This window comes from Propionispira arboris (genome assembly GCF_900109225.1).
Lineage (GTDB): Bacteria > Bacillota > Negativicutes > Selenomonadales > Selenomonadaceae > Propionispira > Propionispira arboris.
In genome coordinates this window covers 1-57,671 of sequence record NZ_FNZK01000023.1, presented here as the reverse complement: position 1 = coordinate 57,671, position 57,671 = coordinate 1, and the positions used below count along the sequence as shown (strand labels likewise).

Annotated in this window: 51 protein-coding genes, 4 tRNA genes, 2 pseudogenes and 1 other annotated feature (1 of these 58 running past the window's edge); of the genes and pseudogenes, 45 read left to right on the top strand and 12 right to left on the bottom strand. The window is 38.9% G+C overall.

Annotation, left to right across the window (positions count from 1 at the left end):
- The 19 genes and pseudogenes from BMY14_RS18170 to BMY14_RS18075 form a co-directional block, all read left to right on the top strand.
- A pseudogene (locus BMY14_RS18170) lies at positions 1–473 on the top strand (TIGR03960 family B12-binding radical SAM protein) (it extends 2,060 nt beyond the left edge of the window).
- Between the two features lie 18 nt (positions 474–491).
- A pseudogene (locus BMY14_RS18160) lies at positions 492–1,933 on the top strand (Rne/Rng family ribonuclease).
- 147 nt (positions 1,934–2,080) lie between these two features.
- Entirely contained in the window at positions 2,081–2,392 is a 312-nt protein-coding gene (rplU, locus tag BMY14_RS18155) for a 50S ribosomal protein L21 (RefSeq protein ID WP_091835029.1), read from the top strand.
- A gap of 9 nt (positions 2,393–2,401) precedes the next feature.
- Positions 2,402–2,722 (top strand): ribosomal-processing cysteine protease Prp, encoded by a 321-nt coding sequence (locus BMY14_RS18150; protein WP_019553301.1) that lies wholly within the window; start codon positions 2,402–2,404, stop codon positions 2,720–2,722.
- Positions 2,723–2,729: 7 nt separating this feature from the next.
- Positions 2,730–3,020 (top strand): 50S ribosomal protein L27, encoded by a 291-nt coding sequence (gene rpmA, locus BMY14_RS18145; RefSeq protein WP_019553300.1) that lies wholly within the window; start codon positions 2,730–2,732, stop codon positions 3,018–3,020.
- 140 nt (positions 3,021–3,160) lie between these two features.
- Positions 3,161–4,435 carry a GTPase ObgE gene (obgE, locus tag BMY14_RS18140; RefSeq protein ID WP_091835026.1) on the top strand — a complete coding sequence of 425 codons (1,275 nt, stop codon included), beginning with the start codon at positions 3,161–3,163 and terminating at the stop codon, positions 4,433–4,435.
- A gap of 19 nt (positions 4,436–4,454) precedes the next feature.
- Entirely contained in the window at positions 4,455–4,757 is a 303-nt protein-coding gene (gene yhbY, locus BMY14_RS18135) for a ribosome assembly RNA-binding protein YhbY (RefSeq protein ID WP_019553298.1), read from the top strand.
- A gap of 81 nt (positions 4,758–4,838) precedes the next feature.
- The gene (gene proB / locus BMY14_RS18130) at positions 4,839–5,966 is read left to right on the top strand and encodes a glutamate 5-kinase (protein WP_091835023.1); all 1,128 of its coding nucleotides are present in this window, start codon (positions 4,839–4,841) and stop codon (positions 5,964–5,966) included.
- A gap of 26 nt (positions 5,967–5,992) precedes the next feature.
- The gene (locus BMY14_RS18125) at positions 5,993–7,246 is read left to right on the top strand and encodes a glutamate-5-semialdehyde dehydrogenase (protein WP_091835020.1); all 1,254 of its coding nucleotides are present in this window, start codon (positions 5,993–5,995) and stop codon (positions 7,244–7,246) included.
- Positions 7,247–7,470: 224 nt separating this feature from the next.
- Positions 7,471–8,085, top strand: coding sequence for a nicotinate-nucleotide adenylyltransferase (gene nadD, locus BMY14_RS18120; RefSeq protein ID WP_019553294.1), 615 nt, complete (start codon positions 7,471–7,473; stop codon positions 8,083–8,085).
- A gap of 109 nt (positions 8,086–8,194) precedes the next feature.
- Entirely contained in the window at positions 8,195–8,758 is a 564-nt protein-coding gene (yqeK, locus tag BMY14_RS18115) for a bis(5'-nucleosyl)-tetraphosphatase (symmetrical) YqeK (protein WP_091835017.1), read from the top strand.
- Between the two features lie 7 nt (positions 8,759–8,765).
- The gene (locus tag BMY14_RS18110) at positions 8,766–9,785 is read left to right on the top strand and encodes an LCP family protein (RefSeq protein WP_091835014.1); all 1,020 of its coding nucleotides are present in this window, start codon (positions 8,766–8,768) and stop codon (positions 9,783–9,785) included.
- A gap of 26 nt (positions 9,786–9,811) precedes the next feature.
- The gene (gene rsfS, locus BMY14_RS18105; protein ID WP_019553291.1) at positions 9,812–10,162 is read left to right on the top strand and encodes a ribosome silencing factor; all 351 of its coding nucleotides are present in this window, start codon (positions 9,812–9,814) and stop codon (positions 10,160–10,162) included.
- An 8-nt stretch (positions 10,163–10,170) separates the two neighbouring features.
- On the top strand, positions 10,171–11,040 hold the full coding sequence (locus BMY14_RS18100; protein ID WP_091835011.1) for a CvfB family protein: 870 nt from the start codon (positions 10,171–10,173) through the stop codon (positions 11,038–11,040).
- Positions 11,041–11,400: 360 nt separating this feature from the next.
- On the top strand, positions 11,401–12,342 hold the full coding sequence (locus BMY14_RS18095; protein ID WP_019553289.1) for a chemotaxis protein: 942 nt from the start codon (positions 11,401–11,403) through the stop codon (positions 12,340–12,342).
- A 171-nt stretch (positions 12,343–12,513) separates the two neighbouring features.
- Positions 12,514–13,416, top strand: a complete 903-nt coding sequence (locus BMY14_RS18090) for a VirK/YbjX family protein (protein WP_091835008.1) — start codon at positions 12,514–12,516, stop codon at positions 13,414–13,416.
- Positions 13,417–13,663: 247 nt separating this feature from the next.
- Positions 13,664–14,500: a MurR/RpiR family transcriptional regulator gene (locus BMY14_RS18085; RefSeq protein WP_091835006.1), complete on the top strand. Its 837-nt coding sequence runs from the start codon at positions 13,664–13,666 to the stop codon at positions 14,498–14,500.
- 332 nt (positions 14,501–14,832) lie between these two features.
- Positions 14,833–16,197, top strand: coding sequence for a PTS sugar transporter subunit IIC (locus BMY14_RS18080; RefSeq protein WP_091835003.1), 1,365 nt, complete (start codon positions 14,833–14,835; stop codon positions 16,195–16,197).
- 87 nt (positions 16,198–16,284) lie between these two features.
- Positions 16,285–17,571, top strand: coding sequence for an S-layer homology domain-containing protein (locus BMY14_RS18075; RefSeq protein WP_091835000.1), 1,287 nt, complete (start codon positions 16,285–16,287; stop codon positions 17,569–17,571).
- 108 nt (positions 17,572–17,679) lie between these two features.
- Here BMY14_RS18075 and BMY14_RS18070 read toward each other — a convergent pair.
- The 5 genes from BMY14_RS18070 to lgt all read right to left on the bottom strand — a co-directional run bounded on the left by BMY14_RS18070 (position 17,680) and on the right by lgt (position 18,991).
- Positions 17,680–17,756, bottom strand: a tRNA-Met gene (locus BMY14_RS18070).
- Positions 17,757–17,765: 9 nt separating this feature from the next.
- Positions 17,766–17,841: transfer RNA gene (locus BMY14_RS18065), tRNA-Met, on the bottom strand.
- A 19-nt stretch (positions 17,842–17,860) separates the two neighbouring features.
- A tRNA-Tyr gene (locus tag BMY14_RS18060) sits at positions 17,861–17,946 on the bottom strand.
- Between the two features lie 12 nt (positions 17,947–17,958).
- Positions 17,959–18,034, bottom strand: a tRNA-Thr gene (locus BMY14_RS18055).
- Positions 18,035–18,148: 114 nt separating this feature from the next.
- Positions 18,149–18,991, bottom strand: a complete 843-nt coding sequence (gene lgt / locus BMY14_RS18050) for a prolipoprotein diacylglyceryl transferase (protein ID WP_091834997.1) — start codon at positions 18,989–18,991, stop codon at positions 18,149–18,151.
- A gap of 526 nt (positions 18,992–19,517) precedes the next feature.
- On the opposite strand from lgt, the gene ileS reads away from it, so the two are divergent.
- The 5 genes from ileS to holA all read left to right on the top strand — a co-directional run bounded on the left by ileS (position 19,518) and on the right by holA (position 29,772).
- Complete coding sequence (gene ileS, locus BMY14_RS18045; protein WP_091834994.1) at positions 19,518–22,622, top strand: isoleucine--tRNA ligase; 3,105 nt, start codon at positions 19,518–19,520, stop codon at positions 22,620–22,622.
- Positions 22,623–22,766: 144 nt separating this feature from the next.
- Positions 22,767–22,955 (top strand) — a binding site (T-box leader).
- A gap of 69 nt (positions 22,956–23,024) precedes the next feature.
- Positions 23,025–25,502 carry a leucine--tRNA ligase gene (leuS, locus tag BMY14_RS18040; protein WP_091834991.1) on the top strand — a complete coding sequence of 826 codons (2,478 nt, stop codon included), beginning with the start codon at positions 23,025–23,027 and terminating at the stop codon, positions 25,500–25,502.
- Between the two features lie 179 nt (positions 25,503–25,681).
- Positions 25,682–26,257: a helix-hairpin-helix domain-containing protein gene (locus tag BMY14_RS18035; protein WP_091834988.1), complete on the top strand. Its 576-nt coding sequence runs from the start codon at positions 25,682–25,684 to the stop codon at positions 26,255–26,257.
- A complete protein-coding gene (locus BMY14_RS18030; protein WP_091834985.1) occupies positions 26,254–28,641 on the top strand; it encodes a DNA internalization-related competence protein ComEC/Rec2 in 2,388 nt (795 codons plus the stop codon). The genes BMY14_RS18035 and BMY14_RS18030 overlap by 4 nt, the downstream gene beginning before the upstream one ends.
- Before the next feature lie 102 nt (positions 28,642–28,743).
- Complete coding sequence (holA, locus tag BMY14_RS18025; RefSeq protein ID WP_091834982.1) at positions 28,744–29,772, top strand: DNA polymerase III subunit delta; 1,029 nt, start codon at positions 28,744–28,746, stop codon at positions 29,770–29,772.
- A 128-nt stretch (positions 29,773–29,900) separates the two neighbouring features.
- On the opposite strand, the gene rpsT is transcribed toward holA, so the two are convergent.
- The gene (rpsT, locus tag BMY14_RS18020) at positions 29,901–30,167 is read right to left on the bottom strand and encodes a 30S ribosomal protein S20 (RefSeq protein WP_091834979.1); all 267 of its coding nucleotides are present in this window, start codon (positions 30,165–30,167) and stop codon (positions 29,901–29,903) included.
- A 217-nt stretch (positions 30,168–30,384) separates the two neighbouring features.
- Between rpsT and lepA the strand changes: the two genes are divergently transcribed.
- From lepA to BMY14_RS17940, 16 genes are all read left to right on the top strand, one after another.
- Positions 30,385–32,181 (top strand): translation elongation factor 4, encoded by a 1,797-nt coding sequence (gene lepA, locus BMY14_RS18015; protein WP_091834976.1) that lies wholly within the window; start codon positions 30,385–30,387, stop codon positions 32,179–32,181.
- A gap of 2 nt (positions 32,182–32,183) precedes the next feature.
- Positions 32,184–33,323: a radical SAM family heme chaperone HemW gene (gene hemW / locus BMY14_RS18010; RefSeq protein WP_091834973.1), complete on the top strand. Its 1,140-nt coding sequence runs from the start codon at positions 32,184–32,186 to the stop codon at positions 33,321–33,323.
- A gap of 104 nt (positions 33,324–33,427) precedes the next feature.
- Positions 33,428–34,453 (top strand): heat-inducible transcriptional repressor HrcA, encoded by a 1,026-nt coding sequence (hrcA, locus tag BMY14_RS18005; RefSeq protein WP_091834970.1) that lies wholly within the window; start codon positions 33,428–33,430, stop codon positions 34,451–34,453.
- 85 nt (positions 34,454–34,538) lie between these two features.
- Positions 34,539–35,159 carry a nucleotide exchange factor GrpE gene (gene grpE / locus BMY14_RS18000; protein ID WP_245741477.1) on the top strand — a complete coding sequence of 207 codons (621 nt, stop codon included), beginning with the start codon at positions 34,539–34,541 and terminating at the stop codon, positions 35,157–35,159.
- A gap of 65 nt (positions 35,160–35,224) precedes the next feature.
- Positions 35,225–37,078 (top strand): molecular chaperone DnaK, encoded by a 1,854-nt coding sequence (gene dnaK, locus BMY14_RS17995; RefSeq protein ID WP_091834967.1) that lies wholly within the window; start codon positions 35,225–35,227, stop codon positions 37,076–37,078.
- Between the two features lie 119 nt (positions 37,079–37,197).
- Positions 37,198–38,343: a molecular chaperone DnaJ gene (dnaJ, locus tag BMY14_RS17990; protein ID WP_091834962.1), complete on the top strand. Its 1,146-nt coding sequence runs from the start codon at positions 37,198–37,200 to the stop codon at positions 38,341–38,343.
- A 157-nt stretch (positions 38,344–38,500) separates the two neighbouring features.
- Positions 38,501–39,445, top strand: a complete 945-nt coding sequence (gene prmA / locus BMY14_RS17985) for a 50S ribosomal protein L11 methyltransferase (protein WP_091834959.1) — start codon at positions 38,501–38,503, stop codon at positions 39,443–39,445.
- Entirely contained in the window at positions 39,442–40,185 is a 744-nt protein-coding gene (locus tag BMY14_RS17980) for a 16S rRNA (uracil(1498)-N(3))-methyltransferase (protein WP_091834955.1), read from the top strand. The genes prmA and BMY14_RS17980 overlap by 4 nt, the downstream gene beginning before the upstream one ends.
- A gap of 3 nt (positions 40,186–40,188) precedes the next feature.
- Positions 40,189–41,481, top strand: a complete 1,293-nt coding sequence (gene mtaB, locus BMY14_RS17975) for a tRNA (N(6)-L-threonylcarbamoyladenosine(37)-C(2))-methylthiotransferase MtaB (protein ID WP_091834952.1) — start codon at positions 40,189–40,191, stop codon at positions 41,479–41,481.
- Positions 41,482–41,593: 112 nt separating this feature from the next.
- Positions 41,594–41,944 carry a histidine triad nucleotide-binding protein gene (locus BMY14_RS17970; RefSeq protein WP_091834949.1) on the top strand — a complete coding sequence of 117 codons (351 nt, stop codon included), beginning with the start codon at positions 41,594–41,596 and terminating at the stop codon, positions 41,942–41,944.
- Between the two features lie 89 nt (positions 41,945–42,033).
- Positions 42,034–42,213: a 30S ribosomal protein S21 gene (rpsU, locus tag BMY14_RS17965; RefSeq protein WP_019553266.1), complete on the top strand. Its 180-nt coding sequence runs from the start codon at positions 42,034–42,036 to the stop codon at positions 42,211–42,213.
- Between the two features lie 22 nt (positions 42,214–42,235).
- Entirely contained in the window at positions 42,236–42,688 is a 453-nt protein-coding gene (locus tag BMY14_RS17960) for a GatB/YqeY domain-containing protein (protein WP_091834946.1), read from the top strand.
- Between the two features lie 273 nt (positions 42,689–42,961).
- Positions 42,962–43,606 (top strand): NfeD family protein, encoded by a 645-nt coding sequence (locus BMY14_RS17955; protein WP_091834944.1) that lies wholly within the window; start codon positions 42,962–42,964, stop codon positions 43,604–43,606.
- A 35-nt stretch (positions 43,607–43,641) separates the two neighbouring features.
- Complete coding sequence (floA, locus tag BMY14_RS17950) at positions 43,642–44,640, top strand: flotillin-like protein FloA (RefSeq protein WP_091834941.1); 999 nt, start codon at positions 43,642–43,644, stop codon at positions 44,638–44,640.
- Between the two features lie 6 nt (positions 44,641–44,646).
- The gene (locus tag BMY14_RS17945) at positions 44,647–45,144 is read left to right on the top strand and encodes a hypothetical protein (RefSeq protein ID WP_091834938.1); all 498 of its coding nucleotides are present in this window, start codon (positions 44,647–44,649) and stop codon (positions 45,142–45,144) included.
- 277 nt (positions 45,145–45,421) lie between these two features.
- Positions 45,422–45,709: a hypothetical protein gene (locus BMY14_RS17940; protein WP_091835067.1), complete on the top strand. Its 288-nt coding sequence runs from the start codon at positions 45,422–45,424 to the stop codon at positions 45,707–45,709.
- 470 nt (positions 45,710–46,179) lie between these two features.
- Here BMY14_RS17940 and BMY14_RS17935 read toward each other — a convergent pair whose 3' ends face one another.
- From BMY14_RS17935 to BMY14_RS17925, 3 genes are all read right to left on the bottom strand, one after another.
- The gene (locus BMY14_RS17935; protein WP_091834935.1) at positions 46,180–46,539 is read right to left on the bottom strand and encodes a hypothetical protein; all 360 of its coding nucleotides are present in this window, start codon (positions 46,537–46,539) and stop codon (positions 46,180–46,182) included.
- Positions 46,540–46,758: 219 nt separating this feature from the next.
- On the bottom strand, positions 46,759–47,379 hold the full coding sequence (locus BMY14_RS17930) for a hypothetical protein (protein WP_091834931.1): 621 nt from the start codon (positions 47,377–47,379) through the stop codon (positions 46,759–46,761).
- A 350-nt stretch (positions 47,380–47,729) separates the two neighbouring features.
- Positions 47,730–48,182 carry a MarR family winged helix-turn-helix transcriptional regulator gene (locus BMY14_RS17925; protein ID WP_091834928.1) on the bottom strand — a complete coding sequence of 151 codons (453 nt, stop codon included), beginning with the start codon at positions 48,180–48,182 and terminating at the stop codon, positions 47,730–47,732.
- 408 nt (positions 48,183–48,590) lie between these two features.
- Between BMY14_RS17925 and BMY14_RS17920 the strand changes: the two genes are divergently transcribed.
- The 5 genes from BMY14_RS17920 (at position 48,591) to BMY14_RS17900 (ending at position 55,354) form a co-directional block, all read left to right on the top strand.
- Positions 48,591–49,208: a TetR/AcrR family transcriptional regulator gene (locus tag BMY14_RS17920; protein WP_091834926.1), complete on the top strand. Its 618-nt coding sequence runs from the start codon at positions 48,591–48,593 to the stop codon at positions 49,206–49,208.
- Between the two features lie 164 nt (positions 49,209–49,372).
- Positions 49,373–50,476 (top strand): efflux RND transporter periplasmic adaptor subunit, encoded by a 1,104-nt coding sequence (locus tag BMY14_RS17915; protein WP_091834923.1) that lies wholly within the window; start codon positions 49,373–49,375, stop codon positions 50,474–50,476.
- Positions 50,473–53,565 (top strand): efflux RND transporter permease subunit, encoded by a 3,093-nt coding sequence (locus BMY14_RS17910; RefSeq protein WP_091834920.1) that lies wholly within the window; start codon positions 50,473–50,475, stop codon positions 53,563–53,565. The genes BMY14_RS17915 and BMY14_RS17910 overlap by 4 nt, the downstream gene beginning before the upstream one ends.
- 5 nt (positions 53,566–53,570) lie before the next feature.
- Positions 53,571–54,035, top strand: a complete 465-nt coding sequence (locus BMY14_RS17905; protein ID WP_177177658.1) for a universal stress protein — start codon at positions 53,571–53,573, stop codon at positions 54,033–54,035.
- 17 nt (positions 54,036–54,052) lie between these two features.
- Complete coding sequence (locus BMY14_RS17900; protein ID WP_091834915.1) at positions 54,053–55,354, top strand: TolC family protein; 1,302 nt, start codon at positions 54,053–54,055, stop codon at positions 55,352–55,354.
- A 394-nt stretch (positions 55,355–55,748) separates the two neighbouring features.
- Here BMY14_RS17900 and BMY14_RS17895 read toward each other — a convergent pair whose 3' ends face one another.
- The 3 genes from BMY14_RS17895 to BMY14_RS20940 form a co-directional block, all read right to left on the bottom strand.
- Positions 55,749–56,978 (bottom strand): ArsB/NhaD family transporter, encoded by a 1,230-nt coding sequence (locus BMY14_RS17895; protein WP_091834912.1) that lies wholly within the window; start codon positions 56,976–56,978, stop codon positions 55,749–55,751.
- Between the two features lie 186 nt (positions 56,979–57,164).
- Complete coding sequence (locus BMY14_RS20945) at positions 57,165–57,368, bottom strand: magnesium chelatase subunit ChlI family protein (protein WP_245741475.1); 204 nt, start codon at positions 57,366–57,368, stop codon at positions 57,165–57,167.
- A gap of 8 nt (positions 57,369–57,376) precedes the next feature.
- On the bottom strand, positions 57,377–57,671 hold a 295-nt coding region (locus BMY14_RS20940), incomplete at its 5' end, for an ATP-binding protein (RefSeq protein ID WP_245741473.1).

The following is a 57,671-nucleotide window of genomic DNA, read 5'->3' as shown; positions in this document are numbered from 1 at the left end:
AAGAGTCTGTAGAAGAAAATGTATTTTGCGATAGACTTCGTCAAGCCTTGCCACAAGGAGTAAAACTTCTGCGGGCAAAGATGTTTGAGGGTAAACAAAAGGCAATGATGGCAATTGTTGATCTTGCCGAATATAATGTGAAAATACCGCTGATTGGGGACCAAACAGCTATTTGTGAGGCAATGCAAGCTTATAATTTGGCACAAGCCGTTACGTATATTCGCAGAACACCGAAATCTTGTAAAGAAGTTGAAATAAAGCAGTACATGCAGGAGGCAGTACAGGCTGCGTTTGTAAATGAAATGATTGTTTTTACGATGAAGACGAAAATAACACCTGCAGGCAGTGTGAAACCAGGTGAAATCTTACAGGTGTTTAAAACACAATTTTCGATGCCGATTCTGGAAGATGAGGCTTTGATTCATCGTACAGGATTATATGCCGGGGGGCAGACCCCGATCGATCTGGTATAGATTGGGAGAGATGAAGCGATGAAGTCTATTATTGTGAATATCGTTCCAGAAGAGACTCGAATCGCTATTATTGAAGATGGCGATCTTTTAGAAATTTCAGTAGAGCGGACGGAAAGCGCCCACTTAGTTGGCAATATTTATAAAGGCAGGGTACAAAACGTATTGCCGGGAATGCAGGCAGCTTTTGTTGATATCGGGCAGGAAAAAAATGCATTTTTATATATTGGGGATGGACTGCCAAAAGAAGCGGTGCAGGCCATCTCAAGTCATGAAAAAATCCATATAGGGCAAAATCTGCCAATTCAAATTGTCAAGGATGCGCTTGGTACAAAAGGTCCGCGTGCTACTACCCATTTAACACTGCCGGGACGCAATATCGTATTGATGCCAACTGTGGATTATATTGGAATATCAAGACGTATCGAAGTTGAAACTGAGCGTGAAAGATTGAAAGAGATAGCCGAACGAATTTGTCCGCCTGGGATGGGGATGATTGTCAGAACCGTTGCAGCGGGTAAAAGTGAGACAGCTTTGCAAAAAGATGTGGAATATCTTACCAGACTATGGAGTTCGCTCATGGCAAGAAATAAAGTATCCAATCCACCTACTTTGTTATATCGTGATGCCGATCTTGTTATTCGGATTGTGCGGGATTATTTTACGGAAAATATAGATAAGATGGTACTTGATAATAAAGATGCTTATGTGCGAGTGCTGGATTTACTCAAATATACATCGCCGGAACTCATTGATAAAGTAGAATTATATGAGGGCAGTAAGTCGGTTTTTCAGATGTATCAAATTGAAAAAGAAATTGAGAATCTGGGAAAACGGCAAGTCGAACTTAAATCAGGTGGATTTATTGTCATTGATAAGACCGAAGCCCTTACCGCCATTGATGTTAATACCGGTAAGTTTGTTGGTCAGGCGAATTTAGCAGATACCGTGTTTCAAGCCAATATGGAAGCGGCTGTAGAAATTGCGAAACAGATTCGTTTGCGCGATATTGGCGGCATTATTATTATCGACTTTATTGATATGGAAACAGCCAGCCAAAAAGGACAGCTTCTGGCACTTATGGAGAAAAAAGTACGACAGGATAAAACGAAAACAAATGTGGTTGACATTACGGCATTAGGGCTCGTTGAAATAACGCGTAAAAAATCGCGCCAGAATTTTGAAAGTATTATTTATAGTGAATGTCCATATTGTCATGGACGTGGTCTTGTGGAGTCACCAGAAACATTGAGTATTAAAATCAGCCGAGATTTAAGGCGTATGGAAAAAAACATCATGTAGCAAATGGCTATATGGTGCAAGTTCATGAGCGGGTGGCGGCGGTTTTGGATCAATCGAAAATATTGGAAACGCTGGGCAAAGAACTTGGTTTTAAAATACAAATAGAAAAAATCCCAGGTATGCATCCGGAGGTTTATTCTATCTTACAATTGAACTCTTAATAATAGAGATTGACAAGATTATTTGCTTATGATAGAATTTTATGATGTAAGCACATGTATGTGTGTTTTCCCAAACCGCACGATGAGGTTGTAAAAATAGTTTTGACTATACCGTAATCGGCGAGTATTTTATAGGGAGGTGTAATTATGTACGCAATTATCAAAACGGGTGGTAAACAATATCGTGTTGCAGAAGGCGATGTTATCACTGTTGAAAAAATAGTAGCAAATGAAGGTGATGTTGTTACTTTTGACGAAGTTCTTACCATTGCAAAAGATGGCGAAGTACTTATCGGCAAACCTGTTATTGCAGGAGCTAAAGTAACAGCTAAGGTTGAAGCTCAGGGCAAAAATAGAAAGATTTTAGTTTTCAAATACAAAGCAAAATCAAACTATCGTCGTCGTCAGGGTCATCGTCAACCTTTCACAAAATTAGTTATCGAAAAAATTGAAGCTTAATTCAATAAGATGATTAAAATTCAAATTTTTCGTCAATCGGAAGGTTATGTAACCGGGTTTGAGGTAAAAGGTCATTCTAATACCGCTGACTACGGACAAGATATCGTTTGTGCAGCAGTTTCTGCACTTGCGCAGACAGCACTTTTAGGGCTGGGACAGTATTTGCATCGTGATATGGATTATCGTGTTAAAAGCGGCGATTTGTATACAGTTTTGAAAGATGCACCGGATGATCTGACAGATGCTATTTTGGAAACAATGATTCTAGGATTAAAAGAGATCGAAAATATAAATCCTAAGAGTATTCACATTTTAGAGCACAGGAGGTGAAATGAGTATGTTTAACTTTGAATTACAGTTATTCGCCCATAAAAAAGGTGTTAGTAGTACGCGTAATGGACGTGATAGTGAATCGAAACGTCTTGGTGTAAAAGAGCATGCTGGTACAGTTGTAACAGCAGGTAGTATCTTAGTTCGCCAAAGAGGCACTCACTTCCATCCAGGGCAAAACGTTGGTATCGGTAAAGATGATACGTTATTCGCTAAGGTTTCTGGTAAAGTTGCTTTTGAACGCAAAGGCCGTTATAACAGACAAATTAGTGTTTATGCTGTGGAAGAAGCTATGTAATTAACTGATACCTGCGCCTTTTATAGACGCAGGTATTGTTTTATTCTGCTAAGCGTAGATTGTTGTGATGTATAAAAAGCTGGTATTGGTCTAATACCAGCTTTTTATACATCACAAAGAAGAGATTAAAGGAGACATATATGCAATTTATAGATAGAACAAAAGTAACCGTAAAAGCTGGCGATGGCGGCCATGGTAAATCCGCATTTCGTCGCGAAAAATTTGTACCAAAAGGCGGCCCCAGCGGCGGCGATGGCGGACGTGGGGCAGATATTATTTTTGTTGTGGATAACAATATGAATACATTGCTTGATTTTCGTTTTCATCATAAATTTGTTGGTAAAAATGGGGAAAAAGGCGAGATTAAAAATTGTTATGGCCATGCTGGGGAACCTTGCTATGTTAAAGTTCCACAGGGGACAATTATAAAAGATGAAGCGACTGGTGAGGTTTTGGCAGATTTGACCGAAATCGGTCAAGAAGTTGTGATTGCTAAAGGTGGCCGTGGTGGTCGTGGTAATGCGAAATTTTCAACGAGTGCCAATAGAGCTCCAACTTTTGCGGAATTTGGCGAGCCCGGTGAGGCTAAAAACTTACTGCTGGAATTGAAATTATTGGCAGATGTTGGTTTGGTTGGTTATCCAAGTGTTGGTAAATCAAGTATTATTTCGATGGTCTCTGCTGCGAGACCGGAAATAGCAGACTATCACTTCACAACAATTACCCCGGTACTGGGAGTTGTAAGTTTAGGTGAAGAACATAGTTTTGTTATGGCAGATATACCAGGGTTGATTGAAGGTGCTGCTGAAGGCGTCGGACTTGGCCATGATTTTTTACGCCATGTAGAGCGTACCAAGGTCATTATCCATGTTTTGGATGCATCAGGAATAGAAGGCAGAGATCCGGTTGAGGATTATCATAAAATTAATCACGAACTCAAAAAATACAGTGAACGCATTGCAAAACGTCCGCAGGTTATTGCGGCGAATAAGATGGATCTGCCGGAAGCTCGAGAAAACTATGAAAAACTTCAAAAATTGGCCCAAGCAGAAGGTGTAAAAATATTCCCGGTTTCAGCTGCTACCAACGATGGCTTGCAAGCGTTGATGGAATGTGTGTCACAAATGCTCGACGAATATATTGAAGAACCAGAAGTTATTGAAGAAGTGAAAATCTATGAACCGGCAATTGAAGAAGATATTACGATTTCCCGTAATATGTCAGGTGAATTTGTTGTATCCGGTAAAGCTCTTGAAAAATTGGTTGCAATGACGAACTTTAATAATGATGAAGCATTGCGCCGTTTCCAATATATTTGGCGTGTTAAAGGAATTGAACAAAAACTCAAAGAACGTGGTGTAAAGCAAGGCGATACAGTTCATATTATGGATATGGAATTTGAATATAAAGAATAGTTTTTAGGAGGAAAAATTTTTGATTCGAAATACATTAAATGGAAAACAAAAAAGATTTTTACGTGCATTGGGGGTTACTACTGATCCTGTTGTACAAATTGGCAAGGAAGGTCTTACACCATCGATTGTTGAAAGTGCGATTGATGCAGTAAAAGCTAGAGAATTGATTAAAGTGCGCGTTTTGCAGAATTGCCCTGAAGTGGCAAAAGATGTGATTATGATGCTTGCTGAACGAACGGATACGGATCTTGTACAAGTAATTGGTCGTAATGGGCTTTTATATAAGAAAAATTTTGATAGACCAAAAATTGAACTTCCATAAGACTACCTGGCAGGTTATGGTTTAAGAAGATGCCTTTGCGTGGAGTTTGATTAAGTCAGTAAGAGTTGTGAGGGAAACATAATGGAGACGAGATTAGAATTAAGCAAAACGAAGCGAATTGTTGTAAAAATTGGGACAAGTACGCTTACGTATGTAAATGGTAAATTAAATTTTAACCGAATTGAAAAACTTGTGCGTGAATTGTCAGATTTGGTTAATCAAGGTCGAGAAATCATTTTAGTGACCTCCGGGGCTGTTGGAGCTGGTATGGATCGTATGGGGCGTAGAGATCGTCCTAAAACGATCCCGGAAAAGCAAGCTTTGGCTGCAGTCGGTCAGGGGATTTTAATGCATATGTATGAAAAACTTTTTGGCGAATATGGTCAAACTGTAGCTCAAGTACTTTTGACAAAAGAAAATTCTCTGCAGCACAAACAGTATATGAATTCCCGCAATGCCTTATTGACACTTCTCAAGATAGGTGTCATTCCAATTATTAATGAAAATGATGCGATTGCTGTGGATGAACTCAAAATAGGCGATAATGATACTTTGTCAGCGATGGTGGCAACATTAGTCGATGCCGATGTACTTATTATTTTGTCCGATATTGAAGGTCTATACACAGCAAATCCACAAATAGATAAAACGGCACAACTTATTTCTGAAATAAAGGATATAACACCTGAGATTGAACTTATGGCCAGTGGTGTTGGTTCAAAATTTGGTACTGGCGGTATGTTTACCAAACTACAGGCAGCTAAAATTGCTGTAAATTCCGGTGTCACGATGCTGATTGCTTCTGGGTCACGTGAAGGGATTGTTCGTGATATTTTGGCTGGAAAAAAACTAGGAACGGTGTTTCCAGCCAGAGAACTGCATTTGAAAGTAAGGAAAAGCTGGTTGGCTTTTGGCAAACAAATTACCGGAGGGATTACCGTGGATGCTGGTTGTGAGAAGGCAATGCTGCAAGAGGGTTCTAGCCTTTTGGCAGCTGGTATTCTTTCTGTTGAGGGAGATTTTATAGAAGGAAACACGGTACGTGTTTTATCAAAAGACCAGCGAGAAATTGCTCGTGGTATTGTAAACTATAAAGTTGAAGAACTCAGGCAGATTATTGGTAAACAAACAACCGAGTTTTCGGCGATTCTCAAAGGAAAAATCTACGCAGAAGTGATTCATCGTGATAATATGGTATTAATGAGTTAATTGATTGTTTTGGAGGTTTTGTGAAAATGAGCTTAGAAGAAAAAATCATAATCAAAGCCGCTCAGGCAAAACAGGCAGCTTTTGCTTTGGCTGTTTTATCGACTGAAGCAAAAAATCAGGCATTACATGCTATGGCAGCCGCTTTGGAAGCTCGGAGCAGTTTAATTTTACTAGAAAATGCAAAGGATATCGACGTTGCCCGAAAAATGGGGATGAGTCGTTCGATGCTGGATCGTCTAATGCTGAATGAGGAACGAATTTTACAAATGGCAGAGGGACTAAGACAAACAGCAATGCTTCCTGATCCAATAGGGCAGGGAATTGGATCGACACTTCGACCAAATGGTCTTGAAATTCGAAAAGTTCGCGTACCGCTTGGTGTAATCGGTATTATTTATGAAGCTAGACCAAATGTTACGGCAGATGCAGCGGGGCTTTGTTTGAAATCAGGTAATGCTGTTATTTTACGTGGTGGATCAGAGGCAATTTATTCGAATCAAGTTATTGCTTCGGTTATTACCAAAGCTGCCTATGAGGCAGGAGTTCCTGAGGGGTCTATTCAATTTATTGAAACCACCGATAGACAAGCTGTACGAATTTTACTCAATTTGAATCAGTATCTGGATGTAATCATTCCGCGTGGGGGAGCCGGTCTTATTAAGGCTGTTGTCACGAATAGTACGGTTCCGGTGATTGAAACTGGTACAGGCGTTTGTCATACTTTTGTTGATGCTTCAGCAAATTTGGAAATGGCTAAAAATATTTCTATCAATGCAAAAGTATCTCGTCCTTCCGTTTGTAACTCGATGGAAACTCTGCTCGTGCACGAAGCGATAGCTGGCGATTTTTTACCATTGGTTATTGATGCAATGAAAGAAAAAGGTGTTGAAGTGCGTGGCTGTGAAAAAACAAGATCGTATTATGGAGGTCTTGTGCCAGCAACAGAAGAAGATTGGCAGACGGAATATGGGGACTTGATTTTATCTGTTAAAGTAGTTGCTGATCTTGATGAGGCGATTGCACATATTGCAAAATATAATACAAAACATTCCGAAACAATTGTTACGCAAGATTATACGAATGCACGGAAATTCCAACAATATGTTGATGCTGCTGCTGTGTATGTAAATGCATCGACACGCTTTACAGATGGCTTTGAATTTGGGTTTGGTGCAGAAATAGGAATTAGTACACAAAAACTTCATGCTCGCGGTCCAATGGGGTTAACTGAACTTACCAGTGCAAAATATTTAATTTCGGGTGAAGGCCAAGTTCGATGAATTGGTTAAAATATTTTGGGGGCTGTATGAAGACGTTGTATCAATATATACAAACACCAAAAGGAAACCATGACTTTTTTGATTATCTTCAATTTTTTTCCCTTATAGGGCTTATTAGTGTAGTGCTGTTTATGTTTATAAAATGGATTTGTGGAAATTAAATAAGATACAACGATAACGTTGCTTATAGAAATAGGCAAATATTATGACTAGGAGCATTTTTTATGTCACAGCAGAAACACCGCATCGGCATTCTGGGGGGTACATTTGATCCAATTCATGTGGGTCATTTGATGACGGCAGAAGCTGTACGTGATGAATATCATTTGAACAAAGTTATCTTTATACCAGCTGCGAATCCGCCGCACAAACAAGACCAACATGTTACGCCAGCAATTCATCGCTTTATTATGACGTTACTGGCAACTTGCTCAAATCCTCATTTTGAGGTATCGTCTTTGGAGATGAATCGACCAGGTTTATCTTATACAATTGATACAATTTATGAGTTAATTCGTCGATTTGGCAAAGGGACTGAGTTTTATTTTATTACAGGAGCAGATGCCATTCAGGAGATTCCTACCTGGGATCGTATTGAAGAACTTTTGGGGATATGTCAGTTTATCGCTGCTACGCGGCAGGGCTGTTTACCAAATGTTGATAATATAAAAGAATATTTTGGTGGGCTCGGGGAAAAACGAATTCATCGTTTAGCGACCCCGGAACTCGAAATATCCTCTACGGATATTCGGGAGCGTATTAAAAAAGGATATTCGATAAAATATATTGTACCGGAAAATGTTGAACAATATATTCATAAGGAAGGTCTGTATCTGTGAAGCCCTGCGAATGAAAACTTTTTTTTTGTGATGAGGCACAATTGTTGTTGTTCTAAACAGGAAATTGTCAAGATTTAGCGAATTCTAGACGAATAAGAAGGTGTTCTATATGAAAATTGCAGAAATGAAAGAATTTTTATCGAAGCGATTGAAGGAAAAGAGATATAAGCATTCTTTAGGTGTAGCCATGACAGCCGGGCAATTGGCAAAACGTTATGGAGTTTGCGTTGAAAAAGCAGAAATAGCTGGTCTGCTGCACGATTGCGCCAGGGAATTTACCATAAATGAAATGATTGAACAAGCTAATAAACGACAGATTTTTTTTTCGGAAATAGAACGGCATGTACCTATTTTGCTGCATGCGGTACTTGGTGCTGACATGCTGGAAGAATCTTATGGAATAAAAGATCTCGACATAAAGCAAGCGATTCGTTTTCATACTGTCGGTGGTGCGAACATGTCAAAGCTCGATAAAATTATATATTTAGCCGATATGATTGAGCCTGGTCGTGATTTTCCTGAACTTGCTATCTTACGGCGTCGCGCTGAAGAAAATCTTGACCAAGCAATGCTGTTGGCATTTAATCAATCCATGCAGTTTGTTTTGAAGAAAAATAGTATCATTCACCCAGATACAGTGCTTGCACGCAATGAAATCTTATTAAAGGGATAAGGGTTTCATGAAAAATACGCAATATAAAAAGAAAAAGATGAAAAAAATACGAAGAATTCGTTGGGGCAGACTCTTTGTCTTTATCATTGTTTTAATCAGTGTGGTAGTCTCATTAGGTTGGGGTTTATATAGTTTGTTTTTTGTTCTGAAAGGAACCTATGACAATTATTCGTCGTTGTATGCAGATTATCAAACGAGGCAGGAACTTAAGAAAAAAGCACAGGATCCGAAATTTGCAGCCTATACCAATATATTGCTTTTGGGAATTGATAATGATGTGGCCGACGAGGCAAGTGAGCCTGGTCAGCGTTCGGATACAGTGGTTGTAGCGGCAATTTCTCACAAAGATGGAAGCATTCATTTTTTATCGATTCCACGCGATACGGTTGTTTCGATTGATGGACGAAGCCGCGAAGAAAAAATCGATGAAGCTTATTTTTATGGTGGTGCGCAGCTGGCTGTCAAAACGACGGAAAAGTTATTGCAGATTCCGATTCAGGAGTATCTTGCGATTGACACAAAAGCTTTTGCTGAATTAGTTGATGCACTGGGCGGTATTGATTTGTATGTTGAAACCAATATGGATTATGACGATCCGTATGCAGATTTGCAGATACATTTAGCACAAGGCTATCAGCATTTAACGGGTGATGAAGCTCAAAAATATCTGCGTTACCGCAGTGATGAACTTTCGGATATCGGCAGAATGCGACGACAGCAAAAATTCTTAAAAGAATTCTATGCAAAAATAGTTCGTTTTGATACAATATGGAAATTGCCGGAAATTGTGAATATATTGAAATATCGAGTGACCACAAGCATTGAACTTTTAAATATTTCGCAAATGGAAGCAATCATCAAGATGCTTTTTGCAGCAAAGGTTACGACTAATATTTTACCCGGCACGATGACAACGGTTGGCATGATTAACTATTGGCTGCCGGATCAAAGTGGAATTCAGGCACAAATCGATGCGATGTTTAAAAATGAAATAAATGATAAAGATCTAGAGACAAGTAATAAATAGATATATTAGGAGGAAGTTAATAAAATATGTTTAGTTCAACAGAAGAAATGAGTAAAGTAATTGCCCAGGCGGCTAGTGACAAGAAGGCAAGTGATATCGTTACACTTGATATGAAAGAACTTACGGTGAATACGGATTATTTTATAATTTGCAGTGCTAACACATCAACACAGGTAAAGGCAATTGCAGATCACATTGAAGACGTCTTACAAGAGCAGGGAGTGCCGTTTCTGCATAAAGAAGGCCACCGTGAAGGCGGATGGGTTTTGCTTGATTATGGCGATTGTGTGGCCCATATTTTCACCGAAGAAAATCGTCAGTTTTACAATTTAGAAGGTTTGTGGGGCAATGCACCATTTAAACCTTATGAAGATTAGAGGACATTATGGAAGAAGACAAACAAGAAATTCAATTTAAGCCGAGTACGGTAGCGGAGCTCAAAGTAGCTCGGCTGCATGAAATGGGCGCTTTTTTGGATGCACAGACAGGTAGTACATCGGATGATATTTTACTTCATAAAACGCAGCAGACGGGACCTGTAAAAGTCGGTGATGTTCTTAAAGTATTTTTATATCGCGATCCGAAAGGCCGCTTGACAGCCAGTATGCGTGTACCCAAAATGAAGGAAGGTCAAATTGCTCGCTTGAGTGTAATAAATGTGAGCAAGGATGGAGCGTTCCTCGATGTGGGGGCAGAACGTGGTGTTTTTATGCCTTATGCTGGTATGCGTGGAAAACCACAAATTGGTGAAGTTGTATGGGCTAAACTTTATACGGACAAGTCGGGTCGTCTTGCGGTTACCATGGTCGTTGAAGATGAAATGCGGCGAGCATCAAGGCCGGTTGAAAATCTTAAAATCGGTGATATGATCCATGGCGCGGTTTATAATTATACGGATCAAGGTGCTTTTTTATTTACGGATGAGCGCTTTATTGCGTTTGCTGATAATAAGGAATTAGCAACCAGACCACGTGTTGGCGAAGAAGTCGATGCACGTGTGACGTTTATTCGTGAAGATGGACGTATCAATGTATCACTGCGTCCGATAAAAGAACAGGCTATTTCGGTTGATGCGGAAAAGATTATGAAATTATTGACTGCCCGCAGTGGTAAAATGCCATATAGTGATGCTTCTTCAGCTGAAGTAATTCAAGATAAATTCCAAATCAGCAAAGCTGCTTTTAAACGTGCTTTGGGGCATTTATTCCGACAGGGTTTGATTCAACAAAAAGATGGCTGGACTTATTTACTATGAAACTAACAGTTTATGTTTTTTGAAAAAATATAACGAATTTTAAATTTGGAGTAGGTGGGGACTATAGGGTTGAGCAGCGTTAAGGTGCCCTATAGTCCTTTTTTGACAAAGTGACAGCGAGTTTTTACATTGTGGTCTGTACTTATATATTTTTATACATAAATAAAGTTTGTTTTTCATGAAGTTTGCTGTCAAAAACTTTTTATAAAGTCCGCTGCAAAAACTTTTCAATCAATAGAGACAGTTAGGCAGGATTTAGGCGGGCGACAACGAATATTGTGCTAATAGGTATATTTGCTAATGATGTGTATTTTTATATTATAATAACATTGAATTTACTAGAAATGTGGAGGCGATTCTATGGCAGATAGAAATGCGGAAAAAAAAGGAATTCTTTTAGAAACGGGTACCAATGAATTTGAAATTGTGGAGTTTAGTATTGGTGAAGTAAATTATGGTATCAATGTGGCGAAAGTGCGTGAGGTTATTACGCGTGTGCCTGTTACTAAAATGCCGCAAGTACATCCTTTTGTGGATGGCTTGTTTACTCTCCGTGGTCGTGTAATGCCGTTGGTTAATCTACCACGCTGTTTGAATGCTGTAGGAAGTGAAGAACCAAAAAACATCATTGTCACTGAAATTAACAATTATAATATTGGATTTTTAGTGGATAATGTGTCGAGGATTCATCGTATTTCATGGAAAGATATGGAGCCATCACCAGAAGTTGGTGAAGATTCAATGGTCGTTGGTGTTATTAAAATGCCAGATAAGATTGTGTTATTGCTGGATTTTGAAACGATCATTGCAAAAATTAATCCGGAAATCAATGCAAAACTTACAACGTTTAATAATGGAACGACGGTTGTTAAGGAAAGCAGAGAAAATATGCATATCGTGGTGGCGGAAGATTCACCAATGCTTCGCGACCTTCTTGTTTCAACACTGCATGAAGCTGGCTATAAATTTGTTAAAGATTTTAATAATGGTAAGGCCGCTTGGGATTATTTGTCTATTTTAGCAAAAGAACCAGGTCCGATTGAAGATCAGGTGAAAATCATGATATCTGATATTGAAATGCCGCAAATGGATGGCCATCGTTTACTTAAATTGATTCGTGAAGATGAAGTTCTGGCAAATGTACCGGTTATCTTATTTTCTTCTTTAATCAACGAAGAAATGCGTCGTAAAGGGGATAATCTTGGGGCCAATGGACAGATTTCAAAACCGGAAATTGGACAGCTTATTGATTTGTTAGATAAGTTAATTTTTGATAGTAAGAAAGATACAGAAAAAGCATAATCGCATAGCATAAAAAGCAGACCTCTTTTCGGGTCTGCTTTTTTGCGCCTATTTTTAGTTTTGCAGCAAATTCAGATAAATTTCAGTTTTTAAGTATACAATGAAGCATTGTAATAAGAAACTGTAAAAACGGAAGTACTGCATAATGTGGAATAGTGGGGTAGTAATTAGATGCGAGAATATATTGAGTTAGGTCGACAAATTTATCATCATCGGGATACAAGTGATTTTAATTTACAACGTTTACTGGTTTTTATTGTGAGAGCCTGCCTGCACCAAAAACAAGTTCAAGAATTAAAAGTTTTTTTTCTGGAAAATGCGGTTTTACAGAATATTGTGATGGGAAATCCTATCTTTTTTGAACAATTGACACGTCATGTGTTTTATCATCAATCAACCGTTCAGGAACGATTTTTTTTAATTAAAAATCATTTTTCATTTTGTCTGCGACACTTTCAGGCGGCTGCATTGGAAAAAATATACTATGATCAGCGGCTTGTCTTGTGGGAAGCGGACTATAAGCAGGAATTATTAAGCATTGCCCTGAATTTCCAGTATGTTGATCGAAAAGAAGGATTGCTGAGTATTGAGCTTGCTTTAGGGAAACAGCGGATTTATCATATTACATTTGGGTTTAGTCAAGATGAAAAACAGAATGCAGTTTTGTGGATTGGGGCCTTACAGGGCAGCTTTGGAGGGGCAGATTGTATTCGTGATTTAACAAAACATTTTTTCGGGTATCGACCGAAAAATTTAATTTTATATGCATTACGCCTGGTAGCTTTACAAATCGGGGTGAATCGAATCAAAGCAATCTCAAATCTTGGCTTTTTTACGAATACACATGTACGTTTAGACAGAAAATTGAAGACATCCCTCGATGATTTTTGGGAAGAAGCTGGAGGGGTTTTAAGTGCGGACAAACGTTTTTTTGAACTTCCGCTGTTGGAAAAACGTAAAACCATTGATGAAGTTAAATCGCAAAAACGTAATTTATATCGTAAACGATATGTTGTGTTAGATGAGATAGCCCACCAGGTGACGGGAAATCTTACGCATTATTTGCAAGTTTAATCCGTATAAAATAGAAAATACAAGTAATGAATTGTTTGTTTTATTTGGCAATTCATTACTTGTATTTTTCTTTTTCGGAGTTAATCAACAGCATAGGTTCGATGGATTGCATCTTTTACGCTTATCGGTGTAGAATAGAGGAAGAAAATAAAATTAGTATGTTGTTTAGCGGAAATATTTCGCTAAAAAGAGGAGCGGTGTGCAATAGAGCTTAAATTTTATTATGAGCATAAGAAGGGAGTAACTTATGAAGCTGTTAGATATATTAAAGGCAAAAGAGAATTTCTCACCAACCGAGCAGGTCATTATCGACTATGTCATGGAACACTATCAAGAAGTTGCTTCTTTATCAGCACGTGATTTGGCGGAAAAAACCTATACGAGTTCAGCCGCAGTCGTTAGATTGTCACAAAAAATCGGTCTTAAAGGATATGCGGAATTTAAGATTAAGTTTACGAGTGAAGCTATGCGTGTTTCTTCGCCGGCGGGATTTTATGAAAATTCCATTACGAATAAAGATTCTATTCTATCCATTTTAGATAAAGTAGCGCGTATTGAAATTGAAGCAATTCAGGAAACAAAAAATGAGATTAATGTTGGGCAGATTATTAAGACGATCCACTTAATTGATCAGGCAGAGCATATTGATTTTTATGCAATGGACAACAATTTACGAATTGCGAAAATTGCTTGTTATTGCTTTTTGCATGCCGGAAAATTATCAACGGTAAATTCGGCTGTAAATGCCCAGTATGTACAAGCGTTAGCTTCACCGAGGAGCCATGTTGCTTTTATTATAAGCCGCACGGGTGAAAATAATAAATTAATTGAGATCGCTGAAATATTAAAAACGCGTAAGGTAAAAATAATTTTAGTTACAGCCGTCAAGCCATCAAGTTTAACAAAACTTTGCGATGAAACTCTCTGGGTATCATCGGAGCGGGAATTTAATGAATTGGGAACGATGGTTTTTCTTAGTGCTGCGAAGTATATGTTTGATGTTTTATTTAGTGTTTTGTTTGCCAAACATTATGAAAGCACGCTGTCACGTAATGAATTTTTTGAAAAAATATTTAGAGTTTGAATATTCTTATAAATAGAATTTATAGATTATTGTTTAATTTTTGTGAAAATTTGGACGAATGATACAACGAATTGGATAGAACAACTACATATATTGAAACAAATATCCTAAAGCCGTTCAAACGATTGAACGGCTTTTTTTCATGTGGTATATTTTTACTAATCTTATAAGATATAAACACATACGAATAAAAACAGAAAGTAACCTTTGATCAAGGAAAACTTACTGAACAATCTGGAGGGATGTGTATTCGCTGATTATTTCATAAAAAGGTTTGTATATGGCTAAATCATAAAAAACCGTTTAGGCGGTGTAGGAGGAGAAAATCAAATATGAGTAAGCAGGAATTATTTGATAAGTTTTTGGAATATATGGTTCGATTTGCCGAAATTAAGGCAGTCGCGGCTTTGAAAGATGGTTTTATTCTCACGCTTCCGTTAACTTTGGCAGGTTCTGTATTTTTGTTGATTGCCAATTTGCCAATTGGCGGATACAGCGATTTCATGAAAGGACAGTTTGGTGCAGATTGGGCTGCGCCATTGAATCAGGTTGCTGGTTCAACTTTTGGAATTTTAGCAATTTTGTGTGTACTGGGAATATGTTATAAGTATTGTCAAGCAGAAGGCTGCGATGCAATAACTGCATCTTTATTAGCTTTAGGATCGTTCCTGATCGTTACAAAAGGTTCAGTTTTAACAAAAGCTGGCGATGTAGTCAATGATGTTATACCAAAAGGCTGGGTGGGCGGTAATGGTGTTATTACGGCTATTATTGTCAGCTTATTGGTTGCCAAGTTTTTTTGCTACTGTGAGAAAAATCATATTGGAATCAAGATGCCGGCTGGCGTGCCGGATGGCGTAACAAAAGCCTTTGCCGCACTGGTGCCGGGTTTGCTTGTTTTTACAGGATCCGCTTTTGTATTTTTTCTCTGTCAGGCCGTTGCAGGGCTTACTTTTCCAGAAATTGTTTTTCAGGTATTGCAGACACCATTGCAAAATCTCACGGATAATCTGGTAGCTGGTGTTATTATTGCCGGAATCCAGAGCATTCTTTTCTGGGCCGGAATTCATGGACCGAACATAGTTGGTGGTGTAGTAGGACCAATACTTACGGCGAATGCGATTGACAATCAGCACTTATTAGATGCTGGGATGTCGCTTATTGGCAATCCGCAGGCAAAAATCATTACAATCCAAGTATCGGATGTATTTATCAAAAGTGGTGGCTGTGGGATTACATTAGGATTGTTGATTTCAGCCTTTATAGCAGCACGGTCAGCACAGATGAAATCAATTTCAAAACTCGCTTTTATACCAGGACTGTTTAATATCAACGAGCCGATTATCTTTGGCTTGCCAATTGTATTTAATCCCTATTTTATTTTCCCCTTTATCGGTGTTCCAGTTATTGCGATGATCATGACCTATGTGGCAATTGCAGTCGGCTTTATGTCACCGTTTTCAGCAGTGCAGGTTCCGTGGACCACACCAACGGTAATTGCAGGATTTTTATTAGCGGGCTGGCAGGGAGCCGTAGTACAAATTGCGATTGTGGCTATGGCTACCGCAGTGTATTTCCCGTTCATGAAAATACAGGACAATATTTATTATCAAGAAGAATTGGATGCAGATAAAGCTAAGAATAATACGTCTGATTCTGTGGATAATAAGGAAAACTTGCAGCTTAAAACACAATAAGTTAAGTAACTCACTAAAAATAGAAAAGACCTATAGATGATATTTTGTGAAAAAATATGAATAAATTTCTTAAAAGGGGTTAGTGAAATGAATAAAAAATTGAGTACAGTAATCGCCTTGGCTTTATCGGTTGGTATCACAAGTTCAGCATTTGCCGCAACAAACAGTTTTTCGGATGTTCCGAAAGACCATTGGAGTTATGCTGCCATCAATCAATTAACAAAAGACGGTATTATTGAAGGAAATGGTGATGGTACCTTTGCCGGGGACCGATCGATGAGTCGTTATGAAATGGCGGTTGTTGTGGCTAGAGCCGTGGATCATTTACAAACAGCAAATCCAGCAGATCAAGCATTGGTAGAAAAATTAGAAAAAGAATATGCATCTGAAATGAAAAATCTTGATGCTAAATATACAGCCCTTGATAAGAGAGTCGATAATGTTATGCTTAGTGGTTTTGTGCGGGCAAAATATGATAGTGATGATTCTAGCACTGGAAGCACGTTTGGATCAGAAAATAATAATAAACATTTTTACATGGACTTTGAAGGCAAGATGAAAGTTGATGAAAACTGGGATGCGCATTTCCAAAGTGAAACACGCAAAGGCTATACAGCAAATCAGGATTGGCGTCCAACTGCTAAATCGCATAGTAGTGACGACCAAGATGGAACCATTCAAAGAATATGGGCAGAAGGTAAGGTTGGTGCTGTTGGCGTAACTTTGGGGACAAAATGGTGGGGTCTTGGTTATCAGAATGTTCTGTTTGGCCATGCCGCGGATGGCGTGATGCTGGATTATAATGTTACGCCTGATTGGAAAGTAAGCGTTTTTAATTTACGGCCTCGACAAAGTGGACTTACACAATGGATTGGGACAACCGACCAAAATGTACAGGATAACATGAATCTATATGGTATGAATTTTGCGGGAAAATTAGGACACAATTTAGAAACAAATATCGCAATTGGTGCTAATAAAGACAAAGATATTTATGGCGCAGGCAGATGGGGTTCTATTGACTTGCGTACGCAGCTGGTTGATAATTTAAAATTGACAGCAACGTATTCTAGAACAAATGCCGAAAATAATAATTCATCACAGGAATATCGATTGGATTATAAAGGCACCGATCTTAAAAAAGTAGGGTCATTTGGTTCTTATTTCCGCTATTTCAAGCTGGCACCATATGGTGATATATCGCATGATGATGAATGGGGTTCGATGCCTGATAATGTAAAAGGCTGGATTCTTGGTGTAACGTATGTACCGTTTACAAACGTTCAATGGGAAACCTTCTATTCGAAACAGGATCAGGTAGTCGGGACGAAAGATCGTAATTTGTTCCGTACGCAGATCGATTTTCATTTCTAAGCAAAGTAAAACAAAAAAGCAGCCCGGAATAATTATTCCGGGCTGCTTTTTTGTTTTATGTCGTTATAACAAAAAAAGCACACAGTGCTGTGTGCTTACATTACATAATGGTGGCGGCGCAGAGATTCGAACTCCGGACACTGCGGGTATGAACCGCATGCTCTAGCCAACTGAGCTACGCCGCCGACTGAAATTGGTTGCGGGGACAAGACTCGAACTTGTGACCTTCGGGTTATGAGCCCGACGAGCTACCAACTGCTCCACCCCGCGATAAAAACAATATGAAATTTGGTGGGCAGGGATGGATTCGAACCATCGTAAACCGAAGTTGGCAGATTTACAGTCTGCTCCCTTTAACCACTCGGGCACCTACCCATTCTTGTGCAATGGAGCTGGCGAGAAGACTTGAACTCCCAACCTGCTGATTACAAGTCAGCTGCTCTACCAATTGAGCTACACCAGCGCGCTTAAGAACTATATTTATTATAAGCATCACACGTATAAATGTCAATGATTTTTTTATGTTTTTTATTTATCCGGTTGAATTTAAGTTAGAACGTTCCATATATACCTTTTATTAACTGGATTTTGTGTTTGTCCTAATTTTTTTCTTTGGCTTATTTTTATCAATCGCAGCAAGTGCGGGTGAAGTTTTTTTTTCTTGCCAGCCAACATAGATAAATAATATAAAGCCAACTAGAAAAACCAGCAGGCTTGTCATCTGAGCGGATTTAAACAGTCCGAAAACAAGATTGTTATAATCACCGCGCAGATATTCCAGGAAAAAACGCGCGATAGAATAGAGCATGGTATATAAAATAAAAGCTTGCCCTTTAGCATGCTTGCTGGAACGGAAAATTAAGAGCAAAGCAAAAATTACGATATCAAGCTGCCCTTCCCATACTTCCGCTGGCCATAAAGGCTGGTTTCCATAGGTTTGATAGGCAAGGGTGGTTACCGGGTAGATGATACCAAATGCAGTGCCGGTTGGTGCACCAAAAGCGTCACCATTTAATAGATTTGCAATGCGGCCCAGGGCTTGTCCTAAAATAATAGCTGGTGCCATAATATCGGCCATAGCCCAGGTATCGATTTTATGGCGCTTTGTATAGATGATTCCGACAATTGAACCTAAAAGAACACCACCTTGAATTGCCATGCCGCCTTGCCAGACATTGAAAATTTCCGTTAGATGATTTTGGTAGTAGCTCCAGTCAAAGAAAAAAACATCCCAAAGCCTTGCACCCAGGATGCCGCCCAGACCACAATATATGCCGAGATCGGCAATGTGATTGTGCCAGCGCCCATCTTGTTTTGCGAGAAAATAAGCAACCCCCGTTGCCAAAATAATACTGAGGCTTAAAACAAGTCCATAGGCGCGAATTGGAAAATCACCAATGAAAAATAAATATTGATGCATAAAGAAAAAAACCTCCTTTTAAAACTTCGTGTTGGTTACGTAAATATAGTAAGTAGTTTATATGTATAATCGATACTATCGTGTAGAAAAGTTTCATTTTATTATTATAAGAGATATAGTGAAAATAAGCAATTTTACAGTCCTTTCTTTCGGTAAAGTTTATTGCGATTTTGTTTGATATTTTTAAGTCCATGTGATACGATAATAGACAGTACATCAAATATCATAATAATGTTGATAGAGACAGTAGGCTTTGAACTAAAATTCAAGCGAGCCGGCGATAGTGTGAGGTCGGTATGAGTCGTTTAAAGCGGAACATCACTCTGGAATTGCAGGCTGAAAGAAATTACAAGTAGGCTGTGCCGGGACCCACCGTTATATGGGTTGCATATGATTGTATGTGAAATAGGTGGTATAATGACAGCTCGGCTTTCATCCTGTTTTGGGGTGGGAGTTTTTTTAGTTTACCGAAAGCTTTCATCCTGTATATACAGGATGAAAGCTTTATTTTTAGGGAGGGAATGCCTTGTATAAGAAAGTAGAAACAAATCTTAACTTTGTTGATCGTGAAAAAAACATTGAACATTTCTGGAAAGAAAAAGATATCTTTAAAAAAAGTATTGAACAGCGTGAAGGTTCACCAGCATTCACGTTTTATGATGGACCGCCTACAGCGAACGGAAAACCGCATATTGGTCATGTTTTGACACGGGTTATCAAAGATATGATTCCTCGTTTTCAGACTATGAAAGGTCACAAAATTCGTCGTAAAGCTGGCTGGGATACACATGGCCTGCCGGTAGAACTAGAAGTTGAAAAACAGCTGGGACTCGATGGAAAAGAACAGATTGAAAAATATGGTATTGAACCATTTGTGAAAAAATGCAAAGAAAGTGTTTGGCAATATAAAGGTATGTGGGAGGATTTTTCCAGCACCGTTGGCTTTTGGGCGGATATGGATGACCCTTATGTAACCTATGATAATACGTTTATTGAATCCGAATGGTGGGCACTTAAACAGATTTGGGAAAAGGGTCTTTTGTATAAAGGGTATAAAATCGTACCATATTGTCCACGCTGTGGTACACCGCTCTCTTCGCATGAAGTTGCTCAGGGCTATAAAGATGTGAAAGAAAAATCAGCGATTGCCAAATTTAAAGTAAAAGGTGAAGATGCCTATATTTTAGCCTGGACGACTACACCTTGGACATTGCCGTCAAATGTGGCACTTTGTGTGAATCCGGATATTACGTATGTAAAAGTAAAAAACAATGAAACAATTTATTATATGGCAGAAGCTTTATTAGAATCGGTTCTTGATGGTGAATATCAGGTACTCGAAACGTTTAAGGGTAAAGATCTTGAATATAAAGAGTATGAACCATTGTTTGCGTTTGCCAATGTTACGAAAAAAGCTTTTTTTGTAACCTGCGATACGTATGTTACAACAAGTGATGGGACAGGGGTGGTTCATACGGCGCCAGCTTTTGGGGAAGATGATTCAAGAGTCGGGCGCAAGTATGATCTTCCGTTTGTTCAATTTGTCGATGGCAAGGGTGAAATGACCAAAGAAACGGATTGGGAAGGTATTTTTTGTAAAAAAGCCGATCCGTTGATTTTGCAGGCATTGGAAGAGAAAGGACTTTTATTTAAAGTCTTAGATTTCGAACATAGCTATCCACATTGTTGGAGATGTGATACACCACTCATTTATTATGCAAGAGAATCCTGGTTCATCAAGATGACAGATGTTAAGGAAGATTTGATTCGCAATAATAATACGGTTAACTGGATACCAGAAAGTATTGGTAAAGGCCGTTTTGGTGATTGGCTCGAAAACCTGCAGGATTGGGGAATCAGTCGGAATCGGTATTGGGGTACCCCACTTAATGTTTGGGAGTGTGAATGTGGAAAGCAGCATTCGATCGGTTCGATTGAAGAACTGAAATCCATGTCCGATAATTGTCCAGCAGATATCGAATTGCATCGCCCGTTTATTGATGATGTAACCATTAAGTGTCCAACATGCGGCAAACAAATGAAACGTGTTCCGGAAGTTATTGACTGTTGGTTCGATTCTGGTTCCATGCCGTTTGCCCAGTGGCATTACCCGTTTGAAAATCAAGATATCTTTAAAGAAAATTTCCCAGCGGATTTCATTTCGGAAGCCGTTGATCAGACTCGTGGCTGGTTTTATTCACTGCTGGCTATTTCGACGTTATTATTTAATACAGCGCCTTATAAAAACGTTATTGTTTTAGGGCATGTACAAGATGCCAATGGTCAAAAAATGAGTAAATCAAAGGGCAATGCTGTAGATCCGTTTGATGCACTCCAAGAACATGGAGCAGATGCTATTCGTTGGTATTTCTATGAAAATAGTGCTCCGTGGCTGCCAAATCGTTTTCATAAAGCAGCTGTAACGGAAGGTCAGCGTAAATTTATGGGCACCCTGTGGAATACCTATGCATTTTTTGTTTTATATGCCAATATTGATGATTTTGATGCAAGTAAATATATACTTGATTATGATAAATTATCGGTTATGGACAAATGGCTTTTATCGCGTCTCAATACATTGGTTAAAACAGTAGATGATAATTTATCAAATTATAAAGTAACGGAAACAGCAAAAGTTCTGCAAGGTTTTGTTGATGAAATGAGTAATTGGTATGTAAGAAGAAGTCGTGAACGTTTCTGGGCTAGAGAACTTACGCAAGATAAAATCAATGCCTATATGACTCTTTATACAGCACTTGTTACGGTAGCCAAAGCGGCTGCGCCAATGGTTCCGTTTATGACCGAAGATATGTACCAAAATCTTGTTTGTGGCATTGATGCTGCCGCACCGGAAAGCATCCATCTTTGTGATTTCCCAACTGTCAACGAACAATGGATTGATAAAGAGCTGGAAACAAATATGGAACTTGTACTTGAAATTGTGGTACTGGGTCGTTCAGCAAGAAATACGGCAAATATCAAAAATCGTCAGCCGATTGGCAATATGTACGTAAAAGCTGCGGCTGAATTAAATGACTTTTATAAAAAAATAGTGGAAGAAGAACTGAATGTTAAAGCGGTTACGTTTAAAGACGATATGGAAGAATATTTAACATATAGTTTTAAACCGCAATTTAAAGTTCTGGGACCAAAAGTTGGTAAACAAATCGGCGAAATTAAAGCAGCTCTTGTTACCGTCAATGGTCATGAAGCCAAAGAAGAACTCGATAAAACGGGTGAATTAAAGCTTACTCTCAAAACGGGTGAAGTGATTTTACTGGCGGAAGATATGGAAGTTTCGATGGCACAGACCGAAGGATATGTATCGGATCGCTATAATGGTGTAATTGTGGCACTGGAAACGACATTGAGTCAGGAACTTCTTGAAGAAGGTTTTGTTCGTGAAGTAATTAGCAAATTGCAGACGATGCGTAAAGATAATAAATTTGAAGTAATGGACCGTATCGACGTTTATGTAAATGGCAATGAAAAAATTGCGAAACTCATGACGGCGAATATGGCGACAATCAAAGATATTGTTCTGGGTAATGAAATCCATGTAGGCAGCCTGGCCGGGTTTACGAAAGAATGGAATATTAATGGCGAAAAAGTCGAATTAGGAATTCAATAAGTTAAATTTAAAAACAAGATCTTCGTTTCGGCGGAGATCTTGTTTTCATTAGGAAAATGCAGTAGAATCTTGACTTTCAATTACTCTATACGCTATAATGTTAGTCAGTAATAGCTAGAAAAAGATGTGTAACTTTGTATATTTATAAAGCTGAGGAAACAGAATAGTAAATTAGGACTATGTGTCAGAGAGTTGGCGGCAGCTGCAAGCCAATACATAGGCTGATTGAACTCACTGCGGAGGTGCAGCCATGCTGCCGTTGATTGCGTTAAAATCAAGAGAGGACGGCAAGACCGTCAATCAGGGTGGTACCGCGATAAATTCGTCCCTGGCTTTATAAGCCAAGGGACGTTTATTTTTTTATGCAGTAAGCACATGTTTGAATTTTAAGGAGGAAAAAACATGGAAGAACGTTATGTCCCGCAAGGAATTGAAAAGAAATGGCAGAAAAAATGGGCTGATGATTATGCCTATAAAACAGAACTTGACCGTAGTAAACCGGAGTATTATGTATTAGAAATGTTCCCGTATCCATCGGGCAATTTACATATGGGACATGTACGCAATTATTCGATTGGTGATGTAATTGCGCGTTATAAGGCAATGCAGGGATATAATGTACTTCACCCAATGGGCTTTGATGCATTTGGGATGCCCGCGGAAAATGCAGCAATCAAACACGGCGTGCAGCCGGCGGACTGGACGTATTCAAATATTGAAAACATGAAACGCCAGCAGCGTGAAATGGGCCTTTCCTATGACTGGGATCGTGAAGTAGAGACTTGCCGTCCTGAGTACTATCGCTGGACACAATGGTTTTTTGAATTGTTTTATGAAAAAGGGCTGGCGTATAAGAAAAAAGCATCAGTTAACTGGTGTAATGAATGTAATACAGTGTTGGCGAATGAACAGGTTATCGACGGTCATTGCTGGCGTTGTGACTCTGAAGTAATTAAAAAAGATTTAGCACAATGGTTTTTTAAAATTACGGATTACGCGGATGTGCTTTTGGAAGATCTTAAAGAGCTGAAAGGCTGGCCGGAACGTGTTAAAACGATGCAGGAAAATTGGATTGGACGCAGTGAAGGTGCTGAATTTAGTTTTGATGTACCAGATTTTTCTGAGAAAATTCCTGTATATACGACGTGTCCACATACCGTTTTTGGTGTGACCTATGTAGTTTTGGCAGTAGAACATCCTTTAGTGGAAAAACTAATTAAAGGCCGGGAAAATGAAGCTGAAATTCGCAGCTTTATGGAACGGGTTCGTAAGCTGACAGAATTGGAACGTACATCGAGTGAATCGGCCAAAGAAGGTATGTTCACGGGTGCTTATGCTGTAAATCCGTTTAATGGCGAACGGGTGCCAATCTGGATCACGAATTATGTTCTTTATGAATATGGTACAGGTGCCGTTATGGGCGTACCTACACATGATGAACGTGATTGGATGTTTGCCGATACGTATAATCTCCCGAAAAAACTGGTTGTCAATAATCCAGAAGGAACCTTAACGCTAGAATCCATGGATCATGCTTATGTTGATGCTGGTGTTTTGGTGAATTCAGGAGAATTTACTGGAATGGATAGCGAAAAAGCAAAATCAGCTATTATTGAATGGATTGAAGCACAACAAGTGGGCCAAAAACGTGTTAATTATCGTTTGCGCGATTGGTTAATCTCACGGCAGCGTTATTGGGGTGCACCGATTCCGGTTATTTATTGTCCGAAATGTGGCGAAGTTTTAGTGCCAAAAGAGGATTTACCAGTTAAATTACCAGAGAATGTGAACTTTGCGGCAGGTTCCGTTTCACCACTTGCGCAGGCGGAAGATTTCGTGAATTGCACTTGCCCAAAATGTGGCGGTAAAGCACGGCGTGAAACCGATACAATGGATACGTTTATGTGTTCATCCTGGTATTACATGCGTTATACAGATCCTAAAAATGATAAAGCACCATTTGGCGATGAACAAGTAAATTATTGGATGCCAGTTGATCAATATATTGGTGGAATCGAACATGCTATCTTGCATCTTTTATATTCGCGTTTTTTCACAAAAGTTTTGAAAGATGCCGGGCTGGTTAATTTTAATGAACCATTTAAAAATCTTCTGACACAGGGGATGGTCATTAAAGATGGTTCGAAAATGAGCAAATCGAAAGGCAATGTCGTATCACCAGAAGAAATCATCAGTAAATATGGTGCCGATACGGCGCGTCTCTTTATTTTATTTGCGGCACCGCCAGAACGTGATCTGGAATGGAATGATCAAGGCGTTGAAGGTGCATATCGTTTCTTAAAAAGAGTATGGCGTATTATTAGTGAATTTGAAGATGTTATGAAACAAAATGTCTCAGATTACGATACAGCGGCTCTCGCGAAAGACGAAAAAGAACTGCGCCGCGTTTTGCATGTTACGATTAAAAAGGTGACAGAAGATATTGGGGATCGGTTTAACTTTAATACAGCAATCAGCTCCATTATGGAACTCGTTAATGCCTTTTATAATATCAAAGATAAAAAGGACCTAAATGCTGGTCTTATTTATGAAGTGATTGTTGATCTGCTTAAATTATTAGCTCCGTTCGCGCCGCATATGACGGAAGAACTTTGGAGCCTTATCATCGCCGATGGCAGTGTACATAAAGCCAAATGGCCTGTTTATGATGAAAAAGCAACCATCCTTGATGAAATCGAAATTGTTTTGCAAGTCAATGGCAAAGTACGTGATAAACTTGTTGTAGCGGCTGATTTAAGTCGTGAAGACTTGGAAAAAGCTGCGCTAGCAAAGCCGCATGTACAAGATTATATTGCCGGGAAAACGATTGTGAAAGTGATTTGTGTTCCGAAAAAACTGGTGAATATTGTTGTGAAATAAAGAATAATCAAATACCGATTGATGGCAGTTTTGCCATCAATCGGTATTTTTGTCGCTCCGGATATTTTTGCGAGGTCTTTAGAAAAAATCCTTTTTATATAGGATTTTAAAATTTCATGACGAAGGAAGTATATATAATTTTAAAGGAAAGGGTTAATTAGAGAAAGCGGGGATGTTACATGCCAATGTACAAACGGTCCATGGCGGTGTTTTTGGTTTTGGCAATACTGATCATTGGTGGAAGTTTGTATGGTTATTATGAAAAAGATAAAGTTATTACGTTGGATGCAGTAGCTAAGGAGGATTTGCCAGCAGCTGAAATTACAGTATATGTGTCTGGTGCTGTCAATAAGCCAGGGGTGGTAACACTGCCTGAAAAAGCAAGAGTTGTCGATGCGGTGAACCTCTGCGGAGGTGTGCTGGCGAGCGCTGATGCTGGGAAGATCAATATGGCTCAAGCTTTAAAAGACGGTATGCAGGTTGTGGTACCCGAAAAACTGGCGGGCAATTCATCCGGAAATGAGGGGCAGAGTAAAGCGGCAACACCTGCAGGTAGTTCTTCAAATCTTATCAATATAAACACGGCAGATGCAAAAGAACTGGATCGTCTGCCAGGTGTGGGACCGGCAATGGCGCAGCGCATTATCGAATATCGGATAACTTCCGGTGCTTTTCAAGCTATTGAAGATTTAAAGAAAGTCCATGGTATGGGGGCAACTAAGTTTGAGAAACTAAAAGACAAGGTGTCTTTATGAAAACAGGTCAAAATCAGCTTATATTTATTAATTTGCTCATTGCTTTTTTTGTGCTGGGCATTTTTTGTGCAGGGAAGCTGATACTGCCCGTTTGGTGTTTTGCGGTTGCTTTTGTTATTCTATTGCTTTACGCTATATGGGGGCTTTATAAGGTCAAAGAATCTGCTATTTATGGATTATGTTTGTTGTTTTATTGTTTGGGATTTATAGTGTGTAGCGAGGCTTCGCTGGTATCAACGTATAATATTAGTCATTTTATGAATGAGTCTGTTAAAATCCAAGGGGCTGTTGCCGAGGCACCCAGGATTACTGTGGGGATTGATGACAGTGAAAAAATTCGCTATGTCATGGAAGTGAAGTCCGTTGATAAAAACAATGCTCCTGTTTTTGCCGATGGAAGTATGTATGTGTATGTTTCACAACCAGTGACAAAGTCAGTGGCCCGAATTGGTGATGTTATTACGGTAACTGGCGTTGTTAAGGCACTACATGGTTATCAGAACCCCGGGATCATTGATATAGTCGCCTCAGCCCGGCGACAGGGCATTACAGCTCGTTTGAATTTAGGAAAAAGCGATGTCAAAATTACCGAAGCAAATGTACATCCTTTTTTGCGTAAAGCGGATGAATTGCGCAATCATTTACGTGCAGCTATGAAAAATGTAATGTCCGAGGCAGATGCAGCCGTTCTATTTGCAATGCTGTTTGGTGGCTATGATGGAATCAAACCAGAACTTTTAGATTCTTTTACCGCAACGGGTATTATTCATATTTTATCCGTATCGGGGTCTCATATTACCTTATTGGCTGGGACTTTGGTTTGGTTGGGGCGTGTTTTACGCTTAAAATCATCGTTATTGGCAGTTTTCGTTACACTGGTTATTTTAGCGTATACAGTACTGGCGGGCTGTGTTTCACCGGCAGTTCGTGCTGCTGTTATGGGAATATTGACATTTGCCGCATTGGCATTTGAGCGTGAAGCAGATGCCAGACGGATACTCAGTTTAGTAGGTTTTTTGATGATTTTGCTAAAACCACAGCTCATCTATGACATTAGCTTTCAATTATCGTTTGCGGCGACTGGCGGACTTTTATATTTAGCACCGTTTCTAAAATGCAAACTCGATTTTCTGCCAAAGTGGTTGGCGGCGAATTTGTCTATTACTATGGCAGCGCAAATTATGGTTTTACCTTTTTTAGCCTGGTATTTTAATTCGGTGTCAGTGAGCTCGCTGCTCGCAAATCTGCTGGTGGTACCGATTTTAGAATATGTGATTGTTTTGGGACTTGCTGCGGGTCTTTTTGGTTTGGTGCTGCCTGTAGCGCAAAGTTTACTATTTGCATTTTGCAGTTTATCTATTGGTTTTGCCTATGAAATCACGAACTTCATAGCACGTATTCCCGGTGGTAGTATCTATTTACCATCCGGTGGTTTTGTAAGTGGTATCGTTTACTATCTCTGTCTGTCTGGCTGGGTTCAATATGGCAAGGTAAAAGAAATGTGTCAGCGAATGAATTGGCAGCATTATAGACAGGTGCTTTGTTTGCTGTCTTTTCTGGGCATCGCGTTTTTTATTTGGCAATACAGCAAGACTCAGCCACTATATGTTCATTTTATTGACGTTGGACAAGGGGATGCAATTCTTATTGTGTCACCACACGGAAAAGCCGCTATGATTGATACCGGCGGTATATTAAATAGTGATTTTGATATAGGCGCAAGAGTCGATTTGCCTTATTTGCGCCATTATGGCGTTACAAAACTCGATTATTTAATTTTGACGCATGTTCATGTCGATCATGCGGGCGGGGCGGGCTCTATTTTGCGTAAAATTCCGGTCGATCATATTATAACGGGTCGCGAAAATCGTCAGGAATATGCGCAGGTATTTAAAATGGGTCTGGAAAATGAGCGAGGCCGAGCGATGATTCCGGCGTATGAAGGACAAATTATTTTTTTAGATAATGTAAAACTGGAAATCGTTCATGCGATGGATGCCGTGCAGGGCGGCACGGGCAATGAAGTCTCCAATGTTATAAAAATCAGTTATGGCCAGCATAGCTTTTTGATTACGGGAGATTTAACAGAGGCAGAAGAAAAACAGATGATAGCTAAGTCTGCTGCTATGCAAAGTACTGTGCTTAAAGTCGGGCATCATGGTTCAAAAACATCTTCAAGTCAAGACTTCTTTGATGCAGTTAAACCAGCTTACGGTGTCATTTCCGTTGGGGCCGATAATAAGTTTGGTCATCCCGATCAGGTGGTTTTAGATCGTTTAGCACAGAATCATATTCGGTTTTGGCGAACGGATGAAGCCGGTGCAATTGTTTTTTCCAGTGATGGCAAACGGCTGGATGTTAGGACGTTTCGGGGTGTTGAATAGTTGGTTTTAGGGGGCAGCTTGGTTTTACAAATGCGATAAAATATTATATGATACAGAAAACAGCATTTCCTAACGAAATGGAATAGATAGGTGTAGAAATAAATGAATTATGCTGAAGCAATGACAGCAATCAAAAAAAATGATCTGAAATCGGTGTATTTGATTTCAGGTGAAGAAACATATTTGATCGATAAAATAGAACAAGCTTTGCTGAAAAAATTATTGCCAGATGGAAACCGAGATGGTTTGCAGCGATTTAATGGCGATCTTGATTTACATGAATTGATGAATCTCATTGAATCCGCACCTTTTTTTACGGACAAGAATGTAATTTTGATTCGTGGTACAACTTTGTTTAAGGAAAAGAAAAAAGCAGCAAAGACAAAGGAATCGGCAAATCCAGTGGAAGAGCAATTTATGCATCTGTTAGAGAATATGCCGCCTTACAGCGTTTTGATTTTGGAAACACCGGAAAAAGCGGATAAACGTCGTAAGATTTATAAAACGATTGTCAAGTTTGGTCTGGCCGCTGAGGTAGAGGCTGTTAGAGCCTGGAATATCAAAGACTGGCTTCAGGAAAAACTCATTGAAATCGATAAACAGTTTGATCGTGAGGCCTATACGTACTTTTTTGAAATCACAGGAGTGATGAATCAAATTTCTTTGGGGTTTTTAGATCAGGAACTGGATAAACTGGTTCTTTATACCGATCGCCAGTTTATTACGAAGCAAGATTTATTGCAGGTTTTATCGAGTATTCCGGAAGTATCGATTTTTTCGATGCTCGATGCCATTAGTGATAAAAATATAAATAAGGCGATCATGTTATTATCCGAGCAATTAGCGGGCGGGATTCACCCTTTGGCGATATTGACACTTTTGACGCGTCATACACGTCAGCTTTGGCAGGCGAAGACGCTGCAGGCAAAAGGGTATAAGGGCAAACAATTGGCAGCACCGCTGGGGCTGGTTCCTTTTGTTGCTGAAAAAGTTGGTATGAAAAGTTTGAAGTTTACGGAGCCTGTTTTAAAAAAAGCGTTGTTGAATTTGGCAGAGGCTGATTATAAATTAAAATCTGGTCAAGCGAATGTGGCTCTTTTGGATCAAATTGTCATTGAGCTATGTATGTGACCGATATAAAAAAGCCATCACTTACTTTTTATTTTAGTAAAAGTAAGTGATGGCTTTTTTATGAAAAATTTTGGTGAACGTAAGAAAGCCTGTCCGTTAGGACAGGCTTTTTATCACATCATGTAAAATTAGTTCGCTAAAGCGTTAAGTTTACGAGCTAAACGTGACTTTCTGCGAGCAGCAGCGTTTTTATGGAAAACGTTGTTAGCAGCAGCCTGGTCGATCGTTTTGCTAGCTGTAATAAGGAGGGCCTTAGCTTCATCTGCATTGCCTGCTTCAATAGCTTCGACTAATTTACGGGAAGCAGTTTTAACAGCGGATTTAGCAGAAAAGTTTCTGGCACGACGTTCAGCGTCAGATTTTACACTACGAATAGATGATTTAATATTTGGCAAGTGATTCACCTCCTTAATGGTTTGTTACCTAACAATTCTAGCATGATGGCGTTGGGAAATCAAGACCTATTTTTCCAAAGAGAAGAGGGTACTGCTGATTTAGATTCAAAACAACGCACCGCAGCAATTACCAAAAGCTATCTATTTACTTGCGGGGAGATTAGATAAAATGATATACTTATAAATAGTATTCGTAATTAGCTCGTAGGAGGAAAAAATGCAGACTAAAAATATTCGTAATTTTTCTATTATCGCTCATATTGATCATGGCAAATCAACGATTGCGGATCGTTTGATTGAATATACAGGAACTTTATCAAAACGTCAAATGGAAGCACAAGTTCTTGATACCATGGATCTTGAACGCGAACGGGGTATAACGATTAAAGCACAGACTGTACGACTTGATTATCAAGGCAAAGATGGACAGATGTATCAGCTTAATTTGATTGATACACCGGGGCATGTTGATTTTACTTATGAAGTTTCACGCAGCCTGGCTGCTTGCGAAGGGGCTTTGCTCGTCGTGGATGCAGCGCAAGGCGTGGAGGCACAGACTTTGGCGAATGTGTATATGGCATTAGAACATGATTTGGAAATTCTTCCAGTCATTAATAAAATCGATTTGCCAAGTGCCGATCCAGAAAAAGTGAAAACAGAAATTGAAGATATCATTGGACTGGATACATCCGATGCAGTTCTTGCCAGTGCAAAAGCAGGGATTGGCATTGAGGCAATTTTGGATCAGGTTGTAGCGAAAGTTCCATCTCCAGCGGGAGATCGGGACAAACCGCTTAGTGCTTTGATCTTCGATTCTTATTTTGATGCGTATAAAGGTGTAATTGCCTTGATTCGTGTTATGGATGGCAGCATTAAACCCGGTATGAGGCTGAAGATGATGGCTACGCATAAGGTTTTTGAAGTTACGGATGTGGGCTGTTTTAGACCAGCTCCAGTCAATGTCGGAGAACTTAGTGCCGGCGAGGTTGGCTTCGTTGCCGGCAGTCTTAAAAATGTAAAAGATGTGCGTGTTGGTGATACGGTAACATATGCTGACAATCCAGTGGCAAAAGCATTGCCGGGGTATCGTGGCATCAATCCGATGGTGTATTGCGGTTTATACCCGGTAGATAGTTCAGATTATGATAATTTGAAGGATGCACTCGACAAACTTCAATTAAACGATGCGGCTTTATTATTTGAACCGGAAACATCGATGGCGCTTGGTTTTGGTTATCGCTGCGGATTTTTAGGGCTTTTGCATATGGATGTTGTTCAAGAACGGCTTGAACGAGAATACAATTTAAAACTTATTACGACAGCGCCGAGTGTAATTTATCATGTTTATAAAACCAATGGTGATTTGCTAAAAATTGATAATCCGGCGAATCTGCCACCACTTACGGAAATTGATCATATTGAAGAACCATTTGTGAAGGCAACGATTATTGTGCCAAATGATTATGTTGGTGCGGTTATGGAAATTTCACAAGATAAACGTGGTGAATTTAAGAATATGGATTATCTGGATGTCAATCGTGTACTTATCAAATATCATATTCCTTTGAGTGAAATTATTTATGATTACTTTGATCGTCTTAAATCGTCAACGCGTGGTTATGCTTCGCTCGATTATGAACTTACAGATTATCAAACATCAAAACTAGTAAAATTGGATATTCTGTTAAATGGCGAACCTGTTGATGCTTTGTCAACGATTGTTCATGTTGATCGAGCAACGCAGCGCGGACGGCAGCTAGCGGAAAAACTCAAAGCAATTATTCCACAGCAGATGTTTGAAATTCCTATTCAGGCAGCGATCGGCAACAAGGTCATTGCTAGGGAAACTGTACGAGCAATGCGCAAAGATGTGCTGGCAAAATGTTATGGCGGGGATATTACGCGTAAACGCAAGCTATTGGAAAAACAAAAAGAAGGAAAGAAACGCATGAAGTCTGTGGGGAATGTAGAAATTCCACAGGAAGCTTTTATGGCGATTTTGAAGATTGATTGACTATGAAGCTGGGATTATATGTTCACATACCATTTTGTTTGCAAAAATGTTTTTATTGTGACTTCCCGTCTTTTGCTAATATAGCAGATTTGAAAGAGGCTTATACGGACGCTTTGTGTAAGGAAATTCTTATGCAAGGCGCTCTTTTGCCTTGTGCGGTCGTTGATACAATTTATATTGGCGGCGGTACGCCCACCACATTGTCCGACGGTTTGCTGCGCAAAATTCTCGCCTCGCTAAAGCAGGCTTTTCATTTTAATGAGACTATGGAATGCAGTATCGAAGCAAATCCGGGTACAGTCAATCCGCAGCAACTAGAAAGTCTCAGGGCAGCAGGTGTCAATCGTATCAGTTTTGGTGTTCAGACTTTTGAGGATAATTTACTTGTCAAAATTGGCAGAATTCATACGGCACAAGCAGCAAGTCAGTCTGTTTTGTTGGCACAAGCAGCCGGATTTACGAATATCAATCTTGATTTGATGTATGGGCTGCCTGGTCAGACTTTAGCCATGCTCGAAAAAAGTATGCAAATAGCGATGGATTTAGGTGTGGATCATATTTCAATTTACGGGTTAATTGTAGAAGAAGGAACCGTTTTTGCCGCAAAAGAAAAGCAAGGTCAATTGGAGCTTCCATCGGAAGAGCTTGTGGAACAGATGTATGATCGAATTATGTCAGCTCTGCCAAATGCCGGATATGAACGCTATGAAATTTCAAATTTTGCAAAAGCCAAGTGTTATAGCCGGCATAATTTGAAGTATTGGCAGGATCAGCCCTATCTTGGGCTTGGCGCCGCTGCACATTCTTATATAAATGATCGTCGTTATGCCAATACACATGATGTGAAAGCTTATATCGCGGCAGTAAACAGTGGTAAAGTTGCAGCTGAGGTGGAAGAGGAAATGACAAGCACTGTTTTGATGGAAGAATTCTGCTTTTTGGCTTTGCGGACAAAATGGGGAATTGATTGTGGAAAATTTGCAGAAAAATTTGGCCGGTCGATTTTTGCAGTATATGGTAATGTCATCAAAAATTTGCAAGAGAAAAAATTGCTGACAGTCGATGCGAGATCTGTTTATTTGACTGCATTGGGAATGAAATATGGTAATCAGGTTTTTGCCGAATTTCTTTTGGATACATGATAAAAAAATGATTTACAATGTTGACATTTAGTCGGAAGAGTGGTACATTTTTATTAGACATTAGCACTCACTAGTTCAGAGTGCTAACAATAGGAGGTGGGAAAATGCTTGACGAACGCAAACAACGTATTCTCCAGGCAATTATTAATGATTACATTTCCACCGCAGAACCTATTGGCTCTAGGACAATTGCCCGCAAATATGATCTGGGTGTAAGCTCAGCGACAATTCGCAATGAAATGGCCGACTTGGAATTACTCGGCTATATTGAACAGCTTCATACATCATCAGGTCGTATACCATCGTCAAAAGGGTATCGTTTTTATGTCGATGACTTATTGATTCCCACGACGATGACGGAGAATGAAATTACGCTGATCAGGAATTGGTATAAGGCAAAAGTAAAGCGGGTTGAAGAAGTTTTTCAAGAGACTGCAAAACTTATATCAAGAATGACAAAAAATGTTTCACTGGTGCTTGCACCGCAGTTATCACAAGCGGCTTTTAGGTGTCTGCAATTTTTACCGCTTGATGCAAAACGTGTGATTGTTGTTATTATGACAGATGCCGGGTTTATTGAAAATAAAATTATTTTTGTGCCATCTGGTGCTGCGTTTGAAGATTTTCAACGTATGGCCCTTGTCATAAATAAACATTTAATGGGACACACGATGGATTCAATTACAACGGCTACCTTGCGTAAAATAAGAGATGATATCATGGATACATCTTTATTTGATGCGGCGATGGATGTGATTGATAAGGCTTTGATGGTTGATAAAAAAGAACGGATTTATTTAGGTGGTACAACGCAGCTTTTGAATCAACCAGAGTTTCGTGATGTTGAAAAAGTCAAAAATATTTTATTGATGCTAGAAGAAGAACAACTCTTATGTGATATATTACATTCTAATACAAACCATGGATTGAGCGTTTCGATTGGTCATGAAAATAAATACAGCGGCATTCAAGATTGCAGTATTATTAGCGCAACTTATCATTTGGATGGAGAGCTTTTAGGTACGATTGCGGTTTTGGGGCCAACTCGTATGGAATATGGGAAGACGATCGCTTTGCTTGATTTTATGAATGAGAATTTATCGCAGGTTTTACAAGAGTTTGGTTGGTAAGTACGGGGCATTTTGTAAAGAAACGATATAAATGAGAAGTCACAGTAAATTAAGTTGACTGATAAAAAGAGGTGAGGTTTTAAAGATGGCGTTTCTCAAAGAAGAACTGAAGAAAAAAGATGCTGTAATTATGGATGAGATGAAAAAAGAAATTGATAAGGCCGAGAAAGAAGACCAACAGGAATCTCAGGTTGAGGAAGAAGAAGTATTGACAGCTGATGAAGTGACTACGGAAATGAATAGTGAAATCGAAACATTGAAAGCTGAATTAGAGCAAAAACAAAAAGATGTTTTGGAAAATGCAGATCGGGTAAAACGTTTGCAGGCTGATTTCGATAATTTTCGTCGCCGTACACGTCAAGAAAAAGAAGAGTTGTCAACTTTTGTAGTTCAAGGCTTAATTAAAGATTTGCTGCCGCTTTTAGATAATTTGGAGCGCGCTATCAGCGTAGAAACTGCTGATGAGACATCGCTTCGTGAAGGTGTTTCTATGATATATAAACAGTTTTTTGCAGCACTTGAAAAAAATGGATTAGAATCTATCAAAGCAATTGGTGAAAAATTCGATCCGAATTTCCATCAGGCTATCATGCGTGTCGAAGATGCGGATAAAGAAGATGACATTGTTGCTGAAGAACTGCAAAAAGGTTATTCAGTTCATGGTCGTGTCATCAGACCAAGTATGGTTAAGGTAGTTGCTAATTAATTTTAGATAAATAAAAAATAAATGATCGCAAAATCAATTATGAGTATTAGTAGGAGGAATTTTACATGTCAAAAGTAATAGGTATTGACTTAGGTACAACAAATTCAGTTGTGGCTGTAATGGAGGGTGGCGAACCAACTGTTATTACAAATACAGAAGGCAGCCGTCTTACACCATCGGTTGTTGGTTTTTCAAAAACAGATGAACGTTTAGTTGGGCAATTGGCAAAACGTCAGGCTGTATCCAATCCAGATCGTACGTTTGCGTCGATTAAACGTCATATGGGTACAGATTATAAAGTAACGGTTGATGGCAAAAATTATTCACCACAAGAAATTTCAGCAATGATTTTACAAAAATTAAAAGCAGATGCTGAAGCGTATCTTGGTGAAACAGTAACACAGGCTGTTATTACAGTACCAGCTTACTTCAACGACAGCCAGCGTCAGGCAACAAAAGATGCGGGTAAAATTGCCGGTTTGGAAGTATTGCGTATTATCAATGAACCAACAGCAGCAGCGCTTGCTTATGGAATGGATAAAGGCGAAGAGCATACAATTTTAGTATTTGACCTTGGCGGCGGTACATTTGATGTCTCCGTTTTGGAACTTGGTGATGGTGTATTTGAAGTAAAAGCTACAAATGGTAACAATCACCTTGGTGGTGATGATTTTGATCAGCTTGTTATGAACTGGATGGTTGAAGAATTCAAAAAAGAAAACAGTATGGATCTTTCGAAAGATAAAATGGCGGCACAGCGTCTAATTGAAGCTGCTGAAAAAGCAAAAGTGGAATTATCAACTGTACTTTCGACCAATATAAATCTGCCGTTTATTACAGCAGACGCGAATGGTCCTAAACATTTGGATCTTACGCTTACTAGAGCAAAATTTGATGAACTTACAGCAAGTCTTGTTGAATCCACAATGGAACCTACCCGTAAAGCACTCCAAGATTCAGGCCTTAGCGCAAGTGATATTGATAAAATTATCCTTGTTGGTGGTTCAAGCCGTATTCCTGCTGTTCAGGAAGCCATCAAGAAAAATCTTGCCAAAGAACCACATCGTGGTGTAAATCCTGATGAATGTGTAGCAATTGGTGCTGCTATTCAAGCAGGTGTTCTTGTTGGTGAAGTAAAAGATGTTTTATTATTAGATGTAACACCGCTTTCTTTGGGGATTGAAACATTGGGTGGTGTTTGCACAAAAATTATTGAACGTAACACAACGATTCCTACTTCAAAAAGTCAGGTTTTCTCTACTGCTGCGGATAGTCAGCCTTCGGTTGATATTCATGTATTGCAAGGCGAACGTGAAATGGCAGCTGGCAATAAAACATTGGGACGTTTTGAATTATCGGATATCCCACCAGCACCAAGAGGTGTGCCTCGTATTGAAGTTTCTTTCGATATTGATGCCAATGGTATTGTTCATGTATCTGCAAAAGATTTGGGTACAGGCAAAGAACAAAAAATCACGATTACTTCCGACAACGGCATGAGCAAGGAAGATATTGATCGTATGGTTAAAGAAGCCGAAGCACATGCATCTGAAGATAAACAGCATAAAGATGAAGTTGAAACTCGGAACAATGCAGATTCTTTAGTATATCAAGCAGAAAAAACAATTAAAGATTTAGGCGATAAAGCCGATAAAACACAAGTAGAAAAAATTCAAGCAGCAGCTGAAGTTGTAAAAGAAGCTTTAAAAGGTACGGATCTTGAAGCAATCAAAAAAGCAACGGAAGAACTGCAAAAACCACTTTACGAAATGAGTGCAGCAGCATATCAGGCAGCTGAACAAGCTGGTGCAGCACAAGGTCAGGGAGCTCCCGAGGCTGGGCAAGCTGCTGGCAAAAAAGATGACGATGTAGTGGATGCAGAATACAAAGTCGTTGATGATGAAAAAGACAAAAAATAAGAGTTTGCCAGAAAGCAATTGAAGAAAAATTTGTAAATAGAAAATCCAATAACTCCGGCTGAGTATTAGTCGGAGTTATTCGGTTAATTTGACATATATAGGAGTTTAGGTGGTGCGAAGTGAGTAAGCGCGATTATTATGAAGTCTTAGGTGTTGAAAAAGGTGCCTCAGACGTTGAAATTAAAAAAGCCTTTAAGAAAATGGCCCGGAAATACCATCCTGATTTGAATCGGGATAATCAAAAAGAAGCGGAAGCACAGTTCAAAGAAATAAATGAAGCCTATGAAATTTTATCCAATCCGCAGAAAAAAGCACAATACGATCAGTTTGGTCATGCAGCATTTGATGGATCAGGCGGCGGTGGTACTGGTGGATTTGGCGGATTTGGCGGCGGAGCGGAAGCTGGCGGATTTGGTGATATCTTTGACATGTTTTTCGGTGGTAATGGCGGAGGTCGTGGTTCACGTCGACCTGGACCAGAACGCGGCAGTGATTTACGCTATGACTTGGAAATAGCCTTTGAAGAAGCTGCCTTTGGTAAAGAAGTGGAACTCAATATTCCGCGTACCGAAGAATGTAAAACCTGTAATGGCTCTGGTGCCGCAGCTGGCACAAAACAAGAAGAATGTCCACAGTGTCATGGGAATGGACAGGTACAGTATGCACAAAATACGCCATTTGGAAGAATCGTCAACTCGCGCGTTTGTGATCGCTGTGAGGGAACAGGGAAAATCATTAAAACTCCTTGTAAAGATTGCGGTGGTAAAGGTACAAAACGCGTTAAACGCAAAATCAGTGTTAAAATTCCAGCAGGTGTAGACAATGGATCAAGAATTCGTGTTTCAGCAGGTGGAGAAGCTGGCATTCGTGGTGGTGGTCCTGGCGATTTATACGTATATATCTTTGTCAAAACGCATCGTTTATTCAAACGCGATGGTGTAGATGTACTATGTGAAGTGCCAGTATCATTTGTTCAGGCAACGTTGGGTGATAAAATTGAAGTGCCGACATTGGATGGAAAAGTTGAAATGACGATTCCAGAAGGTATTCAGTCGGGCTCTGTTCTGCGTCTAAAAGGCAAGGGCATTCCATTCCTGCGCGGGTCTGGTCGTGGCGATCAGCATGTGAAAATCAAAGTATTGACGCCGCAAAAATTAAGCAGCAAACAAAAAGATCTTTTAAAAGAGTTTGGTGCAGCCAGCGGTGAAAATATCAATCCAGAGCAAAAGAGTTGGACCGATAATTTAAAAAAATTCTTTAAATAAAATCATCCGCAAATAGAATTCGTTCAGAAAAGCACTGGTTTAAACTACGATTTTGAAATATAATAAAATAAGAAAAGTGAAAAAGCAGCCGGGGATATCCTCGGCCTTGCTTATTTCAGGTGAATATTGGAATAACTGTTAAGGGAGAGATTGCATAGTGAAATGGGCTGAAGTTAGTATAAGAACAACGCATGAGGCAACGGAATTGATCGCGGAAATCTTTCATGATCTGGGAGCTTCAGGAGTCGTTATCGAAGATCCTGAACTGGTGAATACATATCGTAATTCAGGAACATGGGATTATACGGATATACCCGAAGCAACAAATACCGAAGTTGTTACGGTTAGAGCCTATTTGCCAATGGACGAAGAATTGGATGATAAACTTCGTGCTTTTGAAAAAGAAGTCGATGCCTTAGCAGGCCATGATATTGATAAAGGTACAGGGGATATTTCTTATAGTGAAATTCAAGATGAAGACTGGGCTAATAATTGGAAAAAGTATTTCCATACGGAAAAAATTGGCGATATCATCGTAATTAAACCATCATGGGAAGAGTATACGGCAAGTCCGGATGACATTGTCATCGAGCTTGATCCCGGCATGGCCTTTGGAACCGGGACACATCCAACTACGTCTATGTGCATTCGGATTTTAGAAGAAATCGTTACTGGCGGCATGAAGGTATTTGATGTTGGTACGGGGTCTGGAGTTTTAGCAATTGCCGCCGCTAAACTAGGGGCTACTGAAGTCACAGCGGTAGACTTTGATCCGGTTGCTGTCACTGTTGCTAGCGAAAATGTGGCAATCAATCAGGCTGATTCAATCATTTCGGTTGGCCGTGGCGACCTTTTAAAAGGGATTGAAGGGAAAGCGGATCTTATAATTGCCAATATTATTGCCGATATCATTATTGTTTTGCTTGATGATATTCCAAATAAACTTAAAATAGGCGGCAGCATGATTGCCAGCGGCATTATTGCCGATCGTCTTGGTGATGTTACGGAAGCTGTTATTGCTCATGGACTTTTGGTTGATCGGGTGCTCGAAGAGGGCGGCTGGGCTGCTATGGTAATTCGCAATGGAGGAACGACAGTGTGAGACGAGTCTTTATTGATGGATTGCTAGCGGATGAAATCAAAATAAGTGGTACAGATGGACATCATATTATGCATGTTCTGCGCGCTAAAATTGGCCAGAAGCTGGTTGTGGTGGATTCATCCCAAACGATTGCTGAAGCTGAAATTATTGCTTTTGCCAATGGGGAGATAACCCTAAAGTGTCTTAAACAAATGAATGCCAATACGGAAGCACCCATTGAGGTTGTTTTGGCACAATGTCTGCCCAAGGCGGATAAAATGGATTTTATTGCTCAAAAAGCTGTGGAACTTGGTGTAAGTTCAATCGTGCCAGTCATCAGTACGAATTGTGTAGTTAAATATGATGCAGCAAAACAAATAGCAAGAAGAACCAAGTGGCAGAAAATTGCCGATGAAGCTGCAAAACAATGTGGACGTACGATACAACCGGTTGTAGAGCCGATTGTTAGATTAAAAGAAGTATTAGAAAACTTAGATTCAGATATCGTTGCCTTCATTTGCTATGAAGGTCGGGCAGATGTTCCAATTCGTGATTTTTTAAGACATAACACAGCACGACGATTTTTTGTCTTGATTGGACCCGAAGGTGGTTTCACACCAGAAGAAGTGGAGCTTTGTCTGAAAAATGGCGTTCGTACTGTGACGATGGGACCTCGTATTTTACGCAGTGAAACAGCATCATTAGTAGCTGTGAGCCTCGTTATGTATGAAAATGGAGATCTAGGTGGAAGGAGTTTGTAAGTTTTGCCAAAAGTTGCCTTAACGACTTTGGGATGTAAAGTAAATCAATTTGAAACTGAAGTCATGGAAGGTTTATTCAAAAAAAGAAACTACGAAACGGTTTCTTTTGCGGATCAAGCCGATTTTTATATTATTAATACTTGTTCGGTTACGCATTTGGGCGAGAAAAAATCACGACAGCTGATTCGTCGCGCCCAAAGGCTTAACCCCAAAGCTATTATCGCTGTAACTGGCTGTTATTCACAGATTGCTCCAGAACAGATTCAAGCTATTGAGGGTGTGAATGTTGTGATTGGTACGAAAGAACGCAGCAAAATAGTTGATCTGGTTGAACGTGCAGCCGAGGAACATAATCTTATTATGGATGTTACGGATATCATGAAAGCTACAGAATTTGAAGATATACCTTTATTTGATATGCCGGGACGTACACGGGCTTTTTTAAAAATACAAGAAGGCTGTTCAAATTTTTGTTCGTACTGCATTATTCCATATGCGCGCGGACCACTGCGCTCACGAAAACTAAGCAGTATTAAAGTCGAAGCAGAAAAATTAGTTGAGGCGGGTTTTAAAGAAATTGTTTTAACGGGGATTCATTTAGGTGCATATGGGCGTGATTTGTCGGACGATATCAATCTGGTAGACGCGGCGCGGCTTGTTTTAACAATACCAAACTTAAAAAGATTGCGGCTGGGTTCGTTAGAATCCATTGAATTATCAAAGAACTTATTTGATTTGATTTGCGCCGATGATCGCTTTAGCCCACATCTCCATTTACCGCTGCAAGCAGGACAGGATGACATTTTGAAAGCTATGAACCGTCACTATACAACCGAGGAGTTTGGACGGCTTATTACGTATGTAGAAGAGTCTGTACCGGGGATCGCTATATCAACGGATATTATTGTTGGGTTTCCTGGTGAAACAGATGAAATGTTTGAACAGGGGCTGGCATTTGCGAAATCTATGAATTTTGCCAAGATGCATGTTTTCCCTTATTCGAAGCGGGCTGGCACCCCAGCTGCCACGATGAAGAATCAAGTTCCTGAAATTGTAAAAAAACAGCGGGTTCATATCATGCAGAAAATGGCAGATGCGAAGGCGGCAGCTTTTCATGAAGGTTTTATTGGATCGGATGTTTCTGTCTTATTTGAAGCAAATCATGATGGGGTTTTTGATGGACTTACAGGAAATTATATTCGCGTTTATGTCAATGACCGAATTGATTGTGGCGAAATTTATCAAGTTCATATTGAAAAAATATATCGTGATGGTTTATGGGGGAAAATTTGTTGATAAAATTTATTTTTTAGCAGGAATATGCTAAAAAAAGCCGAAGTAAACAAAGATACAGTATAAACTGTATCTTTGTATCTGGAAAGATTTTTTTACCGAAAGGAGGTGCATTATGCATACTGATTGCATTTTTTGTAAAATAGCAAACAAGGAGATACCAACCAAGTTTGTTTATGAAGATGAATCTGTTGCTGCTTTTAAGGATTTAGAACCACAGGCACCTATACATGTGCTGGTTGTCTCAAAAAAGCATATTGCTAACCTCCTGGATGTTGCTGCTTCAGATCAAGAATTGCTTTCCCATATTATGGGTGAAGTAATTCCGAAGATTGCTAAAGAATTAGGCGTGGATGAAAAGGGATTTCGTGTCGTGGTCAATACCAAAGTCGATGGCGGACAGACGGTGTCGCATCTCCATTTTCATTTGTTAGGTGGAAGATCAATGACATGGCCACCAGGTTAAGAGTTGACAATAAAACCCTAGTTCATGTATAATATTTAGGTGTAGTTAAGCAGTACACTCCCATGTCAAGTGGAGGGGGGGAGAAATAGATGTCAGAAGTTAAAGTTGGAAAAAACGAAACAATCGATAGTGCACTCCGCAGATTTAAACGTACTTGCCAAAAAGCTGGTACTTTAGCTGAAGTTAGAAAACGTGAGCATTACGAAAAACCTAGTGTTAAACGTAAAAAGAAGTCCGAAGCTGCGCGCAAACGCAAATTTAAAGCTTAATTTTCGTTTCGGGGGAATTTTAATGTCACTTAAAGAACAATTGACTGAAGACATGAAGACCGCCATGAAAGCGAAAGAAGAAGGAAAGCAACGTCTTTCTGTAATTCGTATGGTTCGGTCTGCACTTCGGCAAGTCGAAATTGATGGTAAAAAAGAGCTCGATGACAATGGAGTAATTGATATCATCAGTAAAGAAGTCAAAATGCGTAAAGATTCTATTGAAGAATTCAAAAAAGGAGATCGCGAAGATCTTGTTGCGCAAGTTGAAGCTGAAATTGTAGTATTGATGTCGTATCTGCCTGTACAACTTTCTGAAGATGAAATTCGCAGCCTTGTTAAGGAAGCTGTAACGGCTAGCGGTGCTTCATCACAAAAAGAAATGGGCAAGGTAATGGCACTCTTGATGCCTAAAGTTAAAGGTCGTGCAGATGGTAAGCTTGTGAATACCATTGTACGCGAAATATTGAATCTATAAGAATAAAGACTGTTTTAAACAGATGCAATGAACGAACCTCATCTTGGTTGAAGGGGCGTTGTAAAATTTCATAGAATTGCTGGCAGTCGCTATGCTTTTCATAAAACTGACATCGTTTTTACACGATGTCAGTTTTTTTTCGCTGCTTATCTTTCGAAAATGCAGGGATTCATGAGGAATTTGTGGAATTAAATATATGTGTGAAATGAGTTCTATATAGACTGTAAATAGAGATCAAATTGGTTCAGTAGCTGAACGGGAAGGAGGCATGTTATGCAAATTGAAGTGATGGGCTTGCCTATAGTTCAAATCTTATTGGTAGCCATTATGTTTTTAGCGGTTTTAGTTGAAATAAAAACTGGTGGTATGGGACTGGGAACCTTGCTGGGGATTGTTGCCGCGGCTGTGTTTTTCGGCAGTCAATATGTAAATGGACTGGTCAGCTTTTTTGAAATAGCAATATTTTTAGGTGGGGTTTTATGCATTGGCATTGAAATGCTGACGCCAGGAGCAGGGATTTTTGCGGGTATTGGTATTGGTGCGATGCTCTATAGTTTAGTGTTGTCTCTCGGCGGTACGAGTGAAGCAATTTATGCTATTTTAATGGCTGTAGTGATTGCAATCATCCTGTTTGCATTAATTTTAAAAAAGCTGCCATCAAGCCGTTTATGGAAAAAAGTTTTGCTGACGGATACTTCAACGGCGACGCTTGGTTATGTGAGTGCCAAAGATTATACGCATTTATTGGGTAAAAACGGTGTAGCATTAACAGAGCTTCGCCCGGCTGGAACGGCCATTATTGATGAAGGCCCTTTTGATGTAGTTTCGGAGGGGACCTATATTAAAAGGGGGGAAGCCGTGACGGTTATAATGGTTAATGGCAGTCGCATTGTCGTTCGAAAACAAATAGAAAATTAAAATGTGGACGAAGTAAACTAGAGGAGGATATTTTTATGGATGTGATCTTAGGATCAGGATTTTTATTAGTCGTAGTCATAGCATTTGTTATGTTGTTCTTGCATTTTGTACCATTGGGCTTATGGATTTCAGCACTTGCTGCGAATGTGTCTGTTGGCATTTTTACATTGGTGGGGATGCGGCTTCGGCGTGTACCACCATCGAATATAGTTTTGCCTCTTATTAAAGCCAACAAAGCTGGTATTGATGTATCGGTAAACCAGTTGGAAGCGCATTATTTAGCGGGTGGGAATGTAGATAAGGTCATTGATGCCTTGATTGCGGCTCACCGCGCGGAAATACCACTTCCTTTTGCACGTTCGGCAGCCATTGATTTGGCTGGTCGTGATGTGCTGCAGGCTGTACAGATGAGTGTCAATCCAAAGGTGATTGAGACACCGATTGTTTCGGCAGTTGCTAAAAACGGGATTGAACTTAAAATTAAAGCGCGAGTTACTGTTCGTGCGAATATTGACCGCCTTGTTGGTGGTGCCGGGGAGCCGACTATTATTGCCAGAGTTGGTGAAGGTATTGTAACGACAGTAGGTTCAGCGAATAGTCATACGGATGTTTTGGCAAATCCAGATGACATTTCCAAAACAGTTCTCGGAAAAGGGCTTGATGCCGGAACGGCATTTGAAATCTTATCCATTGATATTGCTGACGTTGATGTAGGTCGTAATATCGGTGCTGAATTGATGACGGATCAGGCAGAAGCAGATAAACGTATTGCTCAGGCGAAAGCAGAAGAACGTCGTGCTATGGCTGTGGCAACCGAACAGGAAATGAAAGCTTATACCCAGCAGATGGAAGCAAAAGTTGTTGAAGCGCAAGCAGAAGTTCCTCATGCGATGGCGGCCGCATTGCGTGAAGGTAAACTTGGTGTGATGGATTATTATAATTTGAAAAATATTAATGCGGATACGCAAATGCGTGAAGCAATCAGCCAAGCTGGTTCTGATGGACAGCTTAAAAATCCGCCACCGGTGAAATAAGATAATATGGAACTGGTATTAATTGTCATTGCTTTTGTGGCGTTTGCGGTCATTAACGATGCTATTGAAAGCAATAAGAAAAAAGGAAAACATGTTCCGCCAGTACCAACGAGATCAGCACCGAAAAATCGCCGGATTGATGTTGATTTTGGCGGAAAGAAAAATGAACCCGATATTGTCATTCCTCCAATAAAAGGCGCACCACAACGTGAAACCGAAGGTGTTTATATTGAACCTGAGGTAATCGTGCAAAGCCCGCCAATAGCGACTGAAAAAAATAAATATGCTTATTATTTAGAGCATAGACATGAACAAAAAGCAAAAGATCATGCTCAGTATGAACAAGAAACCAAGGTACCAGCAACCGTTAAGCATCATCAGCAATCGACGGATATTCATACAAATGTGATTTTAAGTGCGATGGCTTACGCGCAAATTTTGGAACGTCCTAAAGCCTATCAAACGGTAGCAAATCCTTATTTCAATCAAATGAAAAATAAATAAGAAACTGTCCATAAAAAAGCGAAACTCGTATGTGATGCACATACAAGTTTCGCTTTTTCTCATTTGATCAGGCATGTTGGTTTTGACAGATAGAAGAGCTGCGTGTTCTATAAAAAAGACACAATATCTTCAAAAGTTCTTCACAACATCTTCATATATTACCTGTAATATATATAATATAAGTTATCGCAGAGAACTTACAGAATGTTTTCTTTCGATAGTTACTTAAAATATAAAAAGAGTCCATATACTTATGGAAATAAAGGGAGTAAATATCATGAATAAAAATTTAAACAAATTAGTAGTAAGCGGTCTTATGGCAGCAGCAGTTTTTGGCTTAGGCTTTAGTAATACAGCAGTGCATGCATCTGCTTTAGACCAAGCAACCGTAAATATGAGTGTTGTTTATGGCAGTGGTAATGACGGTAAGCAAGTCACTAACAAGGATGAACAAAACACATCAATAAGTGTAGCTCATGTAATGAGTACTGGCAGCAATCAAAGTAATGCTACCAATGGTTCAGACGGCGAAAATGTTTCCCTTAGCCCAGCTCACGAATTATGAGTTTTGCTGGTAATGTTTTGTTCAACTAATTACTGAAATAGATAAATGAGGTGTCACACTAAGAAATTAGCGTGGCACCTCGCTTTTTTGTGGTGTGCTGCCAGGGGAGGAGTTTAACGGGTGAAAGCGGGATACCACCGACCTAAATTTACCTCGCAAGCGGATCGATTTGCACTGAGACACATTCTTTCGGGTATATTGTTTCATTCAGGTCAGCAACACCAGCCAATATTATGAGACGAAAACGACCTGATGCATCCCAGTATCAGATGTTAATGACGTGTTTTTTTACCGCCTCGCAAGAGGGCCAGTTTATCAGTATAATGTAAATAAAGGGCAAACAGCCCCGTGACTGTTTTGCCCCATAAAAAATCATATACTCTTTTACACCAAATGGAATTTTCACAAAATCAAGAATGCCATCCTAACGAGAATGAAACTCCAATTTTGTAGTTATCAACCTTCAAAAATTAAGCTTGAATATCAAGCCCCCCATTTTCCTTAACTGCTGTTTGAATATTGGATGATTGTTCAGCTGCTTTTTTTGCTTCCTCTAAATGTTTTTGTTTTAGGATTTGGTTTTTAGCGGTTTGCTCTGCTTGTTGGAACTTTTGAATCTGACTTGAACTTCCACCACTTTGCTGCAATTGTGTTACAGCACTTGAAAGTTTATTTATTTGGTTTTGTAAAACAGAAGGATCAGTCGAAGTAACCGTAGTTGATACATTTGTCGTATCCGTCGAACTCGTTTGGGCTACAGGGGCTGTTTGGGCTGCCGGAGCTACTTTGGCTACCGGAGTTGCTGCTTGGGTACTGATTGATACTGACATCACACATACACCTTCTTTTTATTACTTTAGATTTTATATATACCCAATAATATATCGGCATTTTTCGACAAATATTAAGTTGAAAGTTCGGTCAATTGATAGAAGCATCAAGTAAACTTTTCAGTGCATTTTGAATATCCTCAGCCGTTTCAATTTTATATTATTGCAATAGGTGCTGCGTCCTTAACTGGAGACGTGGAAAAGGGGGCTGGGGGCGACTTATAGGGTGATATTTACATCATGTTCTTTAAATGTTTGCATCGTACTCGATAAATCGGAAATAGATATATTTAAATCAGTATCTGTGGTAACAATTGAGTCAATGCTCATTCCCATCAAACACTGGACATTGTTGCCACCTGAAAATAAATTTTGTACCGCACTTCCGACAGCACTTATACCACTGCTGCTTTGAATTTGTTTCGTTCCGACATAAGAAGCATTACATAATAATGGGACGTCTATGTCATTTAGAGTTTTTATAGATGTCACAGAAAACTCGAGTTTGCCACCTTTACCAAAAGATCCGGCAGATACAGCTTTTGTTATTTTTCCGTTCGCAATTGTCCCTGCAGGAATCACGATAACACCATTAATTTTAACATTATCTAATGTTTTAAAATTTATTATGTCTCCAGTATGTGCTGTTTTAGAATCTATTGTATTAAGTAATGCTAGTACAATCCTGGTTTTTCCAGGGATATATGCATGTTTGGTTGAAGCTGCTGTTGCCGTAGTTGGAGTAGTATCTGCTGCTGCAAAGAGTGGGGTATTTGATATAAATGATAATATCGTAGTACAAAGTAAAATAGAAAATAATTTAATAAATATTTTTTTCATAATGATTAGCTTCCTCTCACAATTAAAATTTTTGTGTAATACTATTTAAAATTTATTTGTATTATTAAAGTATTTAGTTAGACGTTGTCATGTACTGATTTACTTGTATTGTATTCTAAAAACACTTTTAAAGGCTTTGGTTTACTGACTTTTACAATCTCCGTTAATTTTGAATCAGATTCCGGTTCAATAATTCAGTTGCGAATGCGTTTTGCCATAAAAATAACATTTTAGAACTACACTTATTATATTCTATTACTACTTAATGATTCGTTCAATTGAAATTTTAAAATAATGGCTATTATCCAATTTTTAGATACCTCCCTTTTAGTTGATAGTCCTTTCGTTTGCTACGTAGGTTCCTTGTTAATTATATATATTTTCTCAAACAAAGGTACAAATGTTTTTATTGCTTCGTCAAATTTTGTGAGCTCTAAATCTGTTAAAATATCAATTTTATTTTCAAATACCAATGTTAATAGTCTTATTTCGTTCATAATAATTTTATGACCTTTTTCGGTCAGTGTAATATTTTTGTAGCGGCGATCACTAAGAGCTGTTTGACGGCTAATATAACCATCTTTACATAATTTATTAATGATTTGAAGTACTTGTTGCTTTGAAATAGATAAGTGATTGCCTAATGCCGTGGCGGTCAATGGTCCATAAGAATCTAAAATACATAACGATATCCAGTGATTGGCTGCTATAGGATAGTTTATTTTTTGAAAAAAATTACTATTAAAGGCATGAAAAGAATCAATAAATCTAGCGGAAAGTTCTTTACGATCAACATATTCCATACAAATAGTGACCTTCTTTCTACGAATCGTGATTTTTTAAATCAAAAAATTGAAATGACACAACATTATTTATATTATATATTGTAAAATTTTTATCGTCTATATTAAACTTGAAGTATTCACGTAAATTATTAAGTTCGATTTAACGCTAATAAATTCAAGCATTAATATAATCTTGTTAGTAGTATACTCGAAATTCTCTAACGAAAAGTACTTAGGTGTACGTTATATTGTATCTATGAGGTATTTTTATATATGGAATTATTGCTTTGGCAAAGCTATGCAGTAATAGGTACTTGTTTTTTCAAAACAATAATTGAATCCAAAGCTGAAAATTGTTGACAAAAATGGCATCCATATACTATAATTTGACTGTGGTCAAAATATAGTATATGGATGTGAATTAGGATGGCAAGAACACCACAAGACCCTGAAATTCGAATTAATGAAATTTTAGATGTTGCACAAAAATGCTTTATTAATATGGGCTATCGTAAAACTACAATAAGTGGTGTTGCTAAAGAAATGGGTGTAGCAAAAGGTATGCTTTATTATTATTTTAAATCGAAGGAGGAATTGTTAGAAGTATTGCTGAAGCGTCATTCAGATTTGTTTTTAAGTGAAATAAAACAGATGATTGATTCAGAGAGCATTATGCCGTCTGAGAAAATTGGACGCATGTTTGAGATAGTAATTTATGGAGTTTTTTATCAAGATGGTGAACTTTTAAGTATTCTTTATGATGAGAAAAATTTGTATATTAAGGAAAAAGTAACTTCTTATTGTGGAAATTCGTTTATGAATATGGGGAAAAAAGTTATTGCGGAAGGCAAGGAAAAAAAAGAGTTCTTTGTTGAACAGGAAGAAGCAGTACTTGAATTTCTTATATTGATTTTAGGTTTTCTTATTGAACTGTTTTATAAAAAATTACCTGGTGACATGTTGCAAATGCGACTAAAAATGGCAGAAAATATGATCGAAAGTCTATTGCAGAGCAAGAAAGGATCCATTCATTTTAATTTATAAAATAAAAAATATGCGAGAGAAACCGTAATTCTAAAAATTTGTTTAGAGTTGCGTTTTTTTCAACGAATTATTTGACCGCGGTCAAATAATTATTAGGGTTATTTATAAAAGTTTTTTTGAATAGTATAGGGGAATATATAACTATAGGAAGTGGTAAAACGAAGATGTTGAATATTTTAAAAAAGAGAAAAAAAGCAGCTGTTTTGTTAGGTACTGTAATTATAGGATTTGCAGTGATATTTTTGTTGAGAGGAAAAGATGAAGTACCTGTAGCCAAGGAAGAAATTACTGTGGTACATACGATGACAATTGCTGCAAATGCTGCCACACAAAAATATACATATTCTGGGGAAGTGAGAGGACGTTATGAAAGTAAACTGGCGTTTCAGGTAAAGGGGAAAATTGTCAGTAGAAATGTACAGTTGGGAAGTTCAGTAAGTGCAGGTGATGTGCTTATGCAGATTGATGCTAAGGATATTGTGCAAACAGTAAATAACAATTCTGCGTTGGTTGATTCCGCACAATCGGAGTTGGAACTTGCACAGAGCGATTTAAGCCGTTATCAGGAATTAGTTAATGGAGGAGTTATCAGTCAGGCAACATATGATAAATATGTTAATGCCTATAATGTAAGTGCGTCAAGAGTACGACAGACACAGGCGCAATACGCGCAGAGTGTTAATGAGATGGACTATAGTTTGCTGAAATCTGATAAATCAGGTGTCATATCGAGTATTTCCGCCGAAGTCGGACATGTGGTAAGTCCGGGACAGGTTGTTGTCACTTTAGTACAAGATGGTGAACGTGAAATAGAAATTAATGTGCCGGAAAATCGTATTGAAGATTTAAGACAGGCACCGGATATTAAAGTGAATTTTTGGGCTTTAGGCAATGAAAGTGTAAGTGGTTTTGTCAGAGAAATTGCACCGATGGCAGATCCAAGCACACGGACCTTTAAAGTGCGGATTAGTATTCCAAGTCCACCAGCTGACATGAAACTTGGCATGACGGCAACCGTAAGTATACCGCGGAGCGGTGGTAATTTGATGAAAATTCCTATTGATGCAATTTATCAAAATAGCGAAACTCCGGCAGTTTGGAAAATTAAAGATGATGAACTTTCCTTGTGCCCGATTCAGGTTGGTAATTATGGATCTGATACTGTTGAAGTTTTATCTGGCTTACAAGAAGGTGACTGCATTGTAACAAAAGGTGTACATATGCTGACAGAAGGTCAAAAAGTAAAATCCGGTGGTGACTCGTTATGAAAAAAAGCTTCAACTTAACGGAATGGGCTCTAAACCATAAACAATATATATATTTCTTTGTGGTGTTGCTCTTTGTCGTGGGGATATTTTCGTATAAAAATCTTGGTCGGTTGGAAGATCCTGATTTTACAATCAAACAAATGGTCATCAGTGTGCCATGGCCAGGTGCAACTGCTGGTGAGGTGCAAGAACAGGTAACAGATAAAATTGAAAAGAAGTTACAGGATCTTCCTGGTTTGGATTATTTGAAAAGTTATTCTATGCCGGGGCAGACTGTAATTTATGTAAATGTAAAAGATACCGTTCCAAAGGAACAAATACGTAATCTATGGCTGGAAACTCGTAATATGGTCAATGATATGAAGGGAACTTTACCAGAGGGCGCGCTGGAACCAATCTTCAATGATCGTTTTGATGAAGTTTACGGTGTTGTTTATACATTGACGGGCAATGATTATAGTTATGAAGAAAAACGTGAGAAAGCAGAAAAAATTCGACGCATGCTGCTGGATACGCCGAGTGTTCGTAAAGTTAAGCTTATCGGTGTTCAGACTGAAAAATTTTATATTGAAATTGAAAACAGTAAACTTGCTCAGCTTGGAATTGATCCGAATCTGATTGCGCAGACATTGCAAGGACAAAATTCAATGATTCCAGCGGGCATGCTGGAAACACATTCAGATGATTTATACCTGAGAGTTACAGGAATGTTCGAGGATGCAGAGGACATTAGTAATACGCCTATTTCTGCACATGGCAAAACTTTTCGGTTGGGTGATATTGCAAAAATAACACGCAGTTATGCAGAACCGCAGGATCCGAAAATGTTTTATAATGGTGAGCCGACCATTGGTATTGCTCTTGCAATGGAGTCTGGTGGAAATATTTTGACGCTGGGGGATAATTTAGAAAAAACTGTTGCCCAGATAAAAAAGGAACTGCCAGCCGGTTTAACACTAAATCAGACAGTGAATCAACCAAAGGTTGTAGACTCGTCTATTAATGAATTTGTTCATTCGTTGGCTGAAGCCATCATCATTGTTTTAATTGTTAGTTTTGCGAGCCTGGGAGTACATTCGGGAATCATCGTTGCACTTTGTATTCCTCTGGTTATTGCTGCGGTATTTGGGTTTATGTATTTAGACGGCATATCTTTGCAGAATATTTCGCTGGGGTCTCTAATTATTGCACTGGGGCTGCTTGTAGATGATGCAATTATTACAATTGAAATGATATCAGTAAAGCTTGAGCAAGGCTGGACACGGTTTAATGCAACGTGCTTTGCTTATACATCTACGGCTTATCCAAGATTATGTGGTGCCATGGTTACTTGTGCAGGGTTTATTCCTATTGGTTTTTCGCCTGGCAGTGCAGCCGAAGCGGTAGGGTCAATTTTCCAGGTTATAACGGCATCGCTGCTTATCTCATGGATTGTTGCCGGTACAGTAACACCATTATTGGGATATCAATTTATCAAGGTAAAACCCATTGAAAGCAAAGATGGTGAACCTGAAAAGTCTGTATATGATAGCAGATTTTATAATAAGTTCAAAAAAATACTAATTTTATTTTTAACGCATCGTAAAAAGGTGCTTATCGTAACACTCATTTGTTTTATAGGATCATGCGCGCTTCTGGGGCATGTAAAAAAGGAATTCTTTGGCGCGACAAAGCGACCGGAACTTATCGTACAGCTGCAATTACAAGAAGGGGCTTCTTTAAAAAATATCGAAGCGGGAGCAAATCAATTTGCTCAGACGCTCAAGGGTGATGCAGATATTGATTATTACACCTATCATGTTGGTGAAGGAGCACCGCGTTTTGTATTGGCCTATGAGCCGGTATTTAATAAAACAAATTTTTCCGAGTTTGTTATTGTTGCTAAAAACAAGGAAGCCAGAGACAGACTGGATGCAAAAATAAAAGAAAATGCAGAGAACAATCTACCGGGGATACGCGTCCATACAAAACTTCTCAGCAATGGACCGCCGGCTGAGTATCCGGTTATGCTCAGGGTCAGAGGTTATGATGTTGATAAAGTACGGGAAATTGCTGAAAATGTACAGAACGTAATGATGAAAAACCAGGGGATAGCTAAGACAGCACTTAACTGGGATGAAAAATCAAAGGTGATTCATCTGTCTATTGATCAGGATAAAGCGAGGGCTCTCGGAATTACAAGTCAAACCATAAAAGGGGCTTTACAGACAAATGTTTCGGGTACGTCTATTGCTGAATTTAGAGAAACAGATAAGACGGTCAAGATGCTTTTGCGTTCTGAAAATTTGGAACGAAACGATCCATCAAATCTTAAAAACCTGAATATCCGTACAGCAAATGGTACATATGTTCCGCTCGATCAGATTGCTAAAATAAACTATGAAGCGGAAGAGGGACTTATCTATCGCTATGATCTCAAACCGATGATTATAGTACAGGGAGAAGTAAAATCAGGAGTAACGGGAAATGATGTCACACAAGCGGTATATGATGAGTTAAAAGATGTTCGCGATAATCTGCCGTTTGGGTACAGTATTGACTTTGATGGTTCAATGGAAAACAGTATTAAGGCATCTAAATATCTCGCTGTACCTATACCGGCTATGTTCATTATAATTATGCTTATTTTGATGACACAATTGCAGAGCATTCCCAAGATGGTATTAACACTTTTAACTGCACCATTAGGACTTATCGGGGTGTCAATAGGCTTGATTTTAACAGGACGACCAATGGGATTTGTTGTTCAATTGGGAATTTTAGCGTTGGCAGGAATTATCATGCGTAATTCGGTAATTCTTATTGACCAGATTGATCAATTGCTTAATGCAGGTCAAACACTTTGGGATTCAATTATTAATGCTACAATTATGCGATTCAGACCAATCTTACTTACAGCAACAGCAGCGATTTTGGCTATGATTCCATTGGTTTCAAGCGTTATGTGGGGAGCTATGGCTGTTGCTATTGCTTTCGGTTTAGCCGGAGCTACAATATTGACCTTATTGGTACTGCCGGTTATGTATGCAACATGGTATAAAGCGGAACCAAGTAAAGAAGGTCAACAAACTAAAGCAAGTTGGAGATGATAACTATGGATCAACCAGATACAAAGTCTTGTATACAGTATAAACAAATATTAGTTCCGATAGACGGTTCGGAAAATTCCTGTCGGGCTATAGCCGCTGCTGTTGATATGGCGGAATTATCTCAGGCAACAATCAGTATTTTATATATCTTGACTTTTTCGCAGCAAACTCCGTTGCAAAAACAAATTCACGGCGATAAAGTACCCCATGAAGTCCGTTCTAATCCTGTGGCATTTGCGAAAAGCATGCTAAAAGATGCAGGAAAATTAATTCCTAAGCATATTCCTAGGCATACGTATTATGAAATTGGTGAACCTGGGATTGCTATTACAGATTTTGCCCAACGTAATCATTATGATGTTATTGTCATTGGGAGTAGAGGCTTAAATTTCCTTTCTGGAATATGGCAGGGAAGTGTAAGTAAATATGTTACAGCGAATGCACAGTGTTCGGTTTTAATTATAAAATAGAAGGGGTTTTACAAGAGATGAGGTTTCGATTTTTAAAAAAACAATCATTTTTTCTGTTAATTGCATTATCTTTTTGTCAAAATGTGTCGGCAGAAATTAATTTGTCCTTAGATAATAGTGTCGCACTTGCGCTGAAAAATGATCCGTTTTTACAGGCTGTAGAGGCACAAAAGGAACAGGCTGTCTGGGGGGTAAAAGAGGCAAAGAGCAAGAAGGGAATATCGCTCGATTATCAGCATATTGACATGCGCTCGACAGCACCGCACACATGGCAAGCCACACTGGCAGCTGTTTCACCGTATAACTATTATAGCAATACAATATCTGCCAGTATTCCTCTGTATACTGGTGGACGACTTGAAAACACAATCGATGAGTCTAAGCTGTCGCTTGATGCATCTGAACTTGAAATTGATGCAACAAAACAAAAGCTTAAACTTGAAACTGACTTGAAATATTATGAGGCACTAAAAGCGAAAACCGTTTTGGATATAGCACATCAAATGGTAGATAATTTTAAGCAGCATCTAAATAATGTACAGCAAATGTATAATGCTGGAGTAGTGGCATGGCATGATGTAGTGCAGACGAAAGTACGTATGGCGAATGCGGAAAATAATTTGGTCAAGGCACAAAGTGACTATGATTTGTCCATTCGCAGTCTGAATAAAACAATGGGACTGTCGCTGGATACGGATATCAAGCTGCTGGATGTGCTTGAATACCAAAAATATGATTTAAATATAGATGAAATGACAGCAGAAGGATTGGAAAATCGCCCTGAAATGGCACAGCAGGAGATTGCAGTAAAAATACAGGAAAAGCAGATGAATATTGCCAAAAGTGCACAGCGTCCGGATGTGAGCATAAAGGGAACTATGGCTTGGGATGATGATGACTTTGCTGGAACCGATAATCGAGACTGGACTGCCATGCTGACAGTAAACCAGAATATTTTTGATTCGGGCAATACAGATGCAAAAATCAAGGCAGCAAAATCAGGGATTTTTTCTGCCCAAAATATACAGCAACAGACAAGAAACAATATTGCTTTAGAAATTAGTGATGCCTGTTTAAATATGAGGAAAGCCGAAAAACGAATTACAACGAATCAGGTTGCAATCGAAGAGGCAAATGTAAATTTAGATATTTCTCAAAAAAGCTATAGCGCAGGAGTTGATACGAATTTAGATGTCATGGATGCCGAGCTCGCACTTGATCAGGCGAAGACAAATTATATAGATTCACTATATGATTACAATATAAATAAAGCAAAACTTGATAGAGCTATTGGCAAAAAAGTAGAAATAAGAGAGTAAGAAAGATACGATGGCATGAGGAAGAGCGACGTTATTTCGTTCACTTTCGCGCTGTCAGCATTTCAATAATTCATTGTAGGCACCTAATTTCTGATCGTTTTTTTATAAATTACGATTTTACAAAAATGGTGCCTATTTTGTTATTATTTTTTGTGGATTTATAAATAATTAATCCTTAATTATTCAGGTGAATTCTAAAATCTAATTCAACGGTGCCAATTTATCTTCAGATGTCAGTCTCTTGCTTTTTCATGAATTTGTAGATTAATTGGGAAAGGTATGAAAAATGGCTGATTAACGATTCATATTGTTAGCGGGAAAAGTACATTTCTGTCCTTTAAGAGGTCGTTATCCGATATCAAATAAATTGCTGCTCATCGTAGGGCTTTCTCTTCTATTTCGCTAGAAAGCTCAACCAGAGCAAGCATAAAAATGTCAAAATTACTGTTAGAGGAAAACCCACACGAAAATACTCTTTGGCTGTAATGATAATTTGATTTTTTTTAGCTATTTCAACAACAATTAAATTTGCAATTGAACCAAAAATTGTAAGATTTCCCGCGAAAGTAGAAAACAAGGCCAAAGCCTGCCATTTTTGTGCAGCATTATCCACTGGAATATAATATTGCAATAAAAGTACTGCTGGTACATTGCTGACGAGATTTGATAAAACAACGCTGACCAAAGCAAAGAAACCAAGATTATTCATTTGTTCCATTGGTAGCAAAGTTTGTACTTGAAGCAGTAAGCCACTAGCTTTTACGCCACCGACAATGACAAATAGACCAATAAAAATAACCAGTAAGTTAAAATCTATGCTTGTGTAAACTTTATTTGGCTTAACTTTCCTGGTAATCAGTAAAAATGCTGCACCTAAACTTGTTGTTAAGACAATATCATAACCAGCTATATAGGATCCAATTACAAAAAATAAGGTTAAAATGGTTTTCCCTATTAAATAGGTATTTACATAAGGGGCTTGAAAAGAGCTGTGATCCAGCTTACCCTGTAACTTTTTATGATAAGCCATTGCAAGGAACAGATAGGTAAGCAGTAGTCCGATGCATACAATAGGAATGGCTACTTTAAAATATTCCATAAACGTCAATTTTGATAAACTACCAATTAAAATATTCTGCGGATTTCCTAAAAAAGTAGCAGCACTGCCAATATTAGAAGCCAAAGCCAACCCCATTAAATGCGGCAAGGGATCACAGTTTCCTTTATTGCATATAAAAATGATTACAGGTGTCAATAGTAGGCAGATAATATCATTGATGGCAAATGCTGACAAAACACCGCTAAGCAAAATAACAACGAGCAATAAAAGTTTCTTCGAATGTACATTCTCTAAAACGTGCTGCCCAATAAATTCAAAAAATCCGGCAATTTTTAAATTTGCTACAAGCACCATCATAGAAAATAAAATTACAATCGTTCGATAATCAACGGTTTTTACTGCATCGTCAAAGGAAATAATACCGAGTCCCATCATGGCAACCGCACCAATAATAGCTACCCCTGCTCGATCAATACGAAAAAAAGGACTTTTTCCCAAGGTGAAAACCAATAGCACGCCGCCTAAAATCACTGCCGCTGAAAAATTAATTTCTATCTGTGTCAATATTTAATCTCCTTTATACGATTTATCGATCTGCCCTTGTTGTGGTGATCCGCTCTTAGGATATGACCATCGGGTTTGTTCGTTTGAATCTGGTATCTGTGTCGTTTTCTGTGCCGCGTGCTTACTGAAGGCCTTGCCACCGGAAGGTGGTATGCTTTCCTTTTCGATAATAATCAGTTTGTTTTATTATATATGTATTAGATTATTCCTAAGCTGAACAGCTTCCGCTGCATGGCGATCAGTGATGTGTTTAGAATGATCTAAATCAGCAATCGTACGCGACACCTTAATAATTCGGTCATATGATCTTGCACTTAGACTCATCTTTTTAAAAACCAACTCTAAAAGTGATTCTGCTTCGGGAGTCAATGCACAGTGCCGCTTAAGCATCGCGTGACTCATTTGCGCATTACAGAAAATTTTATTTTTTTGAAGCGATTTAGCTGCACACAACGTGCTACCTCAACGCGACTACGAATAACAATCGAAGCTTCTGCTGGTTTTGTTTCTGTTAGTTCTTTATATTCGACGCGAGGTACTTGAATATGTATATCGATTCGATCTAGCAATGGACCAGATATTTTTTTTGTATATCTTTTTATTTCATTAGCGGTACAGGAACAAGCATGATCAGAATCCCCAAGAAATCCACACGGACAAGGATTCATGGCAGTGACGAGCATTAACGATGCA

Excerpts from the sequence above, each read along its gene's own strand:
- rpmA (WP_019553300.1), top strand. The coding sequence starts at position 2,730 with ATGTTTAACTTTGAATTACAGTTATTCGCCCATAAAAAAGGTGTTAGT.
- BMY14_RS17935 (WP_091834935.1), bottom strand. The coding sequence starts at position 46,539 with ATGTCAGTATCAATCAGTACCCAAGCAGCAACTCCGGTAGCCAAAGTA.
- BMY14_RS17925 (WP_091834928.1), bottom strand. The coding sequence starts at position 48,182 with ATGGAATATGTTGATCGTAAAGAACTTTCCGCTAGATTTATTGATTCT.
- BMY14_RS20945 (WP_245741475.1), bottom strand. The coding sequence starts at position 57,368 with ATGCTTAAGCGGCACTGTGCATTGACTCCCGAAGCAGAATCACTTTTA.
- BMY14_RS17960 (WP_091834946.1), top strand. The coding sequence starts at position 42,236 with ATGTCACTTAAAGAACAATTGACTGAAGACATGAAGACCGCCATGAAA.
- hrcA (WP_091834970.1), top strand. The coding sequence starts at position 33,428 with ATGCTTGACGAACGCAAACAACGTATTCTCCAGGCAATTATTAATGAT.
- BMY14_RS17920 (WP_091834926.1), top strand. The coding sequence starts at position 48,591 with ATGGCAAGAACACCACAAGACCCTGAAATTCGAATTAATGAAATTTTA.
- hemW (WP_091834973.1), top strand. The coding sequence starts at position 32,184 with ATGAAGCTGGGATTATATGTTCACATACCATTTTGTTTGCAAAAATGT.
- BMY14_RS18150 (WP_019553301.1), top strand. The coding sequence starts at position 2,402 with ATGATTAAAATTCAAATTTTTCGTCAATCGGAAGGTTATGTAACCGGG.
- proB (WP_091835023.1), top strand. The coding sequence starts at position 4,839 with ATGGAGACGAGATTAGAATTAAGCAAAACGAAGCGAATTGTTGTAAAA.
- BMY14_RS17905 (WP_177177658.1), top strand. The coding sequence starts at position 53,571 with ATGGATCAACCAGATACAAAGTCTTGTATACAGTATAAACAAATATTA.
- BMY14_RS17915 (WP_091834923.1), top strand. The coding sequence starts at position 49,373 with ATGTTGAATATTTTAAAAAAGAGAAAAAAAGCAGCTGTTTTGTTAGGT.
- holA (WP_091834982.1), top strand. The coding sequence starts at position 28,744 with ATGAATTATGCTGAAGCAATGACAGCAATCAAAAAAAATGATCTGAAA.
- BMY14_RS17930 (WP_091834931.1), bottom strand. The coding sequence starts at position 47,379 with ATGAAAAAAATATTTATTAAATTATTTTCTATTTTACTTTGTACTACG.
- BMY14_RS18125 (WP_091835020.1), top strand. The coding sequence starts at position 5,993 with ATGAGCTTAGAAGAAAAAATCATAATCAAAGCCGCTCAGGCAAAACAG.
- leuS (WP_091834991.1), top strand. The coding sequence starts at position 23,025 with ATGGAAGAACGTTATGTCCCGCAAGGAATTGAAAAGAAATGGCAGAAA.
- BMY14_RS17970 (WP_091834949.1), top strand. The coding sequence starts at position 41,594 with ATGCATACTGATTGCATTTTTTGTAAAATAGCAAACAAGGAGATACCA.
- floA (WP_091834941.1), top strand. The coding sequence starts at position 43,642 with ATGGATGTGATCTTAGGATCAGGATTTTTATTAGTCGTAGTCATAGCA.
- BMY14_RS18080 (WP_091835003.1), top strand. The coding sequence starts at position 14,833 with ATGAGTAAGCAGGAATTATTTGATAAGTTTTTGGAATATATGGTTCGA.
- BMY14_RS18100 (WP_091835011.1), top strand. The coding sequence starts at position 10,171 with ATGGAAGAAGACAAACAAGAAATTCAATTTAAGCCGAGTACGGTAGCG.
- lgt (WP_091834997.1), bottom strand. The coding sequence starts at position 18,991 with ATGCATCAATATTTATTTTTCATTGGTGATTTTCCAATTCGCGCCTAT.
- yqeK (WP_091835017.1), top strand. The coding sequence starts at position 8,195 with ATGAAAATTGCAGAAATGAAAGAATTTTTATCGAAGCGATTGAAGGAA.
- nadD (WP_019553294.1), top strand. The coding sequence starts at position 7,471 with ATGTCACAGCAGAAACACCGCATCGGCATTCTGGGGGGTACATTTGAT.
- rplU (WP_091835029.1), top strand. The coding sequence starts at position 2,081 with ATGTACGCAATTATCAAAACGGGTGGTAAACAATATCGTGTTGCAGAA.
- BMY14_RS17940 (WP_091835067.1), top strand. The coding sequence starts at position 45,422 with ATGAATAAAAATTTAAACAAATTAGTAGTAAGCGGTCTTATGGCAGCA.
- rpsU (WP_019553266.1), top strand. The coding sequence starts at position 42,034 with ATGTCAGAAGTTAAAGTTGGAAAAAACGAAACAATCGATAGTGCACTC.
- BMY14_RS18090 (WP_091835008.1), top strand. The coding sequence starts at position 12,514 with ATGCGAGAATATATTGAGTTAGGTCGACAAATTTATCATCATCGGGAT.
- BMY14_RS18110 (WP_091835014.1), top strand. The coding sequence starts at position 8,766 with ATGAAAAATACGCAATATAAAAAGAAAAAGATGAAAAAAATACGAAGA.
- BMY14_RS17945 (WP_091834938.1), top strand. The coding sequence starts at position 44,647 with ATGGAACTGGTATTAATTGTCATTGCTTTTGTGGCGTTTGCGGTCATT.
- BMY14_RS17910 (WP_091834920.1), top strand. The coding sequence starts at position 50,473 with ATGAAAAAAAGCTTCAACTTAACGGAATGGGCTCTAAACCATAAACAA.
- BMY14_RS18035 (WP_091834988.1), top strand. The coding sequence starts at position 25,682 with ATGCCAATGTACAAACGGTCCATGGCGGTGTTTTTGGTTTTGGCAATA.
- BMY14_RS17955 (WP_091834944.1), top strand. The coding sequence starts at position 42,962 with ATGCAAATTGAAGTGATGGGCTTGCCTATAGTTCAAATCTTATTGGTA.
- obgE (WP_091835026.1), top strand. The coding sequence starts at position 3,161 with ATGCAATTTATAGATAGAACAAAAGTAACCGTAAAAGCTGGCGATGGC.
- BMY14_RS18075 (WP_091835000.1), top strand. The coding sequence starts at position 16,285 with ATGAATAAAAAATTGAGTACAGTAATCGCCTTGGCTTTATCGGTTGGT.
- BMY14_RS18085 (WP_091835006.1), top strand. The coding sequence starts at position 13,664 with ATGAAGCTGTTAGATATATTAAAGGCAAAAGAGAATTTCTCACCAACC.
- BMY14_RS18030 (WP_091834985.1), top strand. The coding sequence starts at position 26,254 with ATGAAAACAGGTCAAAATCAGCTTATATTTATTAATTTGCTCATTGCT.
- rsfS (WP_019553291.1), top strand. The coding sequence starts at position 9,812 with ATGTTTAGTTCAACAGAAGAAATGAGTAAAGTAATTGCCCAGGCGGCT.
- dnaK (WP_091834967.1), top strand. The coding sequence starts at position 35,225 with ATGTCAAAAGTAATAGGTATTGACTTAGGTACAACAAATTCAGTTGTG.
- lepA (WP_091834976.1), top strand. The coding sequence starts at position 30,385 with ATGCAGACTAAAAATATTCGTAATTTTTCTATTATCGCTCATATTGAT.
- grpE (WP_245741477.1), top strand. The coding sequence starts at position 34,539 with ATGGCGTTTCTCAAAGAAGAACTGAAGAAAAAAGATGCTGTAATTATG.
- BMY14_RS17900 (WP_091834915.1), top strand. The coding sequence starts at position 54,053 with ATGAGGTTTCGATTTTTAAAAAAACAATCATTTTTTCTGTTAATTGCA.
- BMY14_RS18095 (WP_019553289.1), top strand. The coding sequence starts at position 11,401 with ATGGCAGATAGAAATGCGGAAAAAAAAGGAATTCTTTTAGAAACGGGT.